Origin of the sequence: Thaumasiovibrio subtropicus (genome assembly GCF_019703835.1) — a bacterium.
GTDB lineage: Bacteria > Pseudomonadota > Gammaproteobacteria > Enterobacterales > Vibrionaceae > Thaumasiovibrio > Thaumasiovibrio subtropicus.
The window spans coordinates 980,418-1,037,486 of record NZ_AP023055.1 but is presented as its reverse complement, the minus strand read 5'-3'; the positions used below and the strand labels follow the sequence as shown (position 1 = coordinate 1,037,486).

The 57,069-nt window shown below is 44.9% G+C and carries 58 protein-coding genes and 4 pseudogenes (2 of these 62 running past the window's edge); 31 read left to right on the top strand and 31 right to left on the bottom strand.

The features are described from left to right. A protein-coding gene (gene nrdD / locus TSUB_RS21075; RefSeq protein WP_087021649.1) for an anaerobic ribonucleoside-triphosphate reductase crosses the window boundary here: on the top strand, positions 1-1,192 show its 3' portion. The gene continues 929 nt to the left of window position 1, outside the view; only the last 1,192 of its 2,121 coding nucleotides appear in the window; its start codon lies beyond the left edge, outside the window; its stop codon occupies positions 1,190-1,192. Between the two features lie 116 nt (positions 1,193-1,308). After that, on the top strand, positions 1,309-1,779 hold the full coding sequence (gene nrdG, locus TSUB_RS21070; protein ID WP_087021646.1) for an anaerobic ribonucleoside-triphosphate reductase-activating protein: 471 nt from the start codon (positions 1,309-1,311) through the stop codon (positions 1,777-1,779). Between the two features lie 146 nt (positions 1,780-1,925). Here nrdG and TSUB_RS21065 read toward each other — a convergent pair whose 3' ends face one another. Continuing rightward, positions 1,926-2,510 (bottom strand): GNAT family N-acetyltransferase, encoded by a 585-nt coding sequence (locus tag TSUB_RS21065; protein WP_087021644.1) that lies wholly within the window; start codon positions 2,508-2,510, stop codon positions 1,926-1,928. Positions 2,511-2,991: 481 nt separating this feature from the next. Here TSUB_RS21065 and TSUB_RS21060 point away from each other — a divergent pair, with 481 nt between their 5' ends. The 3 genes from TSUB_RS21060 (at position 2,992) to TSUB_RS21050 (ending at position 5,674) form a co-directional block, all read left to right on the top strand. Next, positions 2,992-3,996 (top strand): response regulator, encoded by a 1,005-nt coding sequence (locus tag TSUB_RS21060; RefSeq protein ID WP_087021641.1) that lies wholly within the window; start codon positions 2,992-2,994, stop codon positions 3,994-3,996. Between the two features lie 2 nt (positions 3,997-3,998). After that, positions 3,999-4,436 carry a PAS domain-containing protein gene (locus tag TSUB_RS21055; RefSeq protein WP_087021638.1) on the top strand — a complete coding sequence of 146 codons (438 nt, stop codon included), beginning with the start codon at positions 3,999-4,001 and terminating at the stop codon, positions 4,434-4,436. A gap of 254 nt (positions 4,437-4,690) precedes the next feature. Then, complete coding sequence (locus tag TSUB_RS21050; RefSeq protein ID WP_087016524.1) at positions 4,691-5,674, top strand: OmpA family protein; 984 nt, start codon at positions 4,691-4,693, stop codon at positions 5,672-5,674. A 110-nt stretch (positions 5,675-5,784) separates the two neighbouring features. Here TSUB_RS21050 and TSUB_RS21045 read toward each other — a convergent pair whose 3' ends face one another. After that, the gene (locus TSUB_RS21045; RefSeq protein WP_087016523.1) at positions 5,785-6,582 is read right to left on the bottom strand and encodes a M48 family metallopeptidase; all 798 of its coding nucleotides are present in this window, start codon (positions 6,580-6,582) and stop codon (positions 5,785-5,787) included. Between the two features lie 388 nt (positions 6,583-6,970). On the opposite strand from TSUB_RS21045, the gene TSUB_RS21040 reads away from it, so the two are divergent. Then, positions 6,971-7,402, top strand: coding sequence for a hotdog fold thioesterase (locus tag TSUB_RS21040; RefSeq protein ID WP_087016522.1), 432 nt, complete (start codon positions 6,971-6,973; stop codon positions 7,400-7,402). Continuing rightward, positions 7,399-7,629 (top strand): DUF3389 family protein, encoded by a 231-nt coding sequence (locus tag TSUB_RS21035; protein ID WP_087016521.1) that lies wholly within the window; start codon positions 7,399-7,401, stop codon positions 7,627-7,629. The genes TSUB_RS21040 and TSUB_RS21035 overlap by 4 nt, the downstream gene beginning before the upstream one ends. A 48-nt stretch (positions 7,630-7,677) precedes the next feature. Here the strand turns inward: TSUB_RS21035 and TSUB_RS21030 are convergent, their stop codons facing one another. The 4 genes from TSUB_RS21030 to TSUB_RS21015 all read right to left on the bottom strand — a co-directional run bounded on the left by TSUB_RS21030 (position 7,678) and on the right by TSUB_RS21015 (position 10,201). After that, positions 7,678-8,490, bottom strand: a complete 813-nt coding sequence (locus TSUB_RS21030; RefSeq protein WP_087016520.1) for a DUF2797 domain-containing protein — start codon at positions 8,488-8,490, stop codon at positions 7,678-7,680. 183 nt (positions 8,491-8,673) lie between these two features. Continuing rightward, positions 8,674-8,859, bottom strand: a complete 186-nt coding sequence (locus tag TSUB_RS21025; protein WP_087023557.1) for a hypothetical protein — start codon at positions 8,857-8,859, stop codon at positions 8,674-8,676. Beyond that, positions 8,825-9,463: an NERD domain-containing protein gene (locus TSUB_RS21020; RefSeq protein ID WP_087023555.1), complete on the bottom strand. Its 639-nt coding sequence runs from the start codon at positions 9,461-9,463 to the stop codon at positions 8,825-8,827. Before TSUB_RS21020 ends, TSUB_RS21025 begins: the two co-directional genes overlap by 35 nt. 39 nt (positions 9,464-9,502) lie before the next feature. After that, entirely contained in the window at positions 9,503-10,201 is a 699-nt protein-coding gene (locus TSUB_RS21015; protein WP_087023551.1) for a DUF2786 domain-containing protein, read from the bottom strand. A 274-nt stretch (positions 10,202-10,475) separates the two neighbouring features. Between TSUB_RS21015 and TSUB_RS21010 the strand changes: the two genes are divergently transcribed. Continuing rightward, a complete protein-coding gene (locus tag TSUB_RS21010) occupies positions 10,476-10,817 on the top strand; it encodes a transcriptional regulator (RefSeq protein ID WP_087023549.1) in 342 nt (113 codons plus the stop codon). A gap of 54 nt (positions 10,818-10,871) precedes the next feature. Here the strand turns inward: TSUB_RS21010 and TSUB_RS21005 are convergent, their stop codons facing one another. After that, the gene (locus tag TSUB_RS21005) at positions 10,872-11,588 is read right to left on the bottom strand and encodes a DUF3581 family protein (RefSeq protein ID WP_087023547.1); all 717 of its coding nucleotides are present in this window, start codon (positions 11,586-11,588) and stop codon (positions 10,872-10,874) included. Between the two features lie 626 nt (positions 11,589-12,214). Here TSUB_RS21005 and TSUB_RS21000 point away from each other — a divergent pair. Further along, entirely contained in the window at positions 12,215-12,493 is a 279-nt protein-coding gene (locus TSUB_RS21000) for a hypothetical protein (RefSeq protein WP_159064807.1), read from the top strand. Between the two features lie 45 nt (positions 12,494-12,538). Here the strand turns inward: TSUB_RS21000 and mobA are convergent, their stop codons facing one another. Next, the gene (gene mobA / locus TSUB_RS20995) at positions 12,539-13,099 is read right to left on the bottom strand and encodes a molybdenum cofactor guanylyltransferase MobA (protein WP_087017495.1); all 561 of its coding nucleotides are present in this window, start codon (positions 13,097-13,099) and stop codon (positions 12,539-12,541) included. Positions 13,100-13,582: 483 nt separating this feature from the next. On the opposite strand from mobA, the gene TSUB_RS20990 reads away from it, so the two are divergent. The 7 genes from TSUB_RS20990 to TSUB_RS20960 all read left to right on the top strand — a co-directional run bounded on the left by TSUB_RS20990 (position 13,583) and on the right by TSUB_RS20960 (position 20,955). After that, complete coding sequence (locus TSUB_RS20990; protein ID WP_087017493.1) at positions 13,583-14,107, top strand: L,D-transpeptidase family protein; 525 nt, start codon at positions 13,583-13,585, stop codon at positions 14,105-14,107. A 379-nt stretch (positions 14,108-14,486) separates the two neighbouring features. Further along, positions 14,487-15,203: a Sir2 family NAD+-dependent deacetylase gene (gene cobB / locus TSUB_RS20985; protein WP_087017491.1), complete on the top strand. Its 717-nt coding sequence runs from the start codon at positions 14,487-14,489 to the stop codon at positions 15,201-15,203. Between the two features lie 126 nt (positions 15,204-15,329). Then, positions 15,330-16,118: a DUF2189 domain-containing protein gene (locus tag TSUB_RS20980; RefSeq protein WP_087017489.1), complete on the top strand. Its 789-nt coding sequence runs from the start codon at positions 15,330-15,332 to the stop codon at positions 16,116-16,118. Further along, a complete protein-coding gene (locus TSUB_RS20975) occupies positions 16,118-16,864 on the top strand; it encodes a glucosaminidase domain-containing protein (RefSeq protein WP_087017487.1) in 747 nt (248 codons plus the stop codon). The genes TSUB_RS20980 and TSUB_RS20975 overlap by 1 nt, the downstream gene beginning before the upstream one ends. Positions 16,865-16,899: 35 nt before the next feature. Next, complete coding sequence (locus TSUB_RS20970; RefSeq protein ID WP_087017486.1) at positions 16,900-17,454, top strand: DUF2987 domain-containing protein; 555 nt, start codon at positions 16,900-16,902, stop codon at positions 17,452-17,454. 203 nt (positions 17,455-17,657) lie between these two features. Then, on the top strand, positions 17,658-18,896 hold the full coding sequence (pepT, locus tag TSUB_RS20965) for a peptidase T (protein WP_087017484.1): 1,239 nt from the start codon (positions 17,658-17,660) through the stop codon (positions 18,894-18,896). 511 nt (positions 18,897-19,407) lie between these two features. Beyond that, positions 19,408-20,955 carry a purple acid phosphatase family protein gene (locus tag TSUB_RS20960; protein WP_087023707.1) on the top strand — a complete coding sequence of 516 codons (1,548 nt, stop codon included), beginning with the start codon at positions 19,408-19,410 and terminating at the stop codon, positions 20,953-20,955. Between the two features lie 66 nt (positions 20,956-21,021). On the opposite strand, the gene TSUB_RS20955 is transcribed toward TSUB_RS20960, so the two are convergent. From TSUB_RS20955 to ccoN, 12 genes are all read right to left on the bottom strand, one after another. After that, positions 21,022-22,500 carry a carboxypeptidase M32 gene (locus tag TSUB_RS20955; protein ID WP_087023709.1) on the bottom strand — a complete coding sequence of 493 codons (1,479 nt, stop codon included), beginning with the start codon at positions 22,498-22,500 and terminating at the stop codon, positions 21,022-21,024. Positions 22,501-22,798: 298 nt separating this feature from the next. Next, complete coding sequence (gene ttcA, locus TSUB_RS20950; RefSeq protein WP_087023711.1) at positions 22,799-23,713, bottom strand: tRNA 2-thiocytidine(32) synthetase TtcA; 915 nt, start codon at positions 23,711-23,713, stop codon at positions 22,799-22,801. A gap of 172 nt (positions 23,714-23,885) precedes the next feature. Beyond that, positions 23,886-24,833 (bottom strand): universal stress protein UspE, encoded by a 948-nt coding sequence (gene uspE, locus TSUB_RS20945; protein ID WP_087023713.1) that lies wholly within the window; start codon positions 24,831-24,833, stop codon positions 23,886-23,888. Positions 24,834-24,981: 148 nt separating this feature from the next. Beyond that, on the bottom strand, positions 24,982-25,734 hold the full coding sequence (locus TSUB_RS20940; protein WP_087023715.1) for an FNR family transcription factor: 753 nt from the start codon (positions 25,732-25,734) through the stop codon (positions 24,982-24,984). 67 nt (positions 25,735-25,801) lie between these two features. Next, positions 25,802-26,473, bottom strand: coding sequence for a sulfite exporter TauE/SafE family protein (locus TSUB_RS20935; protein WP_087023717.1), 672 nt, complete (start codon positions 26,471-26,473; stop codon positions 25,802-25,804). Beyond that, positions 26,463-26,648, bottom strand: a complete 186-nt coding sequence (gene ccoS / locus TSUB_RS20930; protein WP_087023719.1) for a cbb3-type cytochrome oxidase assembly protein CcoS — start codon at positions 26,646-26,648, stop codon at positions 26,463-26,465. The genes TSUB_RS20935 and ccoS overlap by 11 nt, the downstream gene beginning before the upstream one ends. Beyond that, the gene (locus TSUB_RS20925) at positions 26,648-29,008 is read right to left on the bottom strand and encodes a heavy metal translocating P-type ATPase (protein WP_087023721.1); all 2,361 of its coding nucleotides are present in this window, start codon (positions 29,006-29,008) and stop codon (positions 26,648-26,650) included. The genes ccoS and TSUB_RS20925 overlap by 1 nt, the downstream gene beginning before the upstream one ends. Then, positions 29,008-29,490: a FixH family protein gene (locus TSUB_RS20920; RefSeq protein WP_087023723.1), complete on the bottom strand. Its 483-nt coding sequence runs from the start codon at positions 29,488-29,490 to the stop codon at positions 29,008-29,010. The genes TSUB_RS20925 and TSUB_RS20920 overlap by 1 nt, the downstream gene beginning before the upstream one ends. A 235-nt stretch (positions 29,491-29,725) precedes the next feature. Continuing rightward, a complete protein-coding gene (gene ccoP / locus TSUB_RS20915; protein WP_087023725.1) occupies positions 29,726-30,706 on the bottom strand; it encodes a cytochrome-c oxidase, cbb3-type subunit III in 981 nt (326 codons plus the stop codon). Next, positions 30,706-30,888, bottom strand: a complete 183-nt coding sequence (locus TSUB_RS20910; protein ID WP_087023727.1) for a cbb3-type cytochrome oxidase subunit 3 — start codon at positions 30,886-30,888, stop codon at positions 30,706-30,708. The genes ccoP and TSUB_RS20910 overlap by 1 nt, the downstream gene beginning before the upstream one ends. A gap of 10 nt (positions 30,889-30,898) precedes the next feature. Beyond that, positions 30,899-31,519: a cytochrome-c oxidase, cbb3-type subunit II gene (gene ccoO / locus TSUB_RS20905; protein WP_087023729.1), complete on the bottom strand. Its 621-nt coding sequence runs from the start codon at positions 31,517-31,519 to the stop codon at positions 30,899-30,901. 12 nt (positions 31,520-31,531) lie between these two features. Further along, the gene (ccoN, locus tag TSUB_RS20900; protein ID WP_087023731.1) at positions 31,532-32,956 is read right to left on the bottom strand and encodes a cytochrome-c oxidase, cbb3-type subunit I; all 1,425 of its coding nucleotides are present in this window, start codon (positions 32,954-32,956) and stop codon (positions 31,532-31,534) included. A 270-nt stretch (positions 32,957-33,226) separates the two neighbouring features. Here ccoN and TSUB_RS20895 point away from each other — a divergent pair, with 270 nt between their 5' ends. After that, on the top strand, positions 33,227-33,664 hold the full coding sequence (locus TSUB_RS20895) for a hypothetical protein (RefSeq protein WP_087023733.1): 438 nt from the start codon (positions 33,227-33,229) through the stop codon (positions 33,662-33,664). An 11-nt stretch (positions 33,665-33,675) separates the two neighbouring features. Here TSUB_RS20895 and TSUB_RS20890 read toward each other — a convergent pair whose 3' ends face one another. Next, complete coding sequence (locus TSUB_RS20890) at positions 33,676-34,275, bottom strand: SDR family oxidoreductase (RefSeq protein WP_087023735.1); 600 nt, start codon at positions 34,273-34,275, stop codon at positions 33,676-33,678. Between the two features lie 125 nt (positions 34,276-34,400). Here TSUB_RS20890 and TSUB_RS20885 point away from each other — a divergent pair, with 125 nt between their 5' ends. The 3 genes from TSUB_RS20885 (at position 34,401) to TSUB_RS20875 (ending at position 38,041) form a co-directional block, all read left to right on the top strand. After that, a complete protein-coding gene (locus tag TSUB_RS20885) occupies positions 34,401-35,579 on the top strand; it encodes an FIST signal transduction protein (RefSeq protein WP_087023737.1) in 1,179 nt (392 codons plus the stop codon). A gap of 2 nt (positions 35,580-35,581) precedes the next feature. Further along, positions 35,582-37,645, top strand: a complete 2,064-nt coding sequence (locus TSUB_RS20880) for a PAS domain-containing sensor histidine kinase (RefSeq protein ID WP_087023739.1) — start codon at positions 35,582-35,584, stop codon at positions 37,643-37,645. A 204-nt stretch (positions 37,646-37,849) separates the two neighbouring features. After that, positions 37,850-38,041, top strand: a complete 192-nt coding sequence (locus TSUB_RS20875) for a hypothetical protein (protein WP_087023741.1) — start codon at positions 37,850-37,852, stop codon at positions 38,039-38,041. An 83-nt stretch (positions 38,042-38,124) separates the two neighbouring features. On the opposite strand, the gene TSUB_RS20870 is transcribed toward TSUB_RS20875, so the two are convergent. Continuing rightward, positions 38,125-39,015 (bottom strand): hypothetical protein, encoded by an 891-nt coding sequence (locus TSUB_RS20870; RefSeq protein WP_087023743.1) that lies wholly within the window; start codon positions 39,013-39,015, stop codon positions 38,125-38,127. Between the two features lie 584 nt (positions 39,016-39,599). Between TSUB_RS20870 and TSUB_RS20865 the strand changes: the two genes are divergently transcribed. Beyond that, entirely contained in the window at positions 39,600-41,894 is a 2,295-nt protein-coding gene (locus tag TSUB_RS20865) for a bifunctional metallophosphatase/5'-nucleotidase (protein WP_087023759.1), read from the top strand. Between the two features lie 89 nt (positions 41,895-41,983). Further along, a complete protein-coding gene (locus TSUB_RS20860; protein WP_087023745.1) occupies positions 41,984-43,147 on the top strand; it encodes a YibE/F family protein in 1,164 nt (387 codons plus the stop codon). A gap of 65 nt (positions 43,148-43,212) precedes the next feature. On the opposite strand, the gene TSUB_RS20855 is transcribed toward TSUB_RS20860, so the two are convergent. Further along, positions 43,213-43,851, bottom strand: a complete 639-nt coding sequence (locus TSUB_RS20855) for a hypothetical protein (RefSeq protein WP_087023747.1) — start codon at positions 43,849-43,851, stop codon at positions 43,213-43,215. A 308-nt stretch (positions 43,852-44,159) separates the two neighbouring features. On the opposite strand from TSUB_RS20855, the gene TSUB_RS20850 reads away from it, so the two are divergent. From TSUB_RS20850 to TSUB_RS20840, 3 genes are all read left to right on the top strand, one after another. After that, complete coding sequence (locus tag TSUB_RS20850) at positions 44,160-44,987, top strand: alpha/beta fold hydrolase (protein WP_159064970.1); 828 nt, start codon at positions 44,160-44,162, stop codon at positions 44,985-44,987. A gap of 41 nt (positions 44,988-45,028) precedes the next feature. Next, positions 45,029-45,490: an acyltransferase gene (locus TSUB_RS20845; protein WP_087023751.1), complete on the top strand. Its 462-nt coding sequence runs from the start codon at positions 45,029-45,031 to the stop codon at positions 45,488-45,490. Between the two features lie 360 nt (positions 45,491-45,850). After that, entirely contained in the window at positions 45,851-46,483 is a 633-nt protein-coding gene (locus TSUB_RS20840; protein ID WP_159064971.1) for a papain-like cysteine protease family protein, read from the top strand. A gap of 474 nt (positions 46,484-46,957) precedes the next feature. On the opposite strand, the gene TSUB_RS20835 is transcribed toward TSUB_RS20840, so the two are convergent. The 4 genes and pseudogenes from TSUB_RS20835 to TSUB_RS20820 form a co-directional block, all read right to left on the bottom strand. Then, on the bottom strand, positions 46,958-47,254 hold the full coding sequence (locus TSUB_RS20835) for a type II toxin-antitoxin system RelE/ParE family toxin (RefSeq protein ID WP_087023755.1): 297 nt from the start codon (positions 47,252-47,254) through the stop codon (positions 46,958-46,960). 6 nt (positions 47,255-47,260) lie between these two features. Further along, positions 47,261-47,503: a type II toxin-antitoxin system Phd/YefM family antitoxin gene (locus TSUB_RS20830; RefSeq protein ID WP_087023757.1), complete on the bottom strand. Its 243-nt coding sequence runs from the start codon at positions 47,501-47,503 to the stop codon at positions 47,261-47,263. Positions 47,504-47,596: 93 nt separating this feature from the next. Next, positions 47,597-47,761 (bottom strand): annotated as a pseudogene (locus TSUB_RS20825) (IS110 family transposase); the annotation flags it as partial. Between the two features lie 718 nt (positions 47,762-48,479). Continuing rightward, positions 48,480-48,968 carry a hypothetical protein gene (locus TSUB_RS20820; RefSeq protein WP_087024802.1) on the bottom strand — a complete coding sequence of 163 codons (489 nt, stop codon included), beginning with the start codon at positions 48,966-48,968 and terminating at the stop codon, positions 48,480-48,482. A gap of 297 nt (positions 48,969-49,265) precedes the next feature. Here TSUB_RS20820 and TSUB_RS20815 point away from each other — a divergent pair, with 297 nt between their 5' ends. From TSUB_RS20815 to TSUB_RS20805, 3 genes and pseudogenes are all read left to right on the top strand, one after another. Then, positions 49,266-49,445: a hypothetical protein gene (locus TSUB_RS20815; RefSeq protein ID WP_087024803.1), complete on the top strand. Its 180-nt coding sequence runs from the start codon at positions 49,266-49,268 to the stop codon at positions 49,443-49,445. Positions 49,446-49,558: 113 nt separating this feature from the next. After that, positions 49,559-50,661 (top strand): annotated as a pseudogene (locus TSUB_RS20810) (ISAs1 family transposase). A gap of 1,080 nt (positions 50,662-51,741) precedes the next feature. Further along, the gene (locus TSUB_RS20805) at positions 51,742-52,287 is read left to right on the top strand and encodes a hypothetical protein (RefSeq protein WP_159065065.1); all 546 of its coding nucleotides are present in this window, start codon (positions 51,742-51,744) and stop codon (positions 52,285-52,287) included. Between the two features lie 106 nt (positions 52,288-52,393). Here TSUB_RS20805 and TSUB_RS20800 read toward each other — a convergent pair. Together TSUB_RS20800 and TSUB_RS25115 are read right to left on the bottom strand one after the other, a co-directional pair. Next, positions 52,394-53,541, bottom strand: a protein-coding gene (locus TSUB_RS20800; RefSeq protein WP_221274594.1) for an IS3 family transposase whose coding sequence is annotated in 2 segments (ribosomal slippage) — positions 52,394-53,292 and positions 53,292-53,541 — 1,149 coding nt in all. Because the reading frame shifts where the segments join, the coding sequence is not laid out codon by codon here. A 103-nt stretch (positions 53,542-53,644) separates the two neighbouring features. Then, a pseudogene (locus tag TSUB_RS25115) lies at positions 53,645-53,992 on the bottom strand (IS110 family transposase); the annotation flags it as partial. A gap of 295 nt (positions 53,993-54,287) precedes the next feature. On the opposite strand from TSUB_RS25115, the gene TSUB_RS20795 reads away from it, so the two are divergent. Next, positions 54,288-54,569 carry a type II toxin-antitoxin system Phd/YefM family antitoxin gene (locus tag TSUB_RS20795; protein WP_087016512.1) on the top strand — a complete coding sequence of 94 codons (282 nt, stop codon included), beginning with the start codon at positions 54,288-54,290 and terminating at the stop codon, positions 54,567-54,569. After that, entirely contained in the window at positions 54,566-54,853 is a 288-nt protein-coding gene (locus tag TSUB_RS20790) for a type II toxin-antitoxin system RelE/ParE family toxin (RefSeq protein ID WP_087016513.1), read from the top strand. The genes TSUB_RS20795 and TSUB_RS20790 overlap by 4 nt, the downstream gene beginning before the upstream one ends. Before the next feature lie 36 nt (positions 54,854-54,889). Here TSUB_RS20790 and TSUB_RS25110 read toward each other — a convergent pair. Next, positions 54,890-55,069 (bottom strand): annotated as a pseudogene (locus tag TSUB_RS25110) (IS110 family transposase); the annotation flags it as partial. 291 nt (positions 55,070-55,360) lie between these two features. Here TSUB_RS25110 and TSUB_RS20785 point away from each other — a divergent pair. Then, positions 55,361-55,579: a hypothetical protein gene (locus TSUB_RS20785; RefSeq protein ID WP_087016514.1), complete on the top strand. Its 219-nt coding sequence runs from the start codon at positions 55,361-55,363 to the stop codon at positions 55,577-55,579. 1,072 nt (positions 55,580-56,651) lie between these two features. On the opposite strand, the gene TSUB_RS20780 is transcribed toward TSUB_RS20785, so the two are convergent. Next, positions 56,652-57,069: the 3' portion of a helix-turn-helix domain-containing protein gene (locus TSUB_RS20780; protein WP_246616469.1), read on the bottom strand. Its footprint extends 110 nt past the window's final position; 418 of the gene's 528 nt are visible here — the last part of the coding sequence; the start codon falls outside the window, past its right edge; the stop codon is at positions 56,652-56,654.

The following is a 57,069-nucleotide window of genomic DNA, read 5'->3' as shown; positions in this document are numbered from 1 at the left end:
CTTGAAAAACCGCATTGCTGGGCTAGGCAAAAATAAGAAAACAGCGGTATTCCCTAAACTGGTGTTTGCGATCAAAGCCGGGCTAAACCACAAGGCAGAAGACCCTAATTATGATATCAAACGCTTAGCACTTGAGTGTGCGTCTAAACGAATGTATCCCGATATTCTCAACTACGATCAAGTCGTTGAAGTGACCGGGTCATTTAAGACGCCAATGGGTTGTCGTAGCTTCTTGTCTGCCTACGAAGAAAATGGTCAAGAGATTCACGATGGTCGCAACAATATCGGTGTCGTGAGCTTAAACCTGCCTCGCATAGCGATAGAAGCAAAAGGCGATGAAGCGAAGTTCTTTGCATTGCTTGATGAACGTTTACAGCTTGCCCGTCGTGCATTGGATACGCGTATTTCTCGTTTAGAAGGGGTGAAAGCACGTGTTGCACCGATCCTTTATATGGAAGGGGCTTGTGGTGTACGTTTAAAAGCAGATGACAATGTTTCTGAGATCTTTAAGCATGGTCGCGCCTCGATCTCTCTTGGTTATATTGGCCTGCATGAGACGATCAACGCCTTGTATGGTGATCAAACGCACATGTATGACTCGGAAGCACTACGCCAGAAAGGGGTAGCGATTGTACAACGCTTGCGTGACGCGACTGACGCATGGAAAGAAGAGACAGGCTACGGCTTTAGTTTGTACAGTACACCCAGTGAAAACTTGTGCAGTCGTTTCTGTAAGATTGATGCAACAGAGTTTGGTGTGGTTGATGGCGTAACAGATAAAGGCTATTACACCAACAGCTTCCACCTCGATGTTGAAAAACAAGTGAATCCATACGACAAGATTGATTTTGAGATGGCCTATCCGCCGATCGCGAATGGTGGATTTATTTGCTATGGCGAATATCCAAACATTCAGCACAATATCGAAGCGCTCGAAAACGTCTGGGATTACAGTTATAGCCGCGTGCCTTACTACGGGACCAATACGCCGATTGATGAGTGTTATGAATGTCACTTTACCGGTGAGTTCGAATGCACTAGTAAAGGTTTTACCTGCCCGAGTTGTGGAAACCATAATTCTGAGAAAGTGTCGGTAACGCGTCGCGTCTGTGGTTATCTTGGTAGTCCGGATGCGCGTCCGTTTAACTTCGGTAAACAAGAAGAAGTGAAGCGCCGCGTTAAGCACATGTAAACCTCTACCGCGTTAACGATGGCGTAGGTTCAGTACACTACGCCAACAACTCAAAAAGCAGTCGGCAATTGATGTCGTCTGCTTTTTGTCTCTGCCAAGCCTATTGGAACCTCGCTATGCACTATCACAACTATTATCCTGTTGACGTCGTTAATGGACCAGGAACGCGCTGTACCTTGTTTGTTTCTGGCTGCGTGCATGCTTGTCGAGGGTGCTATAACAAGTCGACATGGCGCGTCGATTCAGGTCATGAATTTACTCAGGCGATGGAAGACCAGATCATTGCTGACCTTAACGATACGCGGATAAAGCGTCGGGGGCTTTCGTTGTCTGGTGGAGATCCTTTGCATCCAGCCAATATCAGTGATGTGCTGAAGTTAGTAGAACGTGTGAAACGTGAGTGCCCGGGTAAAGACATTTGGCTATGGTCGGGTTACACGTTAGATGAGTTAACACAAGAGCAGCAGGCCGTGATTGCACATGTCGATGTGTTAGTTGATGGGAAGTTTGTCGAAGCGTTAAAAGATGCCAAACTCATTTGGCGAGGCAGCAGCAATCAAGTCATCCACCATCTCAAAGAAGAGTAATACATCAAGTTAGCCCATTGCAGGATTCAGAAGTGGTCTAATTGCTTTTTGATCTCGTCGCCGAGAACGCCAAAGACGAGCCTCAGTGGCCAACCTAGCAATTCTTGTTGGACAAGTATCTAGAGGTGACAGAGTATAGAATAGCGCTACCGCCTTAAAAGGCAGCCATACGTAAGCTTATCGGCATATTGCTTGCCGATCTGGTAGTAGTCTTGCTGGTGGACTTCTAACTGCATACCGATAGACTCGAGCACGCGCTGGCTCGCGTGATTTGTTGACATCGTTTCTGCGGATAGCTTATGAATGAGAGTTGCCCTAAGCTGGGTATCAATCATCCAATTCAATACCTCTTCAGTCACTTTCTTACCACGATGCCTTTCATCTAAGAAGAATCCTATCTCAAGAACACCTACCACAAAATCTGGCGGCACAGCTGTGCAGACGCCAACTGGACACGCGCCATTCGGTGTATTTTCCGGCGGAAGAATGACCCAACTACAATGAGGGACACCATTCACCGATTTCTCCGCTAGTTGGTCATTTTGTATCGCGAGCATCGAAAAATAGGCGTTATAGCGCTTGGGTTGACAGACGTAACCCGGTAAAAACCGGTGCAACGATGGTTGGGCAAGTAAGCGAAATAGCGTGTCTAGATCATCGGAAAATAAACTACGAATACGATAATGTGAATTTGGCAGCGTTTGAGGCGATTTGATGAGCTGAAATTGCATTGTGCCTCGCAAAGGCCAAGAGTGGGAGAGGAAAGACGGCGCTAATCAGCGATTAGCGAACCCAAACAGAACAAACATCTTACCCCTAAGAACCCGTTCAAGCTGGATGTTGGCTACAGTATAAATACCGACCTCATAGCGCCAGCCATTAACGACTACAACGAGCGGTTAACGACGGCCAGAAATATAACATAAGCTGAACGACAGGTCGATAGTTAGCTGGTTTATCTAATTGAGTTGACTCTAAAAAAGCAAGGGTTTTGGATACTGTGTCACCTTGTTAAGATTTTTGGATGAAATTGCAATGTTTCGGTTTTCAGTACGATATCGGTAAGGTATATTTCATTCAAATCTCGCATTTGTGAAACATCTCACCTATGCTCAAAAGAAATCTTTTGCCTCTCGGTGATTGATTTACATTGTAAAACCCATCTTTCGCTAGCGTAGATACTTGTCTCAACGCTTTATCAGGGACGCTTTCATGACAACACCCGTTCTGATTTGTGACGATTCGGCTTTAGCACGTAAGCAGATGGCGCGTTCGTTGCCGGCTTCGCTTAACGCAGAAGTAACCTTTGCCCAGCACGGTAAAGAGGCGATGGATATTCTGCAGTCGCAACAATTCACCATTATGTTTCTCGACCTCACCATGCCTGAAATGGATGGCTATCAAACCCTTCAAGCGCTCCGCGACGCTGGCATTGATATGCCTGTAATTGTCGTGTCTGCTGACGTTCAGCCTGAAGCACAGAAGCGCGTGATGGGGTTAGGCGCAAAAGGATTCATTCGCAAGCCCATCGATAAGCCGCAGCTGGTAGAGCTGTTAAAAACGTTGGTTGTTGAGCCTGAGAGTGATCTCGATACGGTTGTGCAAACCGTTGTCACACCAAAACTGAAGCGCCGTGATATTTACATGGAGGTTGCGAACGTCGCGATTGGTCGGGCGGCAGATGCGATGGCGAGACACTTTGATGTGTTCGTTCATTTACCCTTACCCAATGTCAACTTGTTTGAGGTAAGTGAACTGCACATGACAATGCGCCACCTTGTGTCAAATGATGCCATGTCCGGTGTCTGCCAAGGGTTTTCTGGGGAAGGCATTGCAGGTGAAGCCTTGGTGTTACTGAGTGATAGCAGTGTGTCGCAATTGGCAAATTTATTGAATTACCCAGAAAGTCAAGAGTTCGACAATGAACTCGAGTTGCTGATGGATATTAGTAACATCATGGTGGGATCTTTCCTTCAAGGTATTGGGGAGCAAGCCGCTGTAAGGTTCTTCCAAAGTCACCCTGTTTTATTAGGGCAACATGTGCCGATTGAAAGCTTGATCGAAAAGACCAGTGGTAATTGGCGTAAAACCATGACGTTTGAAGTGAGCTACGCCATCGAAAATACGGAAATTAAGTGTGATTTACTGCTCATGTTTGTTGATGAATCACTCCCGCTATTAGATAACAAACTCTCGTATCTCATGGAGGATCATTAATCATGCAAGCATTACCTGCAGAGTTCGAACAGTTCCATTGGATGGTCGATATTGTTCAGCATGTCGATACAGGGTTGATCGTGGTCGATACGGATTTCAATGTCCATCTTTGGAATGGTTTTATGGTACATCATAGCGGTAAACAGTCATTTGATGTGATGGGGAAGTCCTTGTTTGAGTTGTTTCCCGAAATTGATGAAGGTTGGTTTAGAGCCAAATCTAAACCCGTGCTGAACTTGGGTTGTCGTAGTTTTTTGATTTGGCGCCAACGGCCTTATTTGTTCCGCTGCAGAAATGTACGACCTATTACGCAGCAGGTAGAGTTTATGTATCAAAATGTCAGTTTGAATCCGATGCGCACAGTGACGGGTGAAATAAAGCATATGTTTATTGCAGTAGAAGATGCGACAGCCGAAGCACTAGCAGAAAAAAATATATAAAGCGTCGCATTAGTTAGACTAATCGACCAGAAAAGGAACTATTTCGTTTCCTATATGCTAAGTTGTTAATATCCTTGAGGGATATTTTTTCAAATTATATTTAATTCAAATATTCAAAAATTTTAAAAACGTATTATAATGCATACAGTTTGGTAGCTGGATTCATGTTGATATCCACTATTATCATTCAAATAAATGAAATGGTTCTATCAGACTTCTATTGAAATTGAGTAGTGGCGAAAAGGATGTTAGGCATGAAATTAAAATATAGCGTTCTACCTTTAACAGCTTTAATGGCTTTCTCTGCAATCGCAGAGCAGTCGCAACCATGGTACGTTGGTGCGCGAGTTGGTAACGCACACTATACTGACGCAGCCTACAATGATGTCTTTAAATTTGAAGATCGTGACAGTATCGCTGGTGGTGTGTTCTTTGGTTATAACTTCAAACCTTGGTTCGCAATCGAGGCGGGCTACACCGATCTGGGTGAAGCGAAGCTTTCTGGCGTAACTTGGGATATTGATGGTTTCGATATCGTCGGTAAAGCGTCTTGGGACCTCACTGAGAATACTGAAATCTTCGGTAAGTTTGGTGGCTTCCGCTTTGACAATAAGGCATCAGGCCTTTCAACGGGTTACACAGGCCGCGACGGTTGGGCAACCACTGTGGGTGCAGGTCTGGAGTACTTCTTTAACAATGATCTATCAACACGTCTGGAGTATCAGTACTACGCCGACATGATTGAGGCAGACGCGCATTTTTGGGGGCTGAGCTTAGTGTATAACTTTGGTGGTGTAGAGCCTATGCCAGTAGAGCCAGCACCAATGCCTGAGCCAGAGCCAGAGCCGGAACCAATGCCAGTTGAGCCGATGATTGTTGAAGTTGAGCCAATCACTCGTAACCTTTACTTCGCGTTTGACAGCGGCGAATTGACGCAAGATGACGTACAGAAACTGGTGCCAGTAGCTGAGCGTCTACGTACTTACCCGAATTCGCAGTTATACGTTATCGGCCATACTGATTCACGTGGCTCTGCTGAGTATAACCAAAAACTGTCTGAGAAGCGTGCAACAACGGTTGCAGCGTACTTGGAGCAATACTTTAATATCGAAGAAAGCCGTATCTTCATTGAAGGTCGTGGCGAAGAGCAACCTATTGCGACAAATGAGACAGACGAAGGTCGTCAACAAAACCGTCGTGTAGAAGTATTTACACCAGGTTTCTCTTACGAAAAATAGAAATCGATGAGTATTGATGCTATTGGCAAAAAACGCACCTTTGGGTGCGTTTTTTTATGGCTGTTTTTTGTCTAGCTCTTACATGTTTATAGATTCAATGGACGCATTTTTTAACTTGGGCGACGGCATTGTGGTTTTTGGGTCTGGTATGGTGGTAATTGAGCGATTTCACTATTTAAGTCGTCAATGCGCGTTGAATGAGAGGGGTGCGTAGACATAAACTCAGGCGGTTGATTTCCATTACTCTTTCTCGCCATGTTTATCCAAAGTGCGACACTCTCGTTAGGATTGTAGCCAGCTTCTGTCATTAAGCGGACGCCGATGATATCTGATTCGGTTTCTTGGGCGCGACCATACGGCATGAGCACGCCAAATTGCACGCCAAGGCCGAGGCCGGCCATCGTTAAGTCATGATACTCACCATAGCCTGAACCCTGGATGGCAATACTGGTGACTTGCATGCCTAACCCTGCTAACTGCGTTCGGGAAAGGCGCTCGTTGGAGTGTTCCGCAAGGACATGGCCAATCTCATGGCCGATGACACTCGCGAGTTGATCTGGTGTTTGCGCGACGTCAAGCAAGCCAGTGTATACGCCAATCTTGCCACCAGGTAGCGCGAATGCATTGACTTGATCACTCTCAAAGACAACGACTTCCCACTCATCAAAGCCTGCCTGCGGGCCAACAACGTCGGTAATTGATTTTGTTACGCACTGCACATAGCGATTGAGAGTTGGATCTTTTGAAATTTTTTCTTGTTGTTTGATTTGTTCAAATGATTGCGCACCTAACGATGACATTTCATCAGAAGAAAACATCAGGACTTGATTTCGCCCGGTCGGGGATTGTGCGCACCCTGCCATCAAGCTGCTGATTACGAGGGCACTGAGGGTTGTTTTCCATTGCATGTTTGAGCTTTTCCTTAACAACGTCTGCAAAGTCGAGTGATCTAGGGGGTTGGCGATCAGGTTATTCCCTAATTATATACTCAACCTACTGCTAAGTGCAGGATTCAGAAGCAGACTAGCGCGGCAAAGCAAATTAAAAAGGTGGGGAGGAAAGGTTTTCACATTGGACGTAGATATCGGGACGTTGGGCGCATCTCGTCGATTAACTCTAGTTGTGACCGCAAAGTCATCAGTTGGACCAAACGGCGGATAAACAGCGGCAGAGACGAGAAGTAGAGCGTATCTAATCGGACGGCGAGCGTATATACTCAAGCACCTCAAGATTACTGAAGTACGTGGTTTGCTTAAGTATACAGTGTGCGGTTCAAACTGTGATTTAGGAGAGTTTATGGCCATTTGGCAACGCGAAATGTCGTTAGAAAAACTCAATGCGACAAACAAGAATACCTTAATGGAAACCTTGCAGATTGAATATACTGGCTTCGATGACAGTTCTCTCACTGCGAGTATGCCGGTCAACAGTCAGGTCCATCAGCCACTTGGTATGTTACATGGCGGCGCATCCGTTGCGTTGGCAGAATCGGTGGGCTCTATGGCGGCCAATTTGGCAGTCGATGAAAACTTCTACTGTTTGGGCTTAGATATCAATGCCAACCATCTCAAGGCCATGCGCGCTGGACGCGTTTTTGCTAAAGCCGAGCCTGTTCACTTGGGCAAGCAGACTCAGGTTTGGTCAATTGCGATTTCTGATGAAAGTGGCAACCTTGTGTGTACGAGCCGTCTAACCATGATGGTTCGCTCGCGAAAGGGTGATAAATGAAGCTAGCATTTAGTCGAGGCGATATTTACGTTACGCCGCATGAAGTGGTTGTAAAGTTCAATGATGAAACTGCATTAACATTGAAAGCTGCAATCGACACGGTGTTCTTATATCAAGCTGCAAAAGTGATAGCAGTGCGCGGTAGCGGGGCTGAATGGTCGATGAAACTTGATAATGAAGAGCAGCTAGTGACCCTAGCGGAGCTAGCAAGTATTGAACTCTTGTAGACACAGCCCGCTATGGGCCGTGTCTTCGATACGCAAGTTGCAGTCAGTTTAACTCTGCCACTCAATTTCATAGCTTGTAAACTTGCGCATGTTAATAACGCCAGTATCGAGCAACAAGTACTGACCTTTGATGCCTTGCAGAACACCTCCGACAACAGGGTTTTTGTCTAAGTTGTGCGAGGTAATCTTGGTTGGATATTGCGTGACAGGGTAATGAATGTCGACCATGTCATCCGATAAGATATCGATGGCGTCTTCACCAAACTGTGCTCTTAGGTTATCCAACTCGACATCGATGCTTTCGATTAAGGTTTTGGCAATAGTTTGTAGATCGCGTTCAACGCTTTCTCCCTTGAGCATGGCTCGCCAGTTTGTTTTATCGGCGATAGATTTTGCGAGTTCTACCTCAATAAGACCAGAAAGAAAACGACTCTTTACTTTCATAATAGGGAGGGCTTGCGTCGCGCCTTGATCGATCCAGCGTGTAGGAATTTGATTTTCGCGTGTAATCCCGACTTTAACGCCAGAGGTGTTTGATAGATAAACATAGTGCGCAGTCATACAAAACGTGTCTGCCCAGTCAGGCTCACGGCAAGTGCCTTTATCGTAGTGGCAGGTTTCTGGTTTCATAATACACATATCACAGCGGGCAAGCGTTTTCATGCACTTGAAGCAGTGGCCCTGAGAGTAACTCTTCTTGGTTTTGGTACCACATGCATCGCAGTATATATTGCCAGTAAACTGAAACTGGATAGATTGACCAATAAAGGGGTTTAGGTGGACGCTCTCGTCGCCGATCGGTAAATAATAATCGACCTGTTCGCCCAAGGTTGAGCGAAGCTTATTGATGGTTCCTTTCATGACATTACTCTTTATGTTTTTGTAGCGTGATCTTAGCACCGCCTTTAGCGAAATGCATGGCAGTGGCGATTGATAGGTTGGATCATCACCAAATTTGACCTACATGGTGGTTTGGGGAGAGCTTACGGAAGGATAAGGTATGCTAATGCACTATAACTAATAGAGATTAAAAAAATGAGATACTCAATAAGTTCCTTCGGGTAAAACGGTAAAAATCAACGTGTTCATTTTTTCTTTGCTAACTACCAAGATGGTATAGCCCGAAGCAATCATTTCTTGTCGCCAGGCGTCAGCGTTATTGTCATCGCATAAACAAGCACACTCCACAAAACCATCATGGTAAACGGCAATCATGGCTTCTTTTGTCATTGCGTATTCCTTCTATTTTGAGTTGTTTTGAAAGCCACGCTTTTTCAACTCTACAGTGTTGGTAAATTGCTTCCAAGCACACTGCGACATCATAGTGGTTAAGCTGGGTAGGCCTAGTACTAATATATGTCATTAGTTGCTTAATTGAGAAATAAAATTCTGATTGAAGTGAAATGGGGCGGGCATTGATAAAAAAGGGTAAATGGTAAATCGATATGTGTTGGCGATGAGGAAGGACCCCTTTGACCGCATTGCTGATGTAGTGCCACTGAAAAACGGGGTTATCAAAACGGTAGGTCTTTCGGCCTGTTTTTATCGTCAGTTGCGGCGCGCGCAGATCGCCGAATAACTTACCTTGCCATTGATGGTATGAAAAGCAAAACAACCCTTGATTGTTAATGATTACATAGTCGATACAGTCAGGCGCGTTTCTGATTGAGACCGTTTTTAGTAATGCACCATGAGTGCGACGTGCGTAAAGGTGGATCTTGAGCAGGAAGTAACGCTGTTTGGCGGCGTGATAGAGCTGTGCTGAAGGCTGTTTGATGAGATAAGCCAACAGCACTGCGATTGGACTGATGAGTAGCCAAAGACCGAGTTCCAATTCAGATTACTCCTACAAGTATAAGAGTAATCTTAGCACTTATCCATTTAGGCGTTTGATATCCGCAGGGCCTGTCCCACCCACTGGCTGATTAATGCGAATGGAGCGGCCTTTTTTCATCCCTTTTTCATAGTCATCGGTGAGGGCGGCCATGGCTTCTTTGAGTTGTTGCTTGAAGGTTTCTCGATCGACATTTTCGAACTCTCGATCAATATAGTTTTTAATTTTGTTATTGTAATCATCGTTGCTGTTGAGCTCTGGGAGCTTCTCGATCGCACCTTCTAACCAACCCGAGAGAAAGGAAGAGACACGACGGTTAACTGTCACCGTGTCGGTGCCAGTGCCGGCAAAACTGTTTCTAAACTGGCCCGTTTGTTGGTTCATTTCACGATAGACGACGTCAAACGCAAACGCAGCGAAAATAGCGCGCTCCGCGACCCCGATAAACTCTGCCTTCTTCAAGCCTTTGTGATTGGTTAAGACACACTCCACACCAAACTTGCGATTGATGCCACGGATGATTTTTAATATTTGTGCGCTTACATCTGTGGGTAAGAGGGTTTGAGAGACCGTTTTACCCATCTGAATCAGCTCAATGTCTTCTTTGTCCAGACCATATTTGAGCATCAGGCGGTGCGCCATTTTTATCGCTTGCGCAGCCTCATTGACATTCGCTGAGTTACCAAGCTCAAGGCATTTGGCAATCTTTTTTAGTGCTTTGCGTCTTTGGTCAGACATAAAAACTCTCTAGCTGGCGAAACAGACCGGACATTTTACCAAACTCTGGGCTATACCCAAATACCTGTGAGCAACTTCTGTAAAGATAAGAACAGTGGCGCGGGTTAAAACACCAACGCTAAAAGCGTCATGACAAGGTTTCACTTGACGCTGACAAAAGCTGCGTCGCATCAAAGTATATTGAAGTTCGTTCGAGTAATAAGGCGATGTACTTGGCAACATTGTTGTCTAATCAAGCGTAAAATTTGGTTAATTGCCCAGTAGAGAGAGTGAGATGGGATTTACAGAACAAGACAGACAAGCGCTCTATGCTATTTGGATGTCACAAAAAGCAAAAATGCGTATGACGCAGATGGAGATGGCGAAGCGGCTAGAGATGACGCAGTCAGAGTTTGCGGCACTGTTGTCTGGAAAGGAGCCGCTTAATCGCACCTTTATCAATCATTTTTGCGATCAAATGTGTATAAATCCGATTGTCGTTATTCCTTCACTTCAGCACGCTCACCATAATGGCGAAAGGATGCTCCTCAAGAGCAAAATGGTGGTAGAAGGCGACATTCAGCAGATATATGCGCACGGAAATGAGATCGTTGTGGAGTACTATCCGCCCCAATAAAAAACGCTGCCAACAAGGCAGCGTTTTTATTGGGGTATAGGAACTGCGTCAGTGTTACGCAACAGACTCTAAGAAAGAGGCTTTACGGCTGTTGAACTCATTCACTAAGTCGTCCACTGCATTCGCACAGTAGGGCTTCAATCCACTCATTCGCATCACCTTACGGCCATGGCCAATCTCTTTGCCATTCTCGCTAAATCGGAAACCTAGCGTCACTGAGCCACGTTTACCATCAACCTCAATATCAGACTGAGTAAGCTCAACGTCGGGTAGGCTGAATTCAAGTGTATCGAACTCTATTTCCATGCTCTCATAGATGACTAACGGGCGATCCGGGTTGATCATCGATTGAGCAGACTCCATCAGCGGCACCATGATATGCGGGAAGTTCATACCTGAAAAGCGCACATACTTACGTGTGACTTGCTCGATGAGTTCACTGTTTTGTGTCAACTCACCTTCATAATTTACGTGTAAGTATGCCTTGCCCGCTTCATCGACGAGGTCGAGTTGGCCAGGCGTTGACTCGCTGATATGAAGGTGTTGCTTCTCGGTCACCATGCCAGAGAAGGTAAACTTCATTTTTTTGTGTAAGCCGTGGTTGGCTAAAACCATCGAAAAGAGTAGGTCGCCCGGCACACAAAAGCGTTTCGCTTCTTCATCGTGAATAGGGTTGAAGTCTCCCGCTATGTATTTTGCGAAGTGGCTCGCTTGTTGGCGAGAGAACTGCCAGCTCTGTTCGTTGCGGGTAAAGTACGGCGCTAAAAACATTGAAAATTAACCTAATTATTGCATTGCGCATAGTGTACATGATGTGGTGCAGGCAAATGGTCGATCCAGATGAATTGCAGAGTAAAGCCTTTCATAATGCCGTTAACAGGTTGCACAATTATGATGAAAATATGCGCAGGACAATATTTGCCCTACTTGTTTCAAGTTGTAAATTATGTGATTTATCAGAAACAAATTAAAACATTTCATTTTTGGAAAATTACATTACCTGTTTGTTGTGTTGGTTTGTTTTTCTGTGTGGAATTTACAAATATGTAACCTTTTGTTTTATATGTTGCATTTTGTTTTTAATTTTAATTTCTAGGTAAAAGGTATAATAAACAGTGTCTTATATTGCATCTCTTTGCCTGTAAATTAATGGGGCGTAGATAAAATTGAGATGTGCGGGTAAATGTTTTACAGATGTTAAAGTTTTTGTGGTGTTATTTTGGGCGGTATCTTAGTTTTCAATTTTGAGTTGTTGGGCTCTATTGAAAAATTTATGAATGTAAATTAGTTACAAGTTGCGGGATGAATAATCACCAGTGAATGAGAGATAATAATGGCATACAAAAGAGTGCTTAGCATTCTTGCCACTTATGATGTGAATGTTTGAGGTAAAGTTGATGATTGAAGTTCATTGGTCTGTCGGTGCGTTTATCGTGTTGAGCCAAATTGGCCTGTGGATCAAACTCGGTTTCATGAAGAAGTTCTTCTCGTTACTGGACGCATTCTGTAAACTCGTCGCTCGAAACATGTTCCGCACTTTGTATGTCCGCATGCAAAGCCCTAGTAAGAAAACACCGGTTTCAGAGCTTCCGTACTTTCTAAAAGGTAAACCTGCTTCAATGCATTTAGGTAGTTATATCAAGATGCAAAACGACAATGCAGCAGGAAAAAAGTAATCTCTCGATTTTTTAGAGAAAAGGATGCCAATAGGCATCCTTTTTTTATGCTTGAAGATCATCAAGGGTATTGATGTTGGTAAATCCGTGGTCTGGGAACGTGATGTACAGATGCGGATGGCTAGTTAGAACATGATGAAGTCGTCGCTCTCCGGCAACGAGGTAGGAAAAAAGTTCGTCACCGATTTTACGATTAATAAGACAGAAAACGGGGTGGGTACGTGTCGGCGTTTTTACCATAACAACGGGCGCATCATCTCGCTTTCCTTCTAGTGCGGAAAACAAACTATCGGGAATACCCGGTGAATCACAAGGTAGGAAGCCGATCCATTGATGATCCAAGTGTCGAAAAGCTGCGCTCATACCCGCTAGAGGCCCAAGTTTCTGGCTGCTGTGGTCTTGAATGGTAGGAGCATAATGTTCATAAGTATCGATATCTTGGTTGCAGCTGATGTAAATAGCATCAGTGTGACGTTGTAGCTTTTTAAAAATGTGATAGATGAGAGGTTTTCCTTGGAAGAGTTGCAGTCCTTTATTCTTAAATCTCATGCGGCGACCTTCGCCACCAGCCAAAATAACCCACGCTATGCTATTGCTACTTGTCATCGTAAACCTATTTTGTTACTGCTTTTGGATGTAGTCGACTAGCACTTCAAAACCGTGCCTCGTTGGCAAATTTGGAAATTTTCGTTGCACAAGCATCTTTTGATGGCTTGAGTTTAGACAGTGATAAGAGATTGTTAGCGTGAAGTCAACTCGACTTGAAATTGGGCAGTGGATAGAGAACGAGCGATTTGGTAAAAAAGTAGGGAGTAACGCGAAGAGACGAGGTGTTGCGCTAGCGCTAAAGCAGGGGCTATCGCCCCGACTGCTTATTACATGGCAACAATGCCAAAGAGGAGCACACAAAGTGCAACGCTACATACTCTGCCAATAAGGCCTACTGAGGTGTCTTTGATCATTTCATTCTGCGACATAGTCATTCTCCAACGGCTTAACATGAGATTATTACAAACGCATTACAGCGTATATTGGAAGTATATACATCAAGGCGTGTTGAGTCTATGACGAAAAGGAATTTTAATATTAATGTCACATTTTAGTGGTAACGACAGGGAGTTTTGGCGATGTAAGGTCGCTAAGTACTTGGTAGCCTTGTCTGTTTTTTGTTCTACTCAGGTCCGGAGTGCGGATATAGAGTCACTATGGGTGAGTAAGTCACACCGCCAACTTCATGTCTATATAGCAGGAGAAGTGGTTCGAATTATACCTATCAAGCTCGGAATCGAGCCTGAAGGTCCTAAACGGTGGCGAGGTGATAAGCGGACACCAGAAGGTATCTATCGCATTTCGGCCAAAAATCGCTTTAGTCGATTTCATCTCAGTTTACGCATTGATTATCCAAACCAAAAAGATAAAGTCTTTGCTGAGCGCTACGATCTGGATTCAGGGAGTGATATCTATCTGCATGGCTTACCGAATAACATGTTGCTTGATGAGGCATTTTATCAATCGGAAGATTGGACGGAAGGGTGTATTGCAATGTCGGATGATGATATTCAGTACCTTTTTAAACATGTAGACATTAATACGCCAATCGTGATTGTGCCTTAGTGGTTTGGATAACTGCATCACACATTCGACCAATGTCGCAGAGAATTTCGTTATTTCCCATATATACTCAAGTCACCTCAAGATGCAGGATTCAGAAGCTGACTAGCGTGTCGAAGCCAAGGTAAAGATACCAAGGTAAAGGTGTGAAGAAATGGCTTTCTTCTTTCGAACACATTTAACGCAGAAATTGGGGCGCTTGTCGCTCCCAGAAGGGCGCGTTTTCTAAGCTTACCACCTTTGTTACCGCTTTTTGATGTCGTCGACTAGAACTTCAAAGCAGTGCCTCGATCGCAAACCTAGAAATTCTCGCTGAACAAGCATCCTGAGGTGACTTGAGTATAAAGTCAGGGGAATAGGTTAGGTATTAAAGGGATAGAGCATGTCGATAAAATACAAGAATATTGTGGTACTCACTGGCGCCGGCATTAGCGCGGAATCAGGTATTAAGACGTTTCGAGACCAAGACGGGTTGTGGGAGAATCACCACATAGAAGATGTTGCGACACCGGAAGGCTATCGTCGTAATCCTGAACTTGTACAACGTTTTTATAATGATCGCCGTCGACTATTAAACTCCGGCGAAGTCCATCCCAACCCTGCACACTTCGCATTGGCAGAGCTTGAAAAGGCGCTTGATGGAGAATTTACCCTCGTTACCCAGAATATTGATAATCTTCACGAAAAAGCAGGAAGCAGTAAAATCATTCATATGCATGGCGAACTATTGAAGGCGCAATGCAATATGTCAGGTCAATCAATTGAATGGCAGGGTGACATTACTCTCGATGATCATTGTCATTGTTGCCAAATTCCAGCCCCTTTACGACCGAATGTTGTCTGGTTTGGCGAAATGCCAATTGGTATGGATCGTATTCATCACGCATTGACACATTGTGATCTTTTCATTTCGATTGGTACCAGCGGGGCGGTTTACCCAGCAGCAGGTTTTGTCCACGAAGCCTCTCTTCGCGGTGCGCACACTGTTGAATTGAATCTCGAGCCAAGTGAAGTTGAAAGTGAGTTTGAAGAAAAACGCTACGGTAAAGCCTCTGAGATAGTGCCAGCGTTTGTCACGGCCATTCTTAACGGCGAGTAAATTGGCGTCGTTTAGTCCATTCCTGTGTGTTCGGTCAGCGAACACACAGCTCCCTAGAGTTATCCTGCGTATTCCCAAGTAATTGGGTATATACTGTCGCCTTCTGGTTTGCAAAATAAGTAAGTTATGAGTTCAGAACAATTTAATAATGGCTTTCATCTTGGTGGCTCGGTCGAAAAAGCACTGAAAGGTGAAGTGGATATCAGCCCGGTGAAGATCTTTTCCGAAGCATGGCGACTAACAACTAAACACTTCCTTGGTTTTGTCCCCGCCATTTTTTTGATGGTTGTTGCTCAAATAACCATTTTCGCCATTGCCATTGAAGTTCAGTTTGGTGGCTTTGAGACGCTTATTCAAGGGATGGTGGATACAGGCAGTATTACACAAGAAGCGATGAATGCGTTCGTCTCTGCAAACTTCTGGCAAGAAATTATGAGTGGCCCTTTTGTTGCGGGCATCAGCTTAATGGGTTTAAGCCATGCGATTGGCTTACCGACTCGTCCGACACATCTATTTAAGGGATTCAGCATGGTTATCCCTGCGACCCTAGTGATGTTGCTCATGTCGTCTATTCAAGGCCTTGCATCTTCCTTTCTGCCTTTTATCGGGCTATATCTTACAATGGCTTTCAGTTTTGCGATGTTACTTGCCTGTGAGAAAAAACTCCCTGCTCATCATGCGTTGTGGGTATCTTTGCGAGCGGTGAATAAAAAAATTGTCCCAATGTTAGCGATTTTTATCGTGATTGGCGTGTTATTTATGCTTGGCCTTGCCACTTATGGCTTAGGTTTGTTCATTGTGATGCCGTTTTACTACAACGTAAAAGGGGTGCTTTATCGCGAGCTCTTCGGAGTGACCTTACAGGTTGTCGCGAAACAAGCATCCGATGCACCACAAGATCATTTTGAGGCTTAATGAAGAAATACGCCATTGCCATGTTTGTCGCCCTGAGCCTACTCGGGTGCGACACCTCTAAAGACGCGCCATCAACGCCATTGCCTGACTTTGCTGCCATCACCGACGTGCAGACGAAAAAATCCGCTTTCTTCGATTATTTTTCACCTTTAGTGGCCTCAGAAAATCAACGGGTCTCCGCAGAACGTGACAAGTTGGTCCCCATGGCCGAAAAGTATGCGCAACAAGGAAGGTTAAGCCGTAAGGAGTTTAGCTTTGTTGCTGAGATGGCTGAGAAGTATCAGTTGCCATTTGCCGATAATCTTGATGATGCGTGGTTTGAGGAGATGTTGTTACGTGTCGATACTATCCCAGCCCCGCTTGTTTTGGTGCAAGCTGCGAAAGAGTCTGGTTGGGGCACGTCGCGTTTCGCTAAAGAGGGTTTCAACTATTTTGGCCAATGGTGCTATAAACAGGGGTGTGGCTTAGTGCCTAGCGCACGAAGTGCAGGTGCGAGTCATGAAGTTGCGGTCTTTGCTTCTCCAGCGGATTCAGTTTCAGCGTATTTTTTAAATCTTAATCGCAATCGTGCTTATAAAGAGCTAAGAGATATACGCGCAACGCTTGATCCGTCGACTGATACCGTGACACAGAGTAAGCAGTTAACGCTCGGTTTACAGCGATACTCAGAGCGCGGTATGGCGTATGTGAATGATATCCAAGCGATGCTAAGACAAAACAAGCGTTTCTTTGCTAATGAGTTTTGAGACGAGCGAATACAGTGCAATATCAAAGGATAAGTATGAAAGGGATGTGGTTGTTGTTCGCGCTTTTCAGTGCTGTTGGATCTGCTGCAGAGCATGTCGAGTTTCGCTATAGCGAACTTTACGGCAAGATGAAATATAATGCCGACGACATGTTTCCCGATGTAGAAGTCCGATTCTATCTGATTGATCCCAAAACGGGTGAAACATGCGAATGGACTGAAGGATGGATGCAAAAAGAAGCGAAGTTTGAAGCGTTGGTTGTCCCTGATGATTTTTCACTTCACATTCCAATCGACGGCCATTTACGGCGTGCAAACCCAGATGTGACTTTCGTAAAAACGTCAGACACTGTGTGTGATGTCTCCATTGACGTGCTTTCATTTAACCCTGACGCGTCATTTAGTAGTCTCACTCGTCAGTTTGAAGGCTTGTATGAAAAGCTTTCTGGCTCCGTAGGTCGTTTCTTTATGCCAGAGATAGCTGGGCTGACTTATCACTTTCCAAACAACGTGACGAAGCAGTTTACCGAGGCACCGTCACCAGAGAGCATCACAGATGCAGTAAAGGTGACGGCAACCTTTGAACAGTAAGCGCTGATCATGCCAAGCGATCATTTAGGCCGCACCCCATAGTGCGGCCTTTTTTGTGCTGATGCTTATGGTTGAAAGGAATAGTATCCGCCAACGTTAAGCAATTTAACTCGATATTCTCGGGATTTACTGACTGAACGCAAAACAAAATAGGAACAAGCACGCCATAATGTTGCAACGATTGACTATATTCGAGTGATGTTATGGAAAAATTGCTTTCCCGTTTTTTACGCTATATCCAAGTGGACACCCAGTCTGATGCCGCGTTGTCTTGCTGCCCATCGACGCCAGGGCAGATGAATCTAGCTAATTTAATTAAAGAAGAGTTGCTAGCGCTTGGGCTTGAAGAGGTTTCGCTCGATGAAAACGGCTACTTGATAGCAAAACTTCCAAGCAATTTACCGGACGATCACCCGTCGGTTTCACCAATCGGCTTTATTGCCCATATGGATACCGCGCCTGACGCAAGTGGAGCGAATGTCACACCGCAACTTGTCGAAAACTATCAAGGCGGTGACATCGCCTTAGGGATCGGAGATGAAGTACTGTCGCCTATTCGTTATCCCGAGTTGCATAACCTTATTGGGCATAACTTAATCACAACGGACGGCACCACCTTGCTGGGCGCAGACAACAAAGCCGGTATTGCTGAGATTGTTTCAGCGGTCGCGTTGTTGAAAGCGAAGCCTGAGTTGCTCCATGGTGACATCTGGATTGGGTTTACTCCTGATGAGGAAATTGGCCGAGGCGCGGATAAGTTTGATGTCGAAAGCTTTGGCGCTGAATGGGCATACACCATCGATGGTGGTCCTGTGGGTGAATTGCAGTACGAGAATTTCAATGCCGCAGCAGCACGCATTAACTTTAAAGGCATCAGTGTTCACCCGGGCACGGCAAAAAGTAAATTGGTGAATGCGCAGAACATGGCTAGTGATTTTCATCAGATGATACCGCGTGATGAAATGCCAGAAACGACCGAAGGCTATGAAGGGTTTTACCATCTAGCGACGCAATCAGGATCGGTAACCAATGCAACGCTTAACTATATTTTGCGGGATTTTGATGCCCAAGGCCTTGCCACTCGAAAGGCGTATATTGAGCAGTGTGCAGCGCAAATTCGTCAGAAGTTTAAGCACGGTGAAGTGGACGTATTGATCACTGACAACTATGCAAATATGCGTGAGCAAGTGGAGCAATATCCCCATATTATCGAAATCGCTAAGTCAGCGATGGAGCAGGCAGATGTAGAACCACTGGTTAAGCCAATTCGTGGTGGTACTGATGGTGCGCGCTTATCTTATATGGGATTACCTTGTCCGAATGTGTTTACTGGGGGTTATAACTTCCATGGTATTCATGAGTTCATCACCATTGAAGGTATGGTGAAAGCGGTCGATGTCATTATTAATATTGCGACACTGACGGCTGAACGAGCCCGTTAAATCGATCTTTATTTATCAATTAAAGCCGCCATGCGCAATGCATGGCGGCTTTTTTATTGTCATTGGGTTACTAATACTGACTTACGCCTCTTGCTTATATGATGCAAACCAATGCGGTGAATTGATGAGTTGTGTAACTCAACTTGATTGAAATATGAATCAAGTCTCTGTGTGATTTATAAACATATAAGATGAACTTTTATTACCTTTTAATTTAATTGGTAGACTTACGGTTTAAGCTATTGTTTTAAATGTAGTTTTGTCATTGCGAATAGCAAGGGCTTTTTGAACATCCTGTTATCGAATGCTTTTAATGGTAGGCAATTAATTTGATTAATCATTGAGCATATACGCACATGTTAATATTTAAATTAATTGTATCTGTCACATTATTTAAATGTTCGTCATTATAATTACCGTGAATACATGACGTAGTTCACTGTTTGCTAAAGATCTTGCTGATAGTGTGATTAATAGCTGGCTGACCACTGATTAATAATAAGGGACATTTATGAAAAAACTATGCACTTCATTGCTTGTATTATCTGCATTATCACTCGACGTACAGGCAGATATTAATGATGCATTTCGTGTTTTGCCGTATTTACAAAATCCTAGTCAAGATGGGATGACGATAATGTGGTTCACCGATAATGACGCGCCAGGGAAACTCAAGTTGCTTGGTAGTTCAGCAGCGGTTGTACATCAGTCGCAGCCTTTAAAAGCAGAGCAACTCGCGTATTACAAAACGGAAGTTGAAAAGTACTTTGATGATAAAGCGTTAGCGAAAACACCTTTTGTTCATCAAGTGCGTGTTGAGGGGCTGAAAGAGGGGACAGAGTATCAGTACTCAGTGACACAAAACGGAGAAGTGTTTGAGGGGACATTCAAAACGGTACCCAGCGCAGACTCTAGCGTTCGATTTGTTGTCTACTCTGATTCGGAAACTGAGCCAGAATCAACTGGCCGCACGCGCCGTTGGTCTGAACCCTATGGCGATTTTAACCGACAATACTTGGTCGACCAGACGATTGGATATCAAGAAAACATTCGTGTTATGGCAGAACGTAACCCAGACTTTATCGCCATAGCCGGAGACCTTGTTGAATCAGGGAATGAACAACGTGACTGGGATGAGTTTTGGCGTCATAACGCTGGTGAGTTAAATGCAATCGCATCATCAACACCGATCTTGCCCGCTATCGGGAACCACGAAAATTACCCAGGCCCAGATGGTGGCCGTAAAGAGTATGTGCCAGACCTCAGTGCAGAGGCCATTGATCGCTACATGGCGTACTTTGATCTGCCAGATAATGGCGCAAAGCGTGCAGAGCACCAAGGGCGATACTACCGTGTGGATTACGGTCCTATTACCTTTATCACCATTGATACATCAGATGGTAAACCAAACAAAACCGATAAAGACACTAACTGGCGCTTAGAAGGACTGGAGGCGCCGGACTTCAATCCCGGCTCAGAGCAATACCAATGGTTAGAAGCGCAACTTGCTGATGCAAAAGAGAAGAGTCAGTTTACCTTTGTTCAGTTTCACCATGTCCCTTACTCGGTTGGACCACATGGTTTCCCAACGGGGGAAAACGGGTTTGAGAACGGTGAAGACAATCAATCAGGGGTGCCAGTGCGAGTGCTAACGCCACTCTTCGCTAAGTATGGTGTTGATGCGGTGTTTGCGGGACATGATGAAATGTATGAGCATTCATTGGTTGATGGCATTCATTTCTATGATGTGGGTATCGGTGGTGATGGCTTACGTGGTCCTTACTTTGGTAAAGATGGAAAATACAGCGTTGATTTAGACAACCCTCACCAAGTCTATCTGGCTCACCTCGATGCGCCTGAAGTTTGGGAAGGTAAACAGCTTGTCCAAGGCGGTAAGCATTACGGTCACCTTGAAGTCAACGTGACACAAAATGAGTCGGGTGCTTGGCAAACAGTGATTTCCCCCGTCTATGTCTTCCCTCTAATGAGTAAAGACGGCGAGATTACAGGCTGGGAACGCCGTGTCTATGATGATGAAGTTACCTTAGTGGCAAAATAACGTGTCGTTCGAGGAGCGTTAACCAAGAGCAGCCTGTTGGCTGCTCTTTTCGTTGTCGGGTTTGGGCTATAGATAGCGTTTTCTTAAATGGGCTTCGAAGTGCGCTGCATTCAAGGTTTCACCTGTCGCATTGCGAATGAGATCGTCTGTTGAATGTAAGCTACCTTGAGACCAAATGTTATCGCTTAGCCAGTCAAAAATCGGTGAGAGTGACTGAGTGCGTAAGCAGTGTTCGACATCGACTTGTTTTTCAACACTCGCCATCAGTTGTGCGGCATACATGGCACCGAGGGTGTAACTTGGAAAATAGCCGAAGCTCCCGTCTGTCCAGTGGATGTCTTGCATGCAGCCATTAGTGAAGTTGTCTTTGGTTGACAGGCCAAGATAATGCTGCATTTTTTCGTCCCAAGCATCGGGCAAGTCGGCAACCTCTAAATCGCCTTCAATAAGTGCGCGTTCAATCTCGTAGCGAAGAATAACGTGTGCTGGGTAAGTGACTTCATCGGCATCAACGCGAATGTAGCCCGGTTTGACACGGGTATTGAGTTTGATGAGGTTATCCGCACTCAGCGCGGGATCGTTATGACGGTCGAACGCCTGGCGAATGCGAGGAGCAAGGGAGGTGACGAACTCAGGGTGGCGAGAAAGCTGCATTTCGAAGAACAAGCTTTGTGATTCATGTACTCCCATAGAGCGCGCGACACCTGCGGGTAACCCAGCGAATGCTTTAGGTAAACCTTGTTCATATCGTGCATGGCCTGTCTCATGGATCACACCCATCATTGTCGAGGTGAAATCATTGATATCGTAGCGTGTGGTGATACGCACATCACTGGGTACGCCGCCGCAAAACGGGTGTGCACTCACGTCTAATCGACCATGATTGAAGTCAAATCCAAGCAACGTCATGACATCCAGTCCAAGTGCCTTTTGCTGACTTGTGTCAAAAGGTCCTTCTGGAATGAGTAGCGGCTCTTGAGCTTGCTTCTCGGTAATGGTCTGAATAAGGTTAGGCAACCAGGTTTTTACATCGGCAAACAAGTTGTCGAGTTTTGCCGTGGTCATACCCGGTTCATAAAGCTCTAACATCGCTTCGTAGGGCGAGACGCCTGTCGCATCGGCGCGAAGTTGCGCTTCTTCGCGCGAAAGCGTTAATACGGCCTCGAGATTCTTACTAAAACCTTTCCAATCATTGTTAGGTCGTTGGGTTCGCCACGCGTGCTCACATTTGGAGCCTGCTAACGATTTTGCTTCTACTAACGATTCTGGAAGCAGGGTACTTTGTTGCCAAACACGGTGCATCTCCTTCAGGTTGATTTGATCTTGAAGTGACAGATCTTCATCCTTTGCTTTACGAAACCAATCCTCAAGTGAGGGATCGTTTAAAAGTTGATGCGTAAGCTTATGCAGTTCTGCCATCGCTTCTGCTCGCGCTTGTTGACCGCCAGCAGGCATCATAGCCGCTTGATCCCAGCCACAGATGAGCCCGAGATGGTGAAAACGTGATAGTCGAATGAAATGCTGACAGAGCGCCTGATAAGCCATGAAATACTCCTGTAATTGCTGGCGAGATAGCTAATTTGAGATGATGTGATGATGAATATCGCGATGAGATAACGAGAAAGCTCACCGTAGCGAAGATGGCGTTAATTATAGCGGAATGTGGCGACAAGAATTGTAATAAATAGTCGCAGCATCAGTAGATTAGCTCTTTAGTTGCGCGAGATAGCATGGTGAGGGCATCGCTGGTGAAGCAACAGGAGAGAAGATGAAGGGGAGCGCTAATGATACTCAAGCAACCTAAAGGTGCTTGAGTATAGATAACCATCAGCGTAGAGGGACGTTATTGCACTTGAACGACGTTCAGGGTCTCACCTGGGTCAAACGCTTCTACGTCTGGATTCAATGGTGCTTGCATCTCTTCTTTATCAAAGCCGATGTCACCCCCATTAATGACACCAGAGTCGCTGTTGATACTCTTAAAGTCAAACAGATCAAAATCGACTAAGTGTGATGGGACGACATTTTGCATCGCAGTGAACATGGTCTCAATACGTCCAGGGAAGCGCTTATCCCAGTCGCGAAGCATCTCTTTGATGACTTGGCGCTGTAGGTTGGGTTGTGAGCCGCACAAGTTACACGGAATAATCGGGTATGCCTTTGCTTCAGCAAAGCGTTCGATGTCTTTTTCTCGACAGTATGCTAACGGGCGAATAACGACGTGCTCGCCGTTGTCAGACACCAGCTTGGGTGGCATGCCTTTCATTTTTCCACCGTAAAACATATTCAAGAAAAGCGTTTCTAGAATGTCGTCTCTGTGATGACCCAAGGCAATTTTTGTCGCGCCAATTTCTTTGGCGGTACGATATAAAATGCCACGACGTAAACGTGAACAAAGTGAACAGGTTGTTTTACCCTCAGGGATTTTATCCTGAACAATAGAATAAGTATCCTCGTTAACAATCATGTAGTTAACGCCTTCTGATTCTAGATATTCTGGCAGGATATGCTCAGGAAAGCCCGGTTGCTTTTGATCTAAGTTGACGGCAATCAACTCGAAATTTACCGGGGCGCTTTTTTGCAAGCTACGCAGGATATCCAGCATGGTAAAGCTATCTTTACCGCCTGACAGGCAAACCATGATTTTGTCGCCTTCTTCAATCATATTAAAGTCGGCAATGGCTTGGCCGGTATTACGGCGTAACTTTTTCTGCAGCTTATTAAAGTTATACTGCTGCGCTTTTGTCATTTCGTTCATATTACTACCAGAGTTCACAACATCGAGGGAGTTGAAGGGGCAACATTATAGCGATCCCATCAGATTTTGGAATGGTTTGAAGGTAAATAGGGAAAGGCATTTTAAAGTGAGCTGATGCTGCGTTTACGCAGAGAAGAATAACGCCCCACAGAGGGGGCGTTAGAGGGTTATACTATTGGTCGTGGACCTTGGGGTCTAAGGGACTCATATAGCCGGGCGGTTTAAGTGCTAATAGGTCACAGTTAAGCTTATCAATAGTATGTTCGGCAGTGTTACCAATAAAGATCGCAGATAGACCGGTGCGTCCTGTCGTGCCAAGAATGACCAGCTCCGCATCGAGCTGCTTAGCGACGTCTGGAATCACATCTTCGGCTAAACCTTCTTCAACGCGTGTTTGCTCTTCGGGTAAACCGTGTTTTTGACGCAGTGCCTTCATCGCCGTGAGGTGATGCCCTCGAACAGCATCGGAGTAGGATGCAGGATCAAATTCGGGCAGCTCAATGGTAATGTTGACTGGCGTTGATGGGTAGGTATTGAGCAATACCGGTTCACTATTGAGGATTTCAGCGAAGCATTTCGCTTCCTCAACGATTTTGTCATTGAGATTATCGTGATCTTCGCTATCGGAAGCGAGGTTAACCGCAGCAACGATCTTACTATTTTCAGGCCAACTGTGGTCCTTCACCATCAAGACAGGGCAAGGGCATTTTCGTAGCAAGTGCCAGTCTGTTGGTGTGAAGATGATAGAACCTATGGCGTCGTGTTCATGTGTCGCTTTGATCAACAAGTCATGGTTGTCAGTGATCACATGGGTGACGATAGATTCATAAGGGCGATTGTGCCAAACCACGCAAAGATCAATGTCGAAGCCATCTTTAACGGGTTGTTCGATGAGTTCATCTAACCAGGCTTCACGTTGTTGAATCACGCCTTTGCGCATTGCTTGTCGCTCATCCGCAGAAAGCATGGATGTCATTTCATAAGAAAAGTCATAAATTGCCAAGAAAAGCGTGATTTTCGTTTCCGGACATTTGCGCGCGAGATGTAGCGCACGGGATAGGGCGGGTTGGTGATCAGAAGCTGGATCGATAACAACTAAGATCTTGTTAAACTTACTCATATCTGCATCCTCTCACTAAAGCATGTAGTTTTACTTTAACGCATACGCGATGAATTAGCAGAGATTTCGAGTCAGTTTAGAAAAGAAAAGTGACCTAACGCAAAACATTGAGGTCACTTCTTAATAAGATATTCAACAGTAAGAGGGATTACTCTTTATCTGGCCCATTACCGGCCAAGCGAGCTAACTCATCGTGGTCGTTAATGGTGATGTACTTACCTTTAACTGTTAGCATGCTGGATTTTTGGAAGCGACCCAGAAGGCGGCTGATGGTTTCAACCGTGAGGCCGAGATAGTTACCAATATCGCCACGCGTCATGGTAAGACGAAATTCACGTGGTGAGAAGCCGCGTTGCGAGAAGCGTGTCGACAGGTTGTAAAGAAATGCCGCTAAACGCTCTTCCGCGTTTTTCTTTGATAGCAAGAGAATCATCTCTTGGTCACCTTTGATTTCATTACTCATCAGACGCATGATCTGTTGACGCAATTTCGGCATTTTACCTGAAAGGTCATCAAGAATTTCGAAAGGAATTTCACACACCATAGAGGTTTCTAGTGCTTGTGCGAAGCTCGGGTGAGACATGTCAGTAATGGCGTCAAAACCGACTAAGTCACCAGCTAGATGGAACGCGGTGATCTGCTCATCACCTTGTTCGGTAATGGTGTAGCTTTTGATCGTTCCTGAACGAATGGCATACAAAGACTTTAACTCTGTACCTGCTTTAAATAGCTCTTGCCCTTTTTGAATGGGCTTCTTACGCTCGATTATCTGATCGAGTTGATCGAGTTCAGATTCATTCAGTGTGAAAGGGATACATAGCTGACTGATACTACAATCTTGACAATGGATAGCACAACCGCCCGACTGAATACGCTTGGTAGAGAGTTTGTCTGAAATCATAAGCCTAGGTAACCAAATTGATATAAGTCAAAATTTTACCACACTAAAAAGGCAATTGACCAATTTTTTACATCATTCTCAATGCAACATATCCGGTATGAATACCATAGCCTATCAGGGCTAGCGCACTTATGCGCCTAAATGCGCTATTTTTGAGCAGGGTTTGTAGTTGGTCGGCAAGCGCACCCACACACAACATGGCGGGTAAGGTACCGAGACCAAAGGCAAACATAGTGACCGCCCCCCCAGTTGCACTGCCACTTAAGGTTGCTAGGCTAAGTGTCGAGTAGACTAAACCACAAGGTAGCCAACCCCATACAATGCCAAAGGGTAAGGCTTGAAGTGGGTGCCTTAGTGGTAACAGTTTGTTACCAATTGGGGCGATAGGTTTCCAGATCCACTGACCTAATTTTTCAACTGTCAATAATCCTTGCCAAATTTGCGCAACATGCAGAGCAAGTAAGATCATCATGACTGCAGCGACGAGGCGCAACGCGACAAGCCAAGGAAACGCGTTGCTCAAATGGCCAATGTTGGCAATGATTCCGCTAAATAGTGCGCCGATCAAGGTATAAGAGAATACGCGGCCGATATTATAGAGTGCAAGATAAAGCCATCGCGATCGAGGCTGCTGACCGATCCCCATGGTAACGGCCGCTGCAATACCGCCACACATACCCAGACAATGACCAGCCCCGAGCAAGCCAATGGTGAAAGCGGCCACCCAATCAGTGTTCATGGTTTTTCTCTTTGTTTGTTGCGTCTGGCTGTTTTTCTTTTTCATCAAAAAGAATGGAGTAGCCTTGTCGATCAAGATCTTCAAACTGATCGGCTTTCACTGCCCATAAGAAGATGCCGACTGCAACACAAACCAGTACGATGGCAATGGGAATTAACAGATAGAGACTTTCCATTACTTCATTAACCTCAATGAGTTGGTCACAACAATCAGCGAGCTGGCTGACATACCGAAAACGGCAATATAGGGCGCGACCATGCCCATGACAGCAAGCGGAAGAATCACGGCGTTATATCCCAGTGACCATAGCAGATTTTGCCAGATGATATCCCGAGTTCGGGTCGCTATCTCTTTTGCCCCGATCACTTTCGCCAATTGATCGCCAAGGAGGACCATATCAGCGGAGGATTTAGCGATATCTGTGCCACCACCCATCGCCACTGAAAGGTGGGCACCAGCGAGGGTCGGTGCATCATTGACGCCATCGCCAATCATTAAGGTGATTTCGCTGTCCGGGAGTGACTTCAAGTAACGAAACTTCTCTTCTGGCGACATGCCTGATTGAACCCGATCAATGCCCAACAGATGGGCAACCTGCTCAGCGGTGCGTGATTGGTCGCCTGTAAGCATAGTCACAGTGACCCCTTTGTCGTGCAGTGCACGGATAAAAGCAGGGCTCTCTTCTCGAATCGGGTCTTCTAATTCAAAGCCAGCAACGAGCTCTCTATTGCAACTTAACCAGACTTGTACATCTGGATTCGGGCAATCGCCTTGACAGGCAAAGTGCCATGTACCAATGCGCCACTGTTGCTGGTCGATGACACCTTCTAGACCTTCACCGATGTGGTTGGTGACGTCTTCAAAATGCAGTGAAGCGTCGAAAAAAGGGCTGAAAGCTCGGGCGATAGGGTGATTGGCATACTGTTCTAGGCCTGCAGCGATTCGGAGCGCGGCTTGTTCCGTTTCTTGAGAAAAACAGAGAGTACGTGCGAGCGTCACTTTACCCTCGGTAAGGGTGCCCGTTTTATCGAGTATGACGTGGTTGACATGGCAAAGTGTTTCGATGACATGGCTTTTGCGCACTAACAAGCCTTGCTTACTCATTTGTGACGTGCCACACGTCAGTGCGGTTGGCGTGGCCAATGAGAGTGCACAAGGGCACGTCGCGACGAGTACGGACAACATGATCCAAAAGGCGTCGTCGGGGCGCTCTCCATGCCAGTAAAGCCAAGTTGCTGCGGAAATCGTTAATATGCCAACAACAAAATAACGTGCGACCTTGTCGGCGAGTTCCGCAATTTGAGGTTTGGATTGCTGCGCTTCATCCTGTAGACGAACGATGGTGTTAATCATCGAATGTTTAATGTCCCGTTGAATCTCACACTCAATATTCGCATCTCCGTTGATAGTACCTGCATAGACGAGGTCGCCGATGTACTTTTTGACCGGAGCGGATTCGCCGCTTAGCATGGCTTCATCAACTTCCGTTTCACCGCTTACTAAGACAGCGTCAGCTGGGATTGCTTCTCCTGGTAAAACGCGTACTCGGTCGCCTGCTTTGAGGAGCTTGGCGGCAATCTCATCGCCATTGACCAAGGTTGCAATGGTAGGGATCAGTTTTAACAGATTGGCACTGGCTGCTGCCGCTTGTCGCCTAACGCGCATTTCTAAGAATCGGCCAAGTAATAAAAAGAAGGTAAACATCGCGACTGATTCAAAAAAGACTTCGCCGGTGCCTTTGACTGTTGCAAACAAAGACGCGAAATAGGCAAGTAATAGTGCAATGGAGACGGGCACATCCATACCTAAACTGCGCGCCTTAATATTGCGCCAAGCATTGAGGTAAAACGGTAATGCAGAGTAGAGCAGCACAGGCGTTGCAAAGACGAGACTGACCCAACGGAAATAGTGTCGAAACGCCTCATCAAGATCACTGAAAACCTCAAAGTACAGCGCGACGGCTAACATCATGACCTGCATAGTCGCAAGCCCGGCAATCCCAATGCGGTAGAGATACTGCTTCATTGTCCGATGGTAATGCTGCTCTTGGCTGTCAGCCGCAAAGGGAGCGGCTTGATAACCCAAACTGTGTATCGCTTGCAGTATCTTACTGAGTGCGACGGTGTCGTTTTTCCAGCCAATGACGGCACGGTGTGTCGTCGTGTTGACGATGACTTTGACGACGCCGGTTAACTCGTAGAGTTTCTTCTCTATCAACCAAGCACAGGCAGCGCAAGTGACACCCTCGAGTGACAATGTCACCTCTTTGTTTTGTTCCGAACCTATGACGAAATCTTGTTGAACTTCCTCTAAATCATAGTGTTGTAGCGTTTGCAGTGCTTCGGGCACAAGGTCGGCGCGATCCGCTTTCTCGGTTCTAAACTCATAGTAGGAAGTCAAGCCACTCGCCACAATGGTATTTGCAACCGCATGACAGCCCGGGCAACACATTCTGCGCACTTCGCCGAGAATTTCGACTTCGTATTCGCAATTCTTTGGGATCGGCTCTCCGCAGTGATAACAAGCTTCAGTCATCAATCTACCTTGTGAATTGCAGTATCAGCTGTCGGAAAGTAGATTTTGTTTTGAAGGAGCCAAGTCGCATCAAAGGGTTCAATTTCAATAAACCAAGGACCACTGAGTGCGGCGTCAGTTTGGAAACGGTAGATACCGCTGGCATCGGGGTTCAGCATCAAGGTGAAATCTTTGTCGGCTAGGGTGCGATGGGTAAAGATGGCACGCAGTGTAGGATGGGTGTCTAGGTCTCCGCGGTTGAGTCGAATTGCGCCGGATTGAGTGTCAAAATCAATCCAAGCTTGAATGCGCTTCTCATTGGCGAGCGTGATACGAGAAAGGTCGATGTTGATCGCTTTTCCGCGCTTGTAGTAGTCCTCTGCAACCAAAGAGACTTTATTTTGGCTAAAGATAGAGAAGGTGACGAGAGAAGCGACAACAGCGGATGTGGGTAGGGCGATGAGAAACCAAGGCCAAAACTGCTTATACCATGCCTTTTTCATATGTATTTATCCCTAAATAGTTGCGCAAACATAGCGTAACAAAACGCAGATTGATTATATTTAAATCACCTCAGGAAAGGCGGTTAGCTAGTGTGACTGGCTTTCGGTGAGTTACACGAGGTTGAGAAGTGATTTAAATATAAGCCCCATATTACAGGGGCTTATTTTTATTTAGTAGCTTTGGTGTCAAACTTTGTGAACAAGTATGTAACCAATTGTTTGGATTGAGTTTTAACTATTCTTCACTCGGATTACTTAGCTGCCAAACATACGCTGAAATGAGGTGGATCTTATCTTCACCGAGAATGTTCTCCCATGCAGGCATGACCCCTTGACGGCCATAGCGAATAGTTTGCACAACATCGGCACGGGTATCACCATAAAGCCATACATCATCGGTTAGATCTGGCGCGCCAAAGGCAGGGTTACCTTTACCGTCTGTACCGTGACAGGCAGCACAGACGACAAAGCGTGTTTTACCCGCTGCGGCATCTTTGGTATTCACTTTACGGCCAGATAGGCTCAAGACGTAGCTGGTCACTTCTTCTACACCATCATCGCCAAGACTCTCTTGCCAGCCGGGCATTTCGCCAACACGACCATGCATTAAGGTCTCCTTGATGGTTTCCGCTTCACCACCATAAAGCCAAGCTTTATCTGTGAGGTTAGGGAAACCGAGTTGGCCACGCGCGTCCGAACCATGGCATTGTGCGCAGTTTTGCAAGTACAAACGTTGGCCGACTTTAATGGCTTCTTCATCGCGAGCGACATCTTCGAGCTGACGATATTGTGTCGTGCCGGGTACGTAGGCCAAACGCTCGAAGGTTTCACCAAAGTAGGCATCAGCATTATCGAGTTCGCGGGCGTATTGATCAGGGCGTTTATTCGACTGAGAATCGGCAATCGACTTCATTGACTCTTCTACAGTCATCACGGTTTGGTCTGAACTTTGCCAGCCGAGTAAACCTTTCCAGTTACCTAAACCCGGGAAGAGCAGAAGATAAACAACGGCAAAGACGAGTGTGCCCCAAAACATATAGGACCACCACTTGGGCAGTGGGTTGTTGATTTCACGAATACCATCGTATTCGTGGCCCATGTCTTCACCTTCTTCGACACCCATTTTATCTTTGGTACACCAGTAGAGCAGCGCAGCAATACCTGCTAACGAACCCAAGGTGATGACCGAAATCCAAATGCTCCAAAATGTGGTCATTATTTGGTTTCTCCTTTACCAGATAGGCTAGCGGTACGATGTTTCTCTTCGTCTGCAAAAATTAGATTAGCGGCTTCATCAAAGCGGTTTTTTTGACGCTTGTTATAGGCCCACCAAACCACGCCAACAAAGCTGATAAACAATACCAGCGTCCAGATAGTGTGAATCAATGCATAATCCATCACTGCCTCCTTATTGCATCGCGTGGCCGAGAGATTGCAAATACGCGATGACAGCATCCATTTCGGTTTTGCCTTTCACCGCTTCTGCAGCACCTGCGATATCTTCTTCTTTATAAGGCACACCAAAATTGTCCTTGAAGATACGCAGTTTTTTCTCGGTTAATTTGCCGTCCAACACATTTTCTTCTAACCAAGGGAAACCTGGCATGTTGGACTCTGGAACGACGGCACGTGGATCAATGAGGTGAACACGGTGCCAATCATCGGAGTATCGACCTCCAACTCGCGCTAGATCAGGGCCTGTGCGTTTTGAGCCCCATAGGAAGGGGTGCTCCCAAACGCTTTCGCCAGCAACAGAATAGTGACCGTAGCGTTCTGTTTCTGCACGGAATGGGCGAATCATCTGGCTGTGACAGGTATTACAACCTTCACGGATGTAGACATCGCGTCCTTCCATTTCTAACGCAGTGTAAGGACGAAGGTTGGTCACAGGCTCAGTGGTCTGTTTTTGGAACATGAGCGGTGTTATCTCAACCAGCGCACCAAAACTGATTGCAACCACGATTAAGATGGCAAGTAAGCCGACATTGCGCTCAACAATGTCATGACGGTTTTTGTTATTTGTACCCATTATTTCGGCTCCTTACATCTGCTCGACAGCTTTCAGGCTGGCTTTAGGCGCCGCAATGGTTTTGTACGTGTTGTACGCCATTAAGAACATGCCAGCAAGGAAGATGAAACCACCCACAAAACGCACAAAGTAGAACGGGTAGGAGGCTTGTAGTGATTCGACGAAGCTATACGTCAAGGTACCGTCAGTGTTAACTGCGCGCCACATTAAGCCTTGCATCACGCCCGAAATCCACATCGCAACGATGTAAAGTACGGTACCTACGGTCGCCAACCAAAAGTGGATGTTGACCATCTTGATTGAGTACATGCGTTCTTGACCCCAAAGTTTTGGTACAAGGTGGTAAACCGAACCAATTGAGACCATCGCAACCCAACCCAACGCACCAGAGTGAACGTGTCCAATGGTCCAATCGGTATAGTGCGAGAGTGCATTGACCGTCTTGATGGACATCATTGGGCCTTCGAACGTGGACATTCCATAGAAGGAGAGAGAGACAATTAGGAATCGAAGAACGGGATCGTAGCGCAGCTTATGCCATGCACCGGAAAGGGTCATGATACCGTTGATCATGCCACCCCAAGAAGGTGCAAACAGAACCAGCGACATTACCATACCTAAGGACTGGGTCCAGTCGGGTAAGGCGGTGTAATGGAGATGGTGAGGGCCGGCCCAAATGTATAGCGAAACCAGTGCCCAGAAGTGCACGATGGAGAGGCGATAGGAATAAACCGGTCTACCTGCTTGCTTGGGGACAAAGTAATACATCATACCCAAGAAACCTGCGGTGAGAAGGAAACCAACGGCATTGTGTCCGTACCACCATTGGATCATCGCATCGACAGCGCCTGAATAGATTGAGTATGACTTCGTCATGCTTAAGGGGATCGCCATACTATTTACGATATGGAGTACTGCTACCGTTAGTATGAAGGCACCAAAAAACCAGTTAGCGACGTAGATATGGGATGTTCGCCGTACAATCATGGTGCCAAAAAAGACGACTGCATAAGATACCCAGACCAGGGCAATAGCGATATCGATGGGCCACTCAAGCTCCGCATACTCTTTGCCTGAGGTAAAACCCAAAGGCAATGTTATCGCGGCGGCGACAATAATGGCTTGCCATCCCCAAAAGGTAAAGGCGACCAAAGGGCCACCAAACAGTCGGGTCTGACAAGTGCGTTGCACGACATAATAAGATGTTGCAAAAAGGGCGCTCGTACCAAACGCAAAAATAACTGCATTAGTATGCAGCGGGCGTAGACGACTATACGTAAGCCACGGGGTGTCAAAGTTCAGCTCAGGCCAACGCAGTTGAGCCGCGATTAAGACCCCTACGGCCATACCAACAATTCCCCACACAATGGTGGCAATGGTGAATTGACGAACCACGGTATAGTCATAGCTTTGTTCAAGCTGGTTTGTTTGATTCATCTTGCTTGCTTCCACTCAGTTTTTATCAACTACACAACGTTTCCCTGTTAAGAAAAAACTAGCACAGAAAAGCGCGTTATCTTGATACACTGATTAATAGTATTGTTTGTTGATAAAGAAACTTATTATCTACGCCAGTGTAACAAGGTGTAACATGCCGTATAATACTGGAGAAGATGAATGATTCATACCCACAAGCCCACAAAGTGTTTACGGTTAAGTAACATTTTTTGAAAAGTTTGAGCTAGGTTGCAATGGAGTTAGAAAAGCATGCCCGCTGAGAAGTTAACAAGAGCTAGGCTCACGCAAATCCTTGTTATGATGGGGATCTTGCTGATTGCCTTCTTTTGGAGGACGTTTGATTACTATTCAGAACAAGCTGAAAGCCCTAAAGTTGGTGTGTCTGTTAAAGCAGATATAGTTGAATGCAATGTTAAAATTGATTTATGTCAATCTGAAGACAAGCTTTGGGCACTAAAAATAAAAGATGTTAATAAAGATGATGTGTTTATCGTCGAGCTTTATTCGAGCCAAAAAAATATTGCCGACACGCCGCAAGTTAAAAGCGCTGAAAATAACATTGAGTTAACAAAAATTGATTCAGATCATTTTTATTGGCAGTTTGAAATATTGAAGTCATCAATGCCAGTCACAATTTCGGTGTTCGTAAGTCAGACAGAATACCCGTTTATGATCTCGCAAAAATAGTTAGCTTGATATTAAAGCGTAAACACCTTTCCCCACATAGAATCAGTACCTTGCATGACCTGTAGACTCATACGGATGACGTCTGCAGGGTGAGTGCGTTGTGCGTCATATTCTATGCAGTTTATGCGGCATTGTGTGTGATATAGCGCTGCGCTGTGTTGAGCATATTCTTTAAAAGCGGCCTGTATAGACTTTTGAATTAACGGAGCTTTTTCTACTTGAGCACTGACAAAGGTGCAGGAGGAGACCTGATGCTGAGTGAGAGACTCGATAAATGTCGCAGGAAAAGACAATAAGTGTTGAGTGACGGGTTGCCAATCTGCAAGTGTGGTAAAGCGATCGAGATAGGCTGAGGTGGGTAACAGGTAAATGACGTGGTCGATCGGTTTTAGGTACTGAGGGAGACTTGCTAGAATAGCATTAAAATCGTCCTCAGAACGTAAAGTCATTTCAACAAATCTCGCCCGTGGTTCGTCATCAACCAATTTATGCCCCTGTTCTACATCCTCCGATAGGGCAATAGGGATACAGTTTTCATCTGCCAAACTCAGGCAGTAGGTGTGCCCTAGGTCTGAGGTTCCAGTGATGACAAGTACTCTTTTTTGCTGCATTTTTCGACTAAACTCACCCAACAGAACTCAAACTAACGACCGTTATCCCAGTTTCTTTACATCCAAAATAAAAAAAAACATGAATGGCTTATACTTGCTCTACTAACGTTTAACTAGAACTGCCTATGTATATAGCGACTTCCGGCTCTGAAAATAGAGAGACTGTACTTGCTCTTGACGAGACGATTGATAGCCTTAGAACAAAAATTCCTTCTCCCAATATTCTCATTGCCTATTTCACGGAATGCCATGATGTTGCTTTGATCCATCAAACGTTAGTTAAGGCCTTTCCGGACACGCAGATTTTGGGGTGTAGCTCTTGCCAAGGTGCAATGAGCGACGCCGAATTCTACCAACAAAACGCCTTAGTATTGTGGGCTGCCGAAGATGATTTAGGCGCTTATGGGACTGCGATCACGCAATATCATCAAGAAGATGCGTTTCATGCGGCACAAACCTGTGTCGAAGAAGCGATTGCAAAAAGCGGGCGAGTCGGTGAACTGCCAGGATTGGTATTACTGCATGCAACACCGGGCAATGAAGAGCGTGTGATTGAAGGAATACAGAGTGTCATTGGTCCGTCTGTACCTGTGGTCGGTGGCAGCGCAGCTGACAATCAAATTAGTGGCGATTGGTCTGTTTTTACTCAGTCTGGATTCGGTCGCGAAGCTATCTCGCTTGCTGTCTTCTATCCAAGTTGTCCCATCAGTCTCTCTTTTCATTCTGGGTATGCGAGTACTGGGGTTAGCGCGGTCGCGACTAAGGTGGAAGGTCGTGAGATTATTGAACTGGATGGTGAACCCGCAGCGCCGCTTTATGAAGCGTGGATAACAGGTAACCAGTTGAGCCCCAAGGGAGACTTTTTTTCATCGGCTTCGCTTAATCCCATAGGTCGAATAGCGGGTGAAATTAACGGTATGGCTTACTTCAAGCTTTCGCACCCTTATGAGATATCAGATAGAAATGGCATCCGTCTTTTTTCTACCGTTGAGCAAGGCGAGCGTGTCTTTTTGATGGCTGGCACTGAAGAGCGATTAGTCAAGCGCGCTGGCCGAGTGATCGATTCAGCACTTGAACTGGGTGCTGGGCAAATCCGTCCGGTCGGTGGACTCGCGATTTACTGCGCAGGTTGTATGCTTCAAGTAAGAGAAAAAATGCCTGAAGTAAAAGGTTTTATGTACAATGCTATGCACCAAATGCCATTTGCATCTGCTTTCACCTTTGGTGAGCAAGGCCAGTTTACAGGTGGCGAGAACGCCCACGGTAATTTGATGATATCAGCCGTACTTTTTCACAGTGAGTAAAGATGGACAGTTACTTTGACTCGGAAAAGTTGCAGGAAACGTTGATTGAACTTCATCGATGTCAACAGCGCGAGCAGCAATTAAAGGAAGAGAACACTGCTATTTTGGCAGGTATTGCCGCCATGGCAGGCGCAAGCAATAAAATTCAGATATTCAATAGCCTCCTAGAAGTCATTCGTCGTTATATCGACTTCGAGTCGGCATTAGTGTTAAGTCGAGAGAGTGGCTTTCAGAACTTTAAAGAACTTGTTGGTACCCAAAGCCATTTCAGCCATTGCCAATGGCAAGCGGATCAAGTGTTCATGCGTGCTATCAATGGCGAATCTATCGCGCTTTTTGATCCTTTGCGCACCAACGAGTTTAGCCGTCTACCGCCACAACTGCATGGCTATGTGCGTTCGGCATTGCTGACAGGGGTAAAGGTGAGTTCTGGAGACGCGATCTTGGTGTTTACGCATAGTAAGCCTAATGCGTTTACATCGCGCTGTCGCCAAGTCATTGATCGCTTCAGACCGCTTTTGGAACGCACAATCATTGATATCGACTATCGCGAACGTTTGCAAGCATTGGTCTCTGCTCGGACCCAAGAACTCATCGAAAGCCGTCTCCGTTTTAAAGATTTCGCCCGAACCGCAGGTGACTGGTTTTGGGAAATAGATAAAAGCAGCCGCTTCACTTATCTCTCAACTCCAAGTGTAGAGACTCACCGCATCAATAAGACAAGCCTGTTCGACATTATCAGTGGGCAGCATCCTCGTGAGTCGTTGAAATCACTGTTGGCATCTGAGGTGGCTTTCAGTGAGTTTGAGTGTCAGTTGAGCCAAGATGATGATTCACGTTGGTTTGAACTAAGTGGTAAGCCATTTTATGACAAAGATGGTCAGTTCCAAGGCTTCCGAGGCACCGCTAAAGATATCACGTCACGCCGTCAACATTTGCAAGAGCTGACGGAAGCACGCCGTCAGGCTGACTTAGCGAATAAAGCAAAATCGCAGTTTTTGGCCATGATGAGCCATGAGATTAGAACGCCGTTGAACGCGGTTATGGGATTGATGGATACCTTGGTTGAATCAGGCCTGAGTAATGAGCAGGAGAGTTGGGTCAATCAAATGGACCAATCTGCTCAGCTATTGTTGAACATCATTAATGATGTGCTGGATCTTTCGAAGATAGAGGCGGGCAATGTTGAGCTCTATCTAGAGCCCATGGAAGTGCGAGAGCGCATCTACCTTATTTGTCAGCAATTAAAACCACAGGCGGAGAAGAAGGGGTTAGCGTGCAAATTGCATATCGATTCTGCCATTTCCGAGTGGATGATCAGTGATAAAAATCGCTTTAGCCAAATCTTGTTTAACTTGATGGGGAATGCGATTAAGTTTACTCATGAAGGTGAAATCGCGATTCGTGCTGTCAAAGAAGCGGGGCTTCTTCGCATTGATATCAGTGATACGGGGATTGGCATTGACAAGGTGGCGCAAAAGCAGCTGTTTACACCTTTTGTACAAGCCGACGGTTCTATTACCAGAGAGTTTGGCGGCACGGGGCTGGGATTAGCCATAAGCCAGTTATTGGTGCACAAAATGGGAGGAGAGATCTCACTAGAAAGTGAGTTGGGTAAGGGAAGTTGCTTTACCATTCGTTTGCCACTCGAAGCTTGCTCTGCTCCTAATCAGATTCAAGCGCCTCATGAGGAGGTAAGAACTGAACAGCTTCGTATTCTTGTGGTTGAAGATAGCCGAGCCAATCAGATGATTGCCAAACTGATGCTCGAAAGAGCCGGCCATAAAGTGGAAGTTGCCGAGCATGGGAAAGCGGCTGTCGATCTGATGCTGGAATCACGCCGCGGATTCGACATTATTTTAATGGATGTGTCGATGCCAATCATGGATGGTTTTGAAGCAACCAAGTTATTGCGTGCGGGAGGGGTTAAGTTGCCGATCATTGCGACCACAGCGAATGCGATGGAAGCGGATAGAAAGGCGTGCCTAGATGCAGGAATGACAGACTTTCTCGCTAAACCGATTAGAGCTAATGCCATGAAGGCGCTATTACAAAAGTATCAGTAAGTCTGAGAGTTCAATCACGATCAATAATGACAAAGGTCACAATTACGTTATTCAAGACAAGAATATTGTGACATGGGTCGAATTGAGTGTGACATTTTTATGAACCCTTGAGTATCGCCGTGATATTGGTCGATAAATCTCCCATCGACATTGAAGTCCAAGTGTTGAGTGTTGAATATGATGCTCAATAAAGGAGTGAGGACTATGGCGAAACCAAATCAATCTACATACAGTCTGCCGGCCGATAACGTATCGGGCTCGCAAAGATCAAAGCGTGACGCGACGTTTCTTGGTATCGGCGTCTTTGTCGGTATGTTAGTCATGGCGCTTTTTTTCCATCTCTCGCCAGACCTGTTTGACTACATTGTTTATGTTTTCGGTGGCTTCTTAAGTTAATCGGGAAACAGATAAGAAAAAGACGCTCGATAACGGCGTCTTTTTTTATTTGAGATAAATTATCTGAGTAAGTGCGGGACTGCCTACCGACCCACGATCACCGCTGGCGTAAAATCGCTGTTTGATTGTAGCCAATAGATGATCGTTTCTTGACCTATCTGATAGTCGATATTAGCAACATTAAGGTGTTCGAATTTGGCCCAGTTCGCACAGTGTGATGTGTCCATTGTGTATTGCGCGGTCATTGTATTGGATTGTTTCAGCAGTTCGCCCGTGACGGTGCAGTGCTCACCCTCTATCGTGGCGGAATAGTTGAATGTGCCATTGGCACTAAAGGTAATGACAGTGGATGCATCGACTTGATAGGCACCTGCGACGTTGTTAAGTGAAAACGGTGTCGAAATACGATCGAGTGAATCGAGTATCGCCATGTCATTAATATTGCCGACTATGTTGGCGTTATCACCCTCAAAGTTAATGTCGATAGTCCATGACATCATCAGTTGAAGTAGTTCAATGACAATTTGCAGTGACTCATCAAGGAATCCCATGTCAAAGGCCGTCATCTTGGCGTTATCAGCACCAAAGTGATTTTCACGCCCGGTATAGAGGTTAAAGCGCGTGGTGTCACTGGGTGCGAGCGTTGCGTTTCGCAAGATCTCAACGTTGGTGGTCGGCTCTCCCCAATCCAAGTCGGCAAAAAAGGAAGCAAAAAACTGATCAAAGAAAGCGAGGAAATCGTCCTCTAAGACGGGCAGCCCATTTTGACCATAAATGACTGACTGAGGTGCATCGGGTGTGACGAGTACCAGTTTGTCTTTGCTATTATTCAGATAAACACCACTGTGTTTATCAAAATCTATTTTGACACCGCCAGGGTCGCGAGGATCAAGCGCTTCTTTTACATCAGAGCCACATCCCGCAAGCAATACTGAGGTCGCAATTACCCCTGGCAGTAAAAATCCTTTTTTCATCTCGTTTTCCTGTCAATCTTAGCGATGGCCAGCGCGTGAATGCTTAGTGATATCTCGAAATTGGCAACGCGAAATAGCGCTTGTATGCGCCGTAGAGGTGTTTGATGAGCTCTATACTAAAAATCTGACATGGCGCTGTCACATAGAATGTGGCGCGTTTTATTATCAATACGATCAAATGTGATCAAAGCAATTCATTGTATGTATTCTTGGTATCAATATTCTGTAATTTGACGAAATAAATGGTGGCTTTTCCTTGCTTTATGCGTATTTATTAATTTGCTGTAAGCATTTTGGGTTGGGGTTTCTTTGTGGCAATGTAAATGTGCATTACGTATTGCCAACACTTTCTTGATACCTATTTCGGTCGTTACAAAATGAAACTCGCTGAATTGAGTCTGGTGTTTTTATTCTAAGTGATAGGCGTATATTTGAGCATGCAATTTAACTCAAATGCTTGCGGTTGCATTAGCGGTATCAATGAAATGGATTTTGAGTGCAACGAAAGGTGTGAGGCAACTCGCTATCTTAAACATCGAAAAGCAGGTGAGTGGGGCACTTCTTCCAATAAACTGGACTCAAATATGAACCCTAAAATCATCAAACTTTCCGCGCTGAGCGCTGCCGTTCTGGCCATTCTTTCAGGTTGTAACCATCAAAAACAAGAAGCTGTTGAACAGCCTAAAGAAGCAGCAATACAAACCCAAACAGCAGATGCGCCGGTTCCGTCGCAACTGCCTGAACTCGCTAAGTGTGAGACATTTGTTTCTCAGCCTGAAGTGATTGTAAAAAGTAACGATAAAAACCTCTCTCAACAAACGATCACGATTGGTGCAACGGGCGATATGCATGGCCGCATTTACGCCTATGATTATGCGTTGGATGCGATTGATAACAATGCAGGCTTCACCAAAATTGCTTCGCTTTTAAAAGAGGAGCGTGCGGCTGATGAGAATATGTTGCTGATTGATCTTGGCGATACGGTACAAGGTAACTCAGCAGAACTGTTTAATGACAATCCCGTTCACCCTGTGGTTGAAACGCTGAATGCCTTAAATTATGACCTTTGGGTACCGGGTAACCATGAGTTTGATTTTGAGCGCGCGTTTATTGATCGTAACTTGCGTGCGTTTGATGGTTCGGTCATTTCATCAAATATACTTTGGGACCAAGCCGCAACAGAATGTGATGCATCTGGCGATGAAATTCCTTTCCTACGTGGTTTCCAACTTTATGATTACAACGGCGCTAAAGTCGCTGTGGTTGGACTTACACCAAGTTGGGTGAAGGTCTGGCAAGCGGCATCACCTGAGAACTTCCGTAACCTCGATTTTAAAGATGAGTTAGAAGCGGTTACGGCAACCGTTGATCATGTGATTGAAGCGCACCAACCTGATGTTGTCATCGGCGCATTCCACTATGGTCGCAAAGAGCATGGCCGTGGTGTTCATGAAATTGCATCGGCATTGGCGGATAAGATCGATGTCATCTTCATGGGCCATGAGCACGCTCGTTTCATCGAACAAGTAAATAAAGGGGATGATCCCGCTCAGGAAATGCTAGAGATTTCCGTTAACGGTGAATATCAGCAAGAAGACAAAGCGATCTCTGGTGTCTACAACCATGAAAATCGTCATCAAAAAGTGAAGATTATCGAGCCAGGTAACTGGGGCTGGGCCTTAGCGAAGGCGCAGATTGAATTAGCTAAAGATGAAAATGGCAATTGGCAGATTCAAGATACAACCCTTGCGAACCGCACTGTTGCAGGCGTGGAAGAGGACAAAGCGCTCCAAGAGCAGATGCGTGCTATTCACGATGCGTCAGAGACAGATGCGAACACAGTGATCGGCAATGTTGAAGGTCACTTCACTTTCTCAGCAAACGGTGCGGCCGATGAAGCCGTATTAGAGGATCGCATGGCGAACAGTGAAGGTCTGCGTCTTTACACTACGATTCATGCCGCGAAACTGTATGATATGCCGTTGGTTGATGTGATCAATCAAATTCAAATTCGTACTGTGGAAGAAAAAGCGCGTGATAAAGACGGCAATGCGGTGAAGGTGGATGTGTCTGCGGCTGCGCTGTTCTCCGATGCTTCGAACCTGTATCACGGTCAGGATTACCATAAGAAAGATAGCGCCAACCTTTACATGTACGACAATGAGCTTGTTGCCGTTAATATTCAAGGTGCGGCATTGAAAGACTACATGGAATGGTCTTACGCATACTTCAACCAGTTCAAAGAAGGCGATCTGACCGTCTCCTTTAACCCGGATATCCGTGCTTATAACTATGACATTTTTGATGGCAATATTGAATATGTTGTGGATTTGAGCCAGCCAGCCCGAAACGAGCATAGCGAAGGTCAACGAGTCCAAATTGAGAGTATCGCCGGGGCACCTTTTGACCCACAAGCCAATTACGTACTCGCTATCAACGACTATCGCTATGGTACAACGCTGTTAGCGCAGGGGTGGATCACCGAATCGGATGTGATTTGGGAATCGTCAAATGAGCCAATCTACGCAGTGCGTGACATGTTAACCGATTATGTTGCCAAAGCGGGTAAACTCGCTGCTGCCGACTTTACTCACCCTAACTGGCATATCCTTCAGCTTGGGACCATAGACAACACTGGCCAGCACCAAACCAAAGGTGACATTGTCACTCTTCGTGAAGGGGCAGGTAAATCACTATGGGAACGTCTGCAAAACAAAGAAATTTGTGTAATGCGTTCTGGCGCGGGCGATCGTACTGCTATCCATCGTGCATTGAATCTGATGGACGAGGGGAGTTGGTTCGTCAATCCAAACTATAGCGATACTGCGACGAATGAAGCGCTCTATGAGGGGTGCGCTTACAGCAATCAACCTCAGTAATCTTAGATCGGATTGATTTAGCCATAGGAAGGTGCCAGAGAATCTCTGGCACCTTTTTTACTTGCCTTTAGCTCCTCGGAACGCACTGAATGAAAAAGAGCGCACTTTTTTCCCTGTTCATTGTTATTGTTTCAACGCTTGTACTCTACTTATCACCCATTATTAGCGATGGCTTTCGACCGACAGCGTATGCAAATCAGACTTTTGTTAAGGCTTGGGTTGATGAAGTATTGGTCGAGCAAGTTCAACCCGATGTTATGGCCCCCAATACGCTGACGGGCCGACAACGCTTGTTGGTACGTTATCAAGATGAGCACAACGCGTGGCAGCAGGTAGAAGTCGAGAATAGCCTGAGTCGGCTGCACAATGTCCATGTCGCTGAAGGCGATCGCTTCATTATGCTGATCCGAGGCGAAAGTGAACGTGTGGTGTACTGGCCATTTAATCACGACCGCGCCAATGCAGTGTATTGGATGGTTGGCATTGTCGTTGTACTCATTATCTTATTGGCCGGCATCCAAGGGCTAAACTCCGTCATCTCTCTCTATTTTACTTCTGCGTTGCTCGTTGGCGTGCTGATACCAGCGATTTTCGCTGGATGTCATCCTGTTTGGATCACGCTGTTGCTGATGGCTTTGAAGATCATCGTAAACTTTCTCTTGATCGCGGGATGGAATCGAAAGTCGTTGGTTGCGATGCTAGGCACGCTGTGTGGGGTGATTGTCGCTGGTGTGATGGCTCAGCTATTTGGTGAGTTTGCTCAGTTGAATGGTCTTTATCTCGACAAGGGGGAAGACTTGCTCTATCTCGGTGGGCAGGCTCAAATCCAGATTCGATGGTTGTTGTTTGTGGCAATCATGATCTCCGCGCTAGGCGCAGTGATGGATGTCGCGATCTCCATGGTGTCGTCTTATCATGAGCTTAGAGAAGCGAACCCAGAGCAAGATGAGAAAGCACGACTCATTGCGACTGTCCGTATTGGTCGGGATATTTTGGGCACGATGACAAATACACTGGTACTCGCGTTTGTCGGAAGTGCTTTAACGACCATGATGATGGTGTGGGGCTTCCAAATGCCCGTCATGCAGTTTATGAACATTCCCGCTATCGCATTGGCGATGATTCATGCTTTAGCAGGGAGCATAGGGCTGATTCTCACGGTGCCGATGACGGTAGCAATATCGAGTTTTGTTTATCATCGACATGGTGATAACAGAAATGGCGGTGGAAGCACCGCGACAGAGCAGCCTTGAAGTCTGTCAGACTAGATGAAACGGGATAGATGAAAAACGCCGCTGATAATCAGCGGCGTTTATCGTTATTTACCTTCAACGATAATGCGATAAGCGATCGACAACATGCCGACGGAAATAATACTAATCACATAGGCATAGAGGGAGTCTAAAAAGGGAATCGGTAACAATAACAACGGAATAAGCGAAATTGAGACAATGATCGGGAACACAAACGAGACCAACAGCATGTATACTGTGTGGCCTTGTGTGACTTCGACACCATATTTAAACGAGACACCTTTACCTACCGCAATGGCAGGAAATGCCATAAATGCACGCGCGCCGATAATAGCGAGCAGTACTGCAGCGACGAGTGCCAAAGGCCCCAAGTGAACCCCAACGCGATAAAGACCATAGCAGATGGCATACATTAGCAGTGTATGTCCAAAGTACCAGCTTTCCACTAGCCCCCATTTCATCGTGCCGTAGGTCGGTACTGAGTCTTCGCCCAGAATCAGTATTTTATGAACCTGTATTGAGATGATTGCTGTCAACGCTGTTGTAACAAACATACCGATAAACATCGCAAACACGCTTTCACTTTGGTCTGTGACTAGGCCAATGAATGTGCTAATTAGCAAGGGAATCGCGGTAGCTGTGATGATTTTGCTCTTCGATTTGTTTAACGCAGTGAACGTATCAGTCACGGTTCTCAGGAACATCTCAATCCTTCCTTGATGACAAAATTTATTGAATTCAGCGCGATATCCTAACGAAACCGCCCTAACAAACCTAGTCAATTTGTGTCAGAACGCTGAAAATGTGGCTTGCTAGGTGTTAATTCTTAAAATGGTGAGATTTTGTCATCACGTTAAGGTCGGCAAGTTTCATCTTTGACTGCTTTTATCCATCAATCATTTGCACTTATCGACCGCTGCCTCAAATCGCATTTTTCATTATTTTTCGAGCATACAGTTGGTGAAGAAAATGATAGCGTCGTCGCCTACTATTTGCTCGTATGGTAAGCGTAATGATGCGACTTGTGATGCTTATGTGCCTGTGCGGCATTTGCAGTATGGTAAATGCCACAGACAGACTGATGCTTGATAGCGGCGCAGTGGAGTATGAAGTAAGAAAAGGAGGTGACGTCGTCGTCTTTTTCGAGGCTGGCGCTGTATCGGGCATGGCAGGTTGGAACGCAGTTTGGAACCAACTTCCATCTGATATAACCGCAGTGCGCTATTCTCGCGTAGGCGAGGGGAGCTCAGACCGTTGTGATGGGCAACGCCAAGCCAAACACTATGTCTCTGATGCGAAACAACTCCTCAATCTGCTTAACATCCACCAACCTGTTATCTATGTCTCTCACTCCTTGGGTGGTATTATCGCTCGTCAATTTGCGGTCACTCATCCTGAAAGGGTTTCTGCGATGTTGATGCTCGATCCGGCTAACGAAAGAGACGTTGAAATAGTCACCCAGATAGACCCGGTTAATGGCCCCAAAGAAATAGCCGAAACAAAGCGTCGCGACTATGCGTTAGCGGCAACGCAGTGGTGCTTTGTTGATATGATCTGGGAGAAGCAGCCTTCCTTCAGTTTTCCTGAGATCCAGGATATACCAATAACATTGATCGCAACGATTAAAGTCCCATCATCCCCCCAGAACCTCTTTGAAACGGCGGAGGGGCGTAAGTTATGGGGACAATTCCAGCAAGATTGGGTCGAATCCTTTCCGCGAGGAAAAGCTGTCTTGACGCAAAAAAGTGGCCACTTTATTCAAGACGACGAGCCACAGCTTGTTATCAATGAACTTATTGAGTTGTTAGCGGCGATCAAAAAGCCTCAATCAGTGCGATAATTGAAAAGCAGATTTAATCGCGAACCAAAAGGACCCTGATAATGACTTCTCCTACCCTATTGCAGGTCGGTATCGTAGATGTGAAATGTGGCAAACGCGTTAGGGTTGTAAAGCCAGCCAACCTTTATGGTTGTGAACTCGAAGATGATGTGTTCGTGGGCCCGTTTGTAGAGATTCAGAAAAATACGAAAGTCGGTGAGCGTACAAAAGTGCAGTCTCATAGCTTCATTTGTGAGTTTGTGACGATTGGAAAAGACTGCTTTATTGGTCATGGGGTCATGTTTGCGAATGATATGTTCAAGTCAGGTCAGCCTGATCCAAATCCTGATGACTGGGGGCGAATTATAATTGGCGATAGTGTCACTATCGGCTCCAACGCCACCATTCTTGCCGTGACTATTTGTGATGGTGCCGTGATAGGTGCGGGCAGTGTGGTGACAAAAAACATCACCGAGAAAGGCGTGTATGCCGGGAACCCAGCTAGAAGAATAAGACCGCTTTAGTGTGCAGCTCAATGACTATCATCAGTACATCATCATACGGTGCTAGACGAGATCGCTCTCTCAGTCAGAGTAGAACTTGAGTTGTATTTTACCCTGTCAATAGGCATTCCATCACCAAATCAGGTTCTGTGGGTTGTCTTCTTATCCATAATTCACGCAATATATACAAGGTTAACGGGGCTGAAAGGGCTGTTTGGTTAAACAAAACATCTAGGGATGGTTTAGTATGTTTAAGCTCTTTTACCCTCTCTGTTGCTCTATTTAAAGGAAACACATAGATTGCAGTAGGTGTTAAGAGATAAGTAGAGTGGGGAGGAAAATTTTTAACATAAAGCGTTGAAGCCACGAGGAGAAATGGTCATGAAACTTAGTTCGATTGTTCGTAGGTGCTTTTTAAGCTTTACTCTAATTTTTAGTACAATTTCTAGTGCTGAAATTCAGCAACTACAGCAGAACTTATTCGTTGCTGGGGTTCCATCAGATCAATTCGAGTTTTTTGCATCCCCAAGCCAGAACGGAAGACAAAGACAAGCAAACTGGTGCTGGGCTGCGTCTGTGCAAATGGTTCTCAATTATCATGGGCTCTATGTTGCACAGGAACAAGTCGTTCAACGAATCTATGGCACGCAAATTGATAGACCAGCAAATCCAAAGCAAATTGTTCATGCACTAAGCGGTTGGGCACCTGATAATAGGGGGCGCTACTCTTCGATTCATGCTAATCCATACACGTACTCAGGAAGCCAAATAGTTCAAGATTTAGCCAATCGATGGCCTCTTATCGTCGGTCTAAGTAATCCTAATGGCGGAATCGGTCATGCTGTTGTGTTAACTGGCGTATACTATTCGGTAGATAATTTTAACAACCCTATTTTTCGTCGCGTTGTTATCCGAGACCCTTGGCCGGGAAGCCCCTCAAAACAAGAAATGTCATGGAATGAGTTTCAATCAAGACTAATGTTTATGACTCATATATATGTAAAAAGGCTTTAATGGATTCTCACCAATGAAGACAATTCCCCTATAACTGTCATTTAAAATGCACCTAGTTTCTTATTGTCGTGTTAAGATAGCCATTAAACTTTACACTGAGAGGATGGTTAAAATGGTTAATTGCCCATGTTGCAAAGATAAATCAATATCAGCTTTCGATAAATCTAAAACGCGGCCTTCAGTCAAAAACAAATGTAGTGAGTGTGGTGGTTATTGGAGTACCGTTCCTTACTTTCATTACTCTATTTATTTTCTTGTCTCATTCACTGTTGGTATATTGACTCACTATGCTGGGATGAATGTAATAGGCGCGACGAGCATAGGCGTACTTTTGGGTTGTGTGGCACTGGTCTTACAACCAGTTAGGAAGATTAATGCATAGTTATAGCAAGCTATTGTCTGGAGTTATAGTCAAAGGCTTGATATTCAACCAAGATCATCATCCCAACTCTAACTTCAGGGTGATGTTATAAGTTATAAATGGTTTTGTGGGAGTTGCGATTGGCCGAGTACAGCGACAACTAAAATGAAGCCGTCTTCCTTAGTAAAGTAGGCTGTGTGTTTGCCCACAGAAAAGTAAAAACCACTTGGATAAATTTCATTGCAGCTGCGACCTACGGCTGGATTGTCGGCAAGCATTTGAAATCCGGTTAATAGCTTATTTTTGTAGGTGTGCCACTGAGTTTCAGAGTAATTGTTGACAGTATAGCTCTTAATTTTTCTTAAATGAGCCTGAGCTAATTTACTCAGTTTGTATCTATTCTTTTGCATAAAAGGTTATAAGGCGCTTAAAAAATCCTCACCATCAACAACATTGCCTTGTGCTAAGTCTTGTGTGGCTGACTCGAAACAATGTTTGATGTGTTCAGCTTTCATTGCCTCCAGCTCCTCGTAGTCCTTGATAGACATGACTACTACGACATCTTTACTATTTTTGCTAATCTTCACTGGTTCACGTTGGGCGCTAAGGAGTAGCTCACCAAAATTACGTTTAGCATCATTTGCTGTTAATGTATGCATAATCAATCTCCAAAGCTAGATTTGAGTATGATTATAGCTCATCGCGTGAAATGGTCAATATGATTAAATCGTGCGATTTGTGTGAAGGGTAATCTAACAAACGACTATGGCGTCATCTCGCAACATTGAATTCAGTATTACAACCATCTTGCGAACGCAGGCAATGGTAGCCACTTTCTTAGGTTTTCCAGTTTCTAAAAATCTTGAATAAGTGGTTTTGAAAACAGCGTTACATTGCATGGCTGACATTATCGCCATTTAGAGATCGAGCTGTTTGTTGAACTTTCTCTCCCAGTCGCGTTCGCCGCTACACGCTTCTTGCCCTATAGGTATAGGTGGCATATTTGCCATTGTCGTCAACCATTAATTAAAAAGAGCAGAGAGAAGAATTAACTCATCTCGAAATACCATCTATCGGACAGTGTACTACCTAGATCTTTGCTAGAAATGCTTTCTTCCTTTTCTCAAACTCAGTTAAGCTTATTTCCTCGCGAACAAACAATGAGTAGTTTTCTTCTAAAGCTCCGGCTGGACTAGTGTTACTGACCTCCAATAAATCCAATGATAAAGCATCCGACACATATGTTGCTACTTGTCTTATGAGAAGCTGAATATGTGACTTTGTAAATGGAGACGCTTCGCTTTGTTTTGTAAACGCGAGAGCCTCATAGGCATCTTTAATCTTTTGATCATCGATAAAAGATTCATATTTACAATATAATTCTATAAAAATATGTCGCTCTTTTTCATATTGCTGGTCGCGTTCTTTTGCTCGAATTTCAAGTTTCTACCTGCTATCACAGCGTATCCAAATGCTAGAATAGGAGATAGTAAAAGTGAAAATATAAACCAAAAACAAACTCATACCACGTCTTGATGCATAAGTGGCAATTATAAAGCTTGCAATAAAGTGAATTAAAACAATCCATATAGGCGTCATTAATCCAAAATGAAACATAAATGAATTATCCATGCGTTAGTTGTCCATACTTTCTAAGTCACTACGTTTAATTGCTCCGATTAAAATAAGCCTTTCAATAGTAACTTGACGTACTTTAATAGTTAACTCTGTTGAATTGGCACTTGAACAAAGGATGTATTTCGCTGGCAATATTCCATGCTCAATTGTATTTGACAATCCGTCGATAAGACTACTAAGTTCAGTTGTATCGATTTTGCCTTTATCGAAGTCTCTGTTAATCTTCAAGTAATCATAGGCTGATTGAAAAGACAGAATGTGTTTTGCTACAGGTTCATAGCTTCTATACATTTCAATGTACTTGTCTTTCAAAGCATTAAATCTGGATTTCGCTCTTTCATGCTCTTTCCCTTTTGCTACAAAAATGAGAATGAATAATGCTACCGGGGGAGTAATTATAATGGATGTAATAAGCCACCCTACATAGTTTAATCCGTAGTCACGTGCGATACTTGCATTAAAGAAACTCAAAGCAAAGTAAACCACTATATTTATCGCTAGCCAGATGATGTAGATAATAATGCCCTCAACTATAGATTGAGCTTAACAATTAGTGACTTGTAATTATTTCAAACTTCATAAAAGTGAAGTACAAATATCTTCATAGGAAGCGAGCTATGTCATGTTTTGCATCACGTTTTTACATTTTTCTTGGTTTTTCTTAATTATAGGCCGAAGAATAAGTCAAAGATAAGTTAGGGTATTAACCATAGTAGCGGCTAGGCTCGTTGTTTTACCGCAGCCAATGCTCGAACCTTTCATCGCTTTACGGTAAACATCGCTGTGTCCACGTATTCCGACCGCTCAGACTGTTACAATGAAGGAATTGAACCAAAGCAATCTGATGATTATTGGTTAGACCAAGGTGTTGACACTGACTTGGGCGCAACGATTCCTCCCGAAGTTGCAGAAAGACTGCTCGAGTATGGTGCATTTAACAGCGAGAAAGAATTTCGAGAATAGTATTGAAAAATACCGTACTCAGTTTACTCCAGTTAATCAGTCTCTCAGGGCGGGATCGCACTTTGATAGCTAATGTGATCTAATTGCGCCAAACCCTCTGAAATATAGCAATTGTGAACCTTATTGAACACTTATCTGTTGTAGAAGATACTCGGTCGAACATCAACCAGAAGCACGATATCATCGACGTGATGTTCCTTGTGATTAGTGCCATTGCATCAGGATGCGAAGGCTGGCAAGACATTGAATTTTATGGAGAAGAAAAGCTCGACTGGCTAAGAAAATACAGACCATTCGAACATGGTATCCCTCGCAGACACACGATAGCTCGTATCTTGCGTTCCGTTGTTGCCGAATCTTTGCTTGAGGCTTTAGCTCTTTGGATAAACGAACAACGAACTGGTCAGGACAGCAGCCCCATTATCGCCTTTGACGGAAAAGTACTTCGAGGCTCCTATCGTAACGATAGAAAAACAGCATTGCAGTTGGTCACGGCGTACGACACCGAGCGTGGTCTCGTTCTGAGTCAAAAGCCGACTGAGACTAAAATGGTGAGATAAGCATTGTCCGCCAAATGCTTGATGTTATTAATGTAAAGGGTAGCGTTGTCACGGTTGATGCACTGCATTGTCAGCGTGAAACATTAGAGAAAATCAAAGAAAAGCAAGCCCATGTTGTTGTCCAGGTTAAGAATAATCAGCCTAAGCTTAGAGCGGCTGTTGTGGCGCAGTTCCAAGCAGTTTTTGATGCAGGCAAGGAGAAAATAGTCACTGAAATCAAAGAGAAAAAACATGGACGCAGCGAGGAGCGATACGTGTTTCAGCTAAAGGCCAAATTGCCTGCCGACCTGTCGGAGAAGTGGCCGACGGTAAGAAGCATTATAGCAGTGGAACGCCATCGTGTGATCAACGGTAAAGGCACTGTAGATACCTCATACTACATAAGTTCTTTATCGCCGAATCACAAACTACTGGGCCACTATATTCGCCAGCATTGGCGGATTGAGAACAGTCAACACTATGTTTTAGATGTTGTTTTTAAAGAAGATAGCTCTCGTATCACTTTAGATGGTGCGGTTGAAAACATTGCGTTATTCAGACGTTTTGTGATGAATATGCTCAAGCAATGCGACTGTGGTGCACCGAGTCAAAAAGTGAAGCTGAAAAAATCGGGTTGGAACGACGATTATAGGGCAAGAGTTTTCTTTGGGTTATAAATCCATCAAAGTATGCTCCTGCCCTGATCAGTCTCTAATTTAAAAAAGGTTTAGCTCCGGTTGCTATAAAAGTATCAATATGGAGGAATAGTTAAATATTCTCTTCACCATATGGAAAATTTACAACATGGTGGTCTTCCTTATCATATAAATGACATAAGATTTGTAACATCAAGATTATATTGAGGTAAAAGCAGTGGGCTTCATCCAGTCAAATAAAAGGAAATAAATGAAGATGCACGATTATCTGTATGAGTACAGCGAGCGAGAATTTCGTAGTGAGCTAAGAAAAATTTTTACCCAAGTGACTCAATGTCACCAGAAGAATTAGAGGGCCTAATTGATGGCCTAATATTGATGCTCGAACGGGGTGTACAGCACCCACTTAAAACTGACTTGTTTTTCTCTATGGAACATCAAGAACTTAATAGTTCACCTGATGCACTTATCTCTGAAATCAAGAGGCATTGTAAGGTTGAGCGAATTCGTTGTTTTAGAAAGAGTTGAACTTTAAATTCATGAAAACCATAAGAGAATTAACGCGTTATATCAACAACCAACACCGATGACGACATCATCACCTGATTTTCACGCTGAAAGCACTAAGAGCGGGCTAGGTAAAGCGCGGGTGGGTTCAGGTGATGAGAAGAGATCATCCACGTGAAGCAACACACGGCGCTAGACGAGACCTCAGTCTCGTTTAGCGTCGGTATCAAGTTGCATGTTGTCACAGCAATTTACATCCCTTCACCAAATTAGATTCTGTGGGTTGTCTTTTTATCCATAATTCACGCATTATAAAGAAGTTAGCAGGTGCGATTTTTAAGGTTGAGTTCGATTAAGAATGAGCAGCTGTGTTTGGGCTAGCTATTGCTTTGTCTAATTGAAACACATATGTCGAAGAATAAATGCTTTTCTCCGTATAATATGACTCGCAAGATCACATGATTTGATGTAAATTATTGTCTATAGACAACTAAAGCCATCCACTCTATGCAGGGCTGGCATGTTGTGCGGAATTGGAATCAGGGAAGTTATACGGAAAAATCCGTATATAAAGCGTTAGCGTACAGGTTCAGCATGTTACGAATACTCGAAGAAAAAATATATATAGACCTGAATCCTAGAGTAATTTCTATCAAGGAAGTCCCTTCAGGAATCGTTATTGAGCTAATTTGCGATGACTGGGGTGATAGCTCTCAACGCTCATTTATGATTCTAGCTAAGGGGGTTGTTAAAAATTCATTGGGATTAGGCAGCATTGAGTTTGTGTCTTGGACTCATGAGCACCCAATTTTAGCCAACTATGTTTCTCCTCAAGCAGAACTGTATTTTTCATCTCAACCGACCGACATTTTGAGTGTCGTGGAAATAATGAACGAAGCTCACCGCAAGTTTTATGGCTCATGGAAGCAGTATGGTTTTCCGTCTATTGCTTTGCTTCGAGGAGGTTACGGTCTTTTGGAAAGCGGCCCAAAAGAATTGATGTCACTGTATAAAGAAAATCTTAAAGGGTTACTGGAGTTGTCACTTGTCGATGCTTATTCGCCTAAGCTTGACGTTGGCATATTATTCTTAGGTGAAGGCTATGTTATATGTAACTCTGCAGAAGCTATCGAGTTGTAAGCTAACAATAGCTTGCATCAGACACTGGGCTTGATCCGTTTTACCGGACACGCATGACAGGTCTAGGAGGTCATTCTGATCTACCCCAACAAGATTGGACACCAAGTTAAGCGACATTCTTCTGTTCAAATACGACAGGGCTTAGATACCCTAGCGCACTGTGCCTTCTTGTTTGGTTGTAATCAACCTCAATATATTCAAATACCGTTTGCCGCATCATTTCTTTAGTCATAATCGGTTCGTAATGGATAGCTTCAACTTTTAGCGAATGGAAGAAGCTTTCTACACAAGCATTATCCCAACAATTTCCTTTTCGACTCATGCTTTGTTTTAAATTATGGGAGTGGATTATCTCGCGGTAACTTTTCGAGCAGTATTGGCTGCCTCGGTCGCTGTGAACAATGACCTCTTCAGGGAGCCCACGACGGAACAGTGCCATTTTCAACGCATCTCCGACTAAGCTTGCTGTCATACGGTTACCCATCGACCAGCCGACTACCTGTCTAGAGTACAAGTCAATAATTACAGCAAGATAAAGCCAGCCCTCACTTGTCATCAAGTAAGTGATATCGCCAGCCCACTTCTGATTCGGTGCATCAGCAGTAAAGTCTTGTTCCAGAAGGTTAGGTGCAACGGGTAACGAATGCTTACCATCTGTCGTGACCTTAAATTTACGCGCAGCTTTTGCAACCAGGCTTTGCCTTTTCATACTCTCTGATATCGTCTTGAGGTTGTGCTTGTTCCCTTGCTCTGCCAGCCCTACCTGGATACGCCTTGCACCGTCCCGGCCTTTGCTAGCTTCGAACGCTTTTTTGACCGTTATGTCACGCAGAGTACGTGCTCTTTCTCGTTGACTGATTTCATGACGATGCTTTAACCAGTAGTAAAACCCACTACGCGATACAGCAAGAACCTTGGCCATTCCTGTTACAGAGAACTGCTCAATGTGCACTTGCATGAACTCGAAGCTTGCTACTTTAGATGCTTCGCGAAGTAGGTGGCGGCTTTTTTTACTATTTCAAGCTCCTCCGCTTGCTCAGCGAGGAGGCGCTTCAGACGAGCGTTTTCGGCTGCAAGGTCAGCCTCGCGTTCACTGGTGGAGTCCTTCCTTGCAATCTTACGCCAGCCGTATATTTGGGATGCATGTAAATTGAGTTGTCGTGCAGCCTCTGTAACCGATGTTCTTTCAACAAGCTTAAGCGCCTGCTCCTTAAACTCTTCAGTGTGCTTAATACGTGTTTTAGTGTTTGTCATTGTTTACCTCGCTAAGTGATTTTACTCGCTTAACTCAGTGTCTAAAACAGCTGGTTCAGATCATTCATCATGCCAGCATATAAAACAGGCGTATGTTTTTTGCTTTGATGACAGTAAGAGCTGGTTTGATTGCTTCTCCATAGTGAGCGTTCAACTCTACATCTAGACGATCATTTTTGGCTCTGCAGCCAATAGCGCCAGCGAATCGTTTTATGTGGACAGGGTTTGCTTTAACAATAGGTAGCTTAAAGCAACAGGTATTTCTAATCGGCCTGTAGCATCAATAACGGTACGTTCAGGGCTATGACTCTAATCGTTTTGAGTGCTTTTTTGACGCCTTTATCGTTACTCTCTACTGAAAAAATCGGTCTAGTGGCCTGATGTGGATGTCTAATTGTGTTTTGCCAGTATCAACTCCAATGTTGATGCTTTGATTGATTTTGGCATTCATAACAAGCTAACTCATGCTTGCGTAATGCGGGTTCGTGACCCAGTCGACTATTCGAGGTTTATGCTTGAAGTCCTAAGTCGTGTTCATGTTTGTTATCGGTCTCTCGATAGAGGAGCCAGCGCTTAAACGAACTGCTACATAGAAAACTGTAGTTGCAACTAGATCCTTGGTCTCACATCACCCGATTGGAGTGCTTATTATCGATACAAGCGTTACAACACAAAATCAAACTATTGCTCAAAGTGGCTAGTTGAACTACTATTTGTACGTTAAATTGTACCATTAGGAGTTCAATATGAGCCGTATCCGCTTTGACCAAGATATTCAGCCTTTGTCTGAATTTCGTGCTGGCGTAACGTCATTTATTAGACAGATCAACGAAACTCGTAGACCACTAGTCATCACGCAACGTGGTAAAGGTGTTGCGGTTGTCCTTGATGTTGCGGAATATGAAGCAATGCAAGAGAAAATTGAGCTACTGGAAGAAATGCGTATAGCTGAAGCACAGTTAGCTTCAGATTTAGGTGTTTCCAATGAAGACGCTCGTGCTCAAGTGTTGGAGCGTATTAAGAAATGAAAGTGGTCTGGTCACCACTAGCATTGCAAAAGTTAGGTGATGCAGCTGAGTTTATTGCAATGGATAATCCAGTCGCAGCAGAGAACTGGGTTAACGAGGTTTTCGATAAAACTGATCTGCTCTCGAGTATGCCTGAAATGGGGCGAATGGTTCCTGAGCTGCCTCATACCAATTATCGTGAAATCTTGTTTGGTCACTATAGAATCATTTATAGCTTCACTCATGAAATTCGTGTTCTTACAGTTCGAAATTGTCGTCAAATGCTAACGGAGAGTGACGTGTAGCAATTGTGTTTTAACAAACGATTATGGCGTCAACAGCTAAATTTTGGCTATATTTTCATCCCACATAACGCCATCTCGTAACATTGAACTCAGTACTACAACGATCTTGCGAGCGCGGGCAATGATAGCCACTTTCTAAGGTTTGACTGTTTCTAAAAGTCGTGAACAAGTGGTTTTGAAAACAGGCTTACATTGCATGGCTAGCATCATCGCCATTTAGAAATCAAGCGGTTTGTTGAACTTTCTCTCCCAGTAGCGTCCTTCGCTACAAGCTTCTAGTCCTTTAAGCATAGATGGTATAGTTGCTATGTTTGTGAGCAACTGAGCTCTGGGTGGTTCGACGTGCATCAACCGCGTGCAAATTAAAATAGTGTTTGGCAAGGTCAACACCGCAATAACAGATGGAATGTGACAGGGTTACCTCCAGTACTCTCACAGCGACCACTTAAGTGTGGCAGATCTTCATGAGGGGGAATCCATGCCATTCGTTATGTGCTAGGAGAGGGCATGATCAAAATTGGGCAAGTTGGAACGATAATCAGTGGTGATGATGCTGGCTTTGAGGTCCGTATTCTTGATGATTCAGAAAGTACAGGTGGCTACTTAATTTGTATATCCAGATCATTCAATCAGAAGTCTTCAGAGGGTTATGACGACTGGGTTGAAGACTACGAAAGCTTGGTTGGCTACTTTTCAGAATCCAATTGGGTTATTGACTGGTCATAAAAGTGAGGGGCGGTATGGTAGCCCAAACGTCGATGCGGCGCTAAAGGAACGTGGTACTGCAGTTAGCCGTAAACGTGTTAACCGACGTATCGACCGAGAAAAAACGAGCAGAATCAATGATCAGTGGTCAGCATCTCGGCTGCATCAACGTGACGTAGACGGCGCTCACGGACATCTTGCAGAACTTTGAAGCGGTTAATGTCAAGGTCATTCGTAGGTATCAGCATCGGTTGAGATCCTCAAAGGCCAATTTTTAATTAGCATAAGAGGACATTTCTAACTGGTTCAAACCGAACATTACTAAATTGCGCTTACATGTCTCAGTGCGCATTAGATGTACTGACATTATGTTGAGTGGTTGCGGTCAGTATCATTGCGCCAGCACTGACCGACTTTTGAGCCAGTAAGAGTGGGCGAGTGAAGTGCTCATTGTGGTTGTCAGCTTGCTGGCAAACGACATGCCGAGAGGGAGAATCGCTTACCAGCAAAAGCCCGTACACATAATGTTTCTAATACGCACTAAGGGGATAGGTGCGACGTCTTAATTCCTTTCTTCATACTTTTCATGAACAAAAGCACGCTTTGTCGTGGCTTCCTTTTTCGGTGTGGTTTCAATGTGGGTTCGAATGATGGCCTGCGCTCTCATCACCGCCAAGCGCTCGATGTTTCCTCTGTTCTTGATCTATCCAAAAATAAAAACCGCTTCACTACTAAGCTCGCTCTTTGCTGAATCTTCAACAACTCGGATTTTGACTGTCGAATGACAAGAGAAAGCATCAGCAAGAGAGTGATAGAGTGAGGTGAGAAGAGAGAAAATCGCACGGGGATGTGGGCGAAGCTTGCTGCCCAGACCTGTGCGCTTTCTCGAACCACATACTTTAATAGTGGTTTATGGTCGGAATATCATATTCTTCTTACTGGCTTTCTCAGACTGGACTGTTACTGAAATGTTATCAAAGCAAGTTGGGGTTTCTGTTACACCCCAACTAACTGCGGAATTCCGCATAACTTCACTATCTCAAGTATGAAAAAACCGCACCGGCATAAGCAGTGCGGTTTTGATTTTAAGTGATTAGATCTCGGATTTAAGGTAGTTGTCTACACCTTCCTGACCTTCTGCTTCATATATATCAGATAAAATCTCGTTCCGCTCTTGGCGTTTTTTGTACTCTAAATAAGCAAACCAATTCTCTTTTTCTGCTTCATCGATCACCATCCAGTGCTCTTCTGCTTGTTGTCTTAGTAGCTCATGCTCAAGTTTATCTAATAGCCCTTTTTTGTCAGGGATGTAATCGTAGACGGTCGAGAAAAATGCCACATCATCGAGTTTCATTTTTATGCTGGCGATTTTCTTCATGAAATCCATTTTAGAGACATTGGCCGAGTTAAGTTCTCCACGGCAAATTTCGCCTTCGGTTACGAGCAAAATCTCAGCGAGTTTACTTACATCACGAGCTTTGGGCTCTGTGACGCCTCGTTCCCACTTGCTA

Coding starts and splice junctions, on each gene's coding strand:
- TSUB_RS20795 (WP_087016512.1), top strand. CDS start 54,288: ATGAGCCGTATCCGCTTTGACCAAGATATTCAGCCTTTGTCTGAATTT.
- ccoN (WP_087023731.1), bottom strand. CDS start 32,956: ATGAATCAAACAAACCAGCTTGAACAAAGCTATGACTATACCGTGGTT.
- nrdG (WP_087021646.1), top strand. CDS start 1,309: ATGCACTATCACAACTATTATCCTGTTGACGTCGTTAATGGACCAGGA.
- TSUB_RS20835 (WP_087023755.1), bottom strand. CDS start 47,254: ATGCAAAAGAATAGATACAAACTGAGTAAATTAGCTCAGGCTCATTTA.
- TSUB_RS20885 (WP_087023737.1), top strand. CDS start 34,401: ATGTATATAGCGACTTCCGGCTCTGAAAATAGAGAGACTGTACTTGCT.
- pepT (WP_087017484.1), top strand. CDS start 17,658: ATGGAAAAATTGCTTTCCCGTTTTTTACGCTATATCCAAGTGGACACC.
- TSUB_RS20940 (WP_087023715.1), bottom strand. CDS start 25,734: ATGATTTCAGACAAACTCTCTACCAAGCGTATTCAGTCGGGCGGTTGT.
- TSUB_RS20960 (WP_087023707.1), top strand. CDS start 19,408: ATGAAAAAACTATGCACTTCATTGCTTGTATTATCTGCATTATCACTC.
- TSUB_RS20895 (WP_087023733.1), top strand. CDS start 33,227: ATGCCCGCTGAGAAGTTAACAAGAGCTAGGCTCACGCAAATCCTTGTT.
- TSUB_RS20805 (WP_159065065.1), top strand. CDS start 51,742: ATGTTACGAATACTCGAAGAAAAAATATATATAGACCTGAATCCTAGA.
- TSUB_RS20955 (WP_087023709.1), bottom strand. CDS start 22,500: ATGGCTTATCAGGCGCTCTGTCAGCATTTCATTCGACTATCACGTTTT.
- TSUB_RS20830 (WP_087023757.1), bottom strand. CDS start 47,503: ATGCATACATTAACAGCAAATGATGCTAAACGTAATTTTGGTGAGCTA.
- TSUB_RS21005 (WP_087023547.1), bottom strand. CDS start 11,588: ATGTTTTTAGCGCCGTACTTTACCCGCAACGAACAGAGCTGGCAGTTC.
- TSUB_RS20875 (WP_087023741.1), top strand. CDS start 37,850: ATGGCGAAACCAAATCAATCTACATACAGTCTGCCGGCCGATAACGTA.
- TSUB_RS20890 (WP_087023735.1), bottom strand. CDS start 34,275: ATGCAGCAAAAAAGAGTACTTGTCATCACTGGAACCTCAGACCTAGGG.
- TSUB_RS21035 (WP_087016521.1), top strand. CDS start 7,399: ATGAAGCTAGCATTTAGTCGAGGCGATATTTACGTTACGCCGCATGAA.
- TSUB_RS21010 (WP_087023549.1), top strand. CDS start 10,476: ATGGGATTTACAGAACAAGACAGACAAGCGCTCTATGCTATTTGGATG.
- TSUB_RS20790 (WP_087016513.1), top strand. CDS start 54,566: ATGAAAGTGGTCTGGTCACCACTAGCATTGCAAAAGTTAGGTGATGCA.
- TSUB_RS21060 (WP_087021641.1), top strand. CDS start 2,992: ATGACAACACCCGTTCTGATTTGTGACGATTCGGCTTTAGCACGTAAG.
- TSUB_RS20910 (WP_087023727.1), bottom strand. CDS start 30,888: ATGGATTATGCATTGATTCACACTATCTGGACGCTGGTATTGTTTATC.
- mobA (WP_087017495.1), bottom strand. CDS start 13,099: ATGACAAGTAGCAATAGCATAGCGTGGGTTATTTTGGCTGGTGGCGAA.
- TSUB_RS20870 (WP_087023743.1), bottom strand. CDS start 39,015: ATGAAAAAAGGATTTTTACTGCCAGGGGTAATTGCGACCTCAGTATTG.
- ccoP (WP_087023725.1), bottom strand. CDS start 30,706: ATGACCACATTTTGGAGCATTTGGATTTCGGTCATCACCTTGGGTTCG.
- TSUB_RS20920 (WP_087023723.1), bottom strand. CDS start 29,490: ATGAAAAAGGCATGGTATAAGCAGTTTTGGCCTTGGTTTCTCATCGCC.
- TSUB_RS20880 (WP_087023739.1), top strand. CDS start 35,582: ATGGACAGTTACTTTGACTCGGAAAAGTTGCAGGAAACGTTGATTGAA.
- TSUB_RS21030 (WP_087016520.1), bottom strand. CDS start 8,490: ATGAAAGGAACCATCAATAAGCTTCGCTCAACCTTGGGCGAACAGGTC.
- TSUB_RS21025 (WP_087023557.1), bottom strand. CDS start 8,859: ATGACAAAAGAAGCCATGATTGCCGTTTACCATGATGGTTTTGTGGAG.
- TSUB_RS20980 (WP_087017489.1), top strand. CDS start 15,330: ATGAGTTCAGAACAATTTAATAATGGCTTTCATCTTGGTGGCTCGGTC.
- TSUB_RS20860 (WP_087023745.1), top strand. CDS start 41,984: ATGAAAAAGAGCGCACTTTTTTCCCTGTTCATTGTTATTGTTTCAACG.
- TSUB_RS20935 (WP_087023717.1), bottom strand. CDS start 26,473: ATGAACACTGATTGGGTGGCCGCTTTCACCATTGGCTTGCTCGGGGCT.
- TSUB_RS21050 (WP_087016524.1), top strand. CDS start 4,691: ATGAAATTAAAATATAGCGTTCTACCTTTAACAGCTTTAATGGCTTTC.
- TSUB_RS20990 (WP_087017493.1), top strand. CDS start 13,583: ATGTCACATTTTAGTGGTAACGACAGGGAGTTTTGGCGATGTAAGGTC.
- TSUB_RS20840 (WP_159064971.1), top strand. CDS start 45,851: ATGAAACTTAGTTCGATTGTTCGTAGGTGCTTTTTAAGCTTTACTCTA.
- cobB (WP_087017491.1), top strand. CDS start 14,487: ATGTCGATAAAATACAAGAATATTGTGGTACTCACTGGCGCCGGCATT.
- uspE (WP_087023713.1), bottom strand. CDS start 24,833: ATGAGTAAGTTTAACAAGATCTTAGTTGTTATCGATCCAGCTTCTGAT.
- TSUB_RS21045 (WP_087016523.1), bottom strand. CDS start 6,582: ATGCAATGGAAAACAACCCTCAGTGCCCTCGTAATCAGCAGCTTGATG.
- TSUB_RS21000 (WP_159064807.1), top strand. CDS start 12,215: ATGATTGAAGTTCATTGGTCTGTCGGTGCGTTTATCGTGTTGAGCCAA.
- ttcA (WP_087023711.1), bottom strand. CDS start 23,713: ATGAACGAAATGACAAAAGCGCAGCAGTATAACTTTAATAAGCTGCAG.
- TSUB_RS20975 (WP_087017487.1), top strand. CDS start 16,118: ATGAAGAAATACGCCATTGCCATGTTTGTCGCCCTGAGCCTACTCGGG.
- ccoS (WP_087023719.1), bottom strand. CDS start 26,648: ATGGAAAGTCTCTATCTGTTAATTCCCATTGCCATCGTACTGGTTTGT.
- TSUB_RS21040 (WP_087016522.1), top strand. CDS start 6,971: ATGGCCATTTGGCAACGCGAAATGTCGTTAGAAAAACTCAATGCGACA.
- TSUB_RS20970 (WP_087017486.1), top strand. CDS start 16,900: ATGAAAGGGATGTGGTTGTTGTTCGCGCTTTTCAGTGCTGTTGGATCT.
- TSUB_RS20785 (WP_087016514.1), top strand. CDS start 55,361: ATGATCAAAATTGGGCAAGTTGGAACGATAATCAGTGGTGATGATGCT.
- TSUB_RS20850 (WP_159064970.1), top strand. CDS start 44,160: ATGATGCGACTTGTGATGCTTATGTGCCTGTGCGGCATTTGCAGTATG.
- TSUB_RS21055 (WP_087021638.1), top strand. CDS start 3,999: ATGCAAGCATTACCTGCAGAGTTCGAACAGTTCCATTGGATGGTCGAT.
- TSUB_RS20925 (WP_087023721.1), bottom strand. CDS start 29,008: ATGACTGAAGCTTGTTATCACTGCGGAGAGCCGATCCCAAAGAATTGC.
- TSUB_RS21015 (WP_087023551.1), bottom strand. CDS start 10,201: ATGTCTGACCAAAGACGCAAAGCACTAAAAAAGATTGCCAAATGCCTT.
- TSUB_RS21065 (WP_087021644.1), bottom strand. CDS start 2,510: ATGCAATTTCAGCTCATCAAATCGCCTCAAACGCTGCCAAATTCACAT.
- TSUB_RS20855 (WP_087023747.1), bottom strand. CDS start 43,851: ATGTTCCTGAGAACCGTGACTGATACGTTCACTGCGTTAAACAAATCG.
- ccoO (WP_087023729.1), bottom strand. CDS start 31,519: ATGGGTACAAATAACAAAAACCGTCATGACATTGTTGAGCGCAATGTC.
- TSUB_RS20845 (WP_087023751.1), top strand. CDS start 45,029: ATGACTTCTCCTACCCTATTGCAGGTCGGTATCGTAGATGTGAAATGT.
- TSUB_RS20865 (WP_087023759.1), top strand. CDS start 39,600: ATGAACCCTAAAATCATCAAACTTTCCGCGCTGAGCGCTGCCGTTCTG.